Here is a 56,643-nt window from a genome sequence, read left to right as displayed (position 1 = left end):
CTGGGCGCCCTCGACGAAGATGGCGTCCGCGGGGCACGCCCACGCGCACAACTCGCAGCCGATGCATTTCTCCAGGCCATCGTCGTAGCGGTTGAGTTGGTGGCGGCCGTGGAAGCGGGCCGCTATCGGGGGCTGCTCCTCGGGGTACTGCTCGGTGATGGGCTCGCGGAACATACCGCGGAACATGACGCCGAAGCCGGCGATCGGTTTGCCGAAGTCAGGCATGGGTCACCTCCGTGGCGGGAGTGCCCGCCGGTCCACCGGCCGACGCGCCGGGCGGGAGCGGCGGCACGGGGTACGCGCCGTCGAGGACCGGGCCGGTGGGCCGCGCGGGTGCGACGGCGTCCCGGGGTGCGCGCATCGCCCGAGTGATCCCGCCCACCAGAGCGATGGCGGCGAGGACGCCGGCACCAACGAGGATCAGGGTCCGCGCGGTATCGCCGGCGTTCAGGGTCGCCGCGCGGATCAGCGCGACAATCATCACCCACGACAACGACGCCGGGATGAGCACCCGCCAGCCCAGTCCCATGAACTGGTCGTAACGCAGGCGGGGCAGCGTCGTGCGCAGCCAGATGAAGACGAATAGGAATACCCACACCTTGGCGACGAACCACAGCACGGGCAGCCAACCCGAGTTCGCCCCCGGGATGAGGCTCAGCGGCCACGGGGCCATCCACCCGCCGAGGAAGAGCGTGGTCGCCAGGGCGGCGACCGTCGTCATGTTGACGTACTCGGCGAGCATGAACATCGCGAACTTCAGCGAGGAATACTCGGTGTGGAAACCGCCGACCAGCTCGCCCTCCGCCTCGGGCAGGTCGAACGGTGCCCGATTCGTCTCGCCGACCATCGAAATCGCGTAGATGATGAACGACGGCAGCAGCAGCAGGATGTACCAGTGGTGGTGCTGGCTGCCGATGATCTCCGACGTCGACATGGTCGACGAGAGGAGGAAGACGGCGGCGAAGCACAGGCCCATGGCGATCTCGTAGGAGATCACCTGGGCGGTGGAGCGCAGCCCGCCCAACAGCGGATAGGTGCTTCCCGACGACCAGCCGGCCAGCACAATCCCGTATACGCCGATGGAGGTGATGGCGAGGATGTACAGCACGGCGACCGGCAGGTCGGTCAACTGCAACGGCGTGTGGTGCCCGAGAACTGACACCGACGGGCCGAACGGAATGACCGCGAAGGCGGTGAACGCGGGGATGACCGCGATCATCGGGGCGAGCAGATAGATGGGTTTGTCGACGCCGGCCGGGGTCAGCCCCTCCTTGAGGGCGAGCTTCACCCCGTCGGCGAGGCTTTGCAGCGCCCCGTGCCAGCCGACCCGGTTGGGGCCGTACCGCCGCTGCATGCGAGCCATGATCTTGCGCTCGGCCAGGATTGCCGCGAGCACGGTCAGAACCAGAAAGGCGAAGACGGCGATCGCCTTCGCGATCACCAGCCACCACGGGTCGTGACCGAAGGAGTTCAGGGTCGGGAAATCGATCACTGGGGCACCTCCTCACCGGAGAGGGCGACGACGTCGCCGGGGCGGGCGCCCAGCTGGGGGTAGATGCGCGAGCCGGGCGAGTTCATGGGCAGCCACACTGTGCCGTCGGGCATGTCGGTGATGGTGAGCGGCAGCGTCACCGAGCCGGTGCGGCCGGTGACGGTCAGTGACTGGCCGTCGGCGGCGCCCACCTGCGCCGCGGTGGCCGCCGACAGTCGGGCGACCGGGGCATGCGCCGTGGCCGCAAGGTTCGGCTCGCCGTCCTGCAGCCGCCCGCAGTCCAGCAGCAGGCGCCAGCTGGACAGGAGCGCATGACCGGTGGCGGGGACCACCGGCGCCGGGCTCGGAGCGGCCGGCAGATCCGCCCGTCGGCCCGCCCAGGCGCCCATGCGCTGCAGTTCGGTGTGGACCGCGTCGACACTGTCGCAGCCCAGGGCGATGCCGGACTCGGCGGCGAGTGCGGTGAGCACCCGGTGGTCCGGCAGGCGCCCACCGCCGTCGACCGATGGGGTGAACGGGCGCGGCCGTCCCTCCCAGTCGACGTAGGTGCCCGGCTTCTCGGCCGCCGCGGCCACCGGGAACACCACGTCGGCGTGCTCGGTGACGATACTTCGCCGCTGTTCCAGACTGATGACGAACGCGGCGGCGCCCAGGGCGGCGCGGGCCGTCTCAACGTCGGGCAGGTCTTCGATTTCGACGCCGCCGACAACCAGCGTGTCGAGTCGTTGCCCGGCGAGAGCGTCCAGAATCGACGGCGTCGCGCGACCGAGGTGGTCGGGCAGGTCCGCCACCTCCCACACGGCGGCGATCTCGGCTCGGGCCTCGGCATCAGCGACCGGCCGGCCGCCGGGCAACAGGTTCGGCAGCGCGCCGACGTCGGCGGCCCCGCGCTCACCGGCCCGGCGCGGCACCCAGGCGAGGCGGGCGCCCGTGTGTTCGGCAACGGTGGCCGCGACGGTCAGCGCCCCGGGGCTCAGGGCGAGCCGCTCGCCGAGGAGCAGGATGGCCCCCGGCGTGGCGAGCAGATCCTGGGTGGCCGGGTCAGCGAGGACGACCGCCTCGCCGCCGGGCAGGCAATCGATACGGGTGCCGTCCAGCTTGGCCAGCCCGCGCGAGGTCCAGGGTGCGACCGAATGTACCGCCGTGCCCGACCGGATCGCCCGGCGCAGGCGCACGAAGATCATCGGCGACTCTTCTTCGGGCTCGAGTCCGGCCAGGACTACTACGGGCGCCGCGACGAGATCAGCGTAGGTGACCGCCATCCCCGCCCCCGCGACCTGATGGGCGAGGAATGCGGTCTCCTCGTCGCTGCACCCCCGGGCCCGGAAGTCGATGTCGTTGGTACCCAACACTGTGCGGGCGAATTTGCTGTACGCGTAGGCGTCCTCGACGGTCGCGCGACCGCCCACCAGCACGGCGGCGCGGGTGCCGGCCAGACCCGCCGCGGCCGTTGCCAGCGCGTGCGGCCACGACGCCGGACGCAACTGCCCGTCGGGGTCGCGCACCAGCGGCGTCGTCAGCCGGTCCGGCAGCGTCGCATACGCAAAGGCCCATCGGCCCTTGTCGCAGTTCCACTCCTCGTTGACCTGCGGGTCGTCGCCGGCGAGGCGCCGCAGCACCTTTCCGCGACGCTCATCGGTCCGTTGGGCGCAGCCACTCGCGCAGTGCTCGCACACGCTCGGTGTGGATGCGAGGTCGAAGGGGCGGGCACGGAAGCGGTAGGTGGTGTTGGTGAGTGCGCCAACCGGACAGATCTGCACGGTATTGCCGGAGAAGTAGGAGTCGAATGGATCGTCCTCGTAGATGCTGACCTGTTGCAGCGCGCCCCGGTCGGCGAGATCGATCAACTGGTCGCCGGCAATTTCGCTCGCGAATCGGCTGCAGCGGGCGCACATCACGCAGCGCTCGCGGTTGAGTAGCACCTCGGCCGACAGGTGTACCGGCTTGGTGAAGCGCCGCTTGGCGCCCTCGAACCGCGTATCGGGGCTGGCCGAGGTCATCGCCTGGTTCTGCAGGGGGCATTCGCCGCCCTTGTCGCAGGTCGGGCAGTCCAGCGGATGGTTGATGAGCAACAGCTCCATCACCCCGTGCTGGGCGCGTGCCGCGGCGGCCGAGGTGGCCTGCGTGCGCACGACCATGTCGGCGGCGACGACAGTGGTGCACGATGCCATCGGTTTGCGCTGCCCCGCCACGTCGACGAGGCATTGCCGGCAGGCGCCGACCGGGTCGAGGAGGGGATGGTCGCAAAAGCGCGGGATCTCGATGCCCGCCATCTCCGCGGCACGGATCACCAGGGTGCCCTTGGGCACGGTGATCGGGCGTCCGTCGATCGTGAGGGTGATCAGCCCGGTCTCCACCGTCGTCACCGGCCCGTCCTCCCTTCGGGGGATCGCCCATATGTCACCGACGCCGCCGGGTCGAACGGGCAGTGCCCCAACCGTGCGTGTTCGAGGTATTCGTCGCGGAACAGGCTGAGCGAGGAGGTGATTGGCGCCCCGGCGGCGTCGCCCAGTGCGCAGAACGCCTTCCCGACGATGCTGTCGGCGACATCGAGCAGTTTGTCGAGATCACCGGGCCGTCCCTGGCCGGCCTCGAGGCGTTCCATCAGCTGGACCAGCCAATAGGTGCCCTCGCGGCAGGGGGTGCACTTGCCGCAGGACTCGTGCTTGTAGAACTCGCTCCAGCGCAGTACGGCGCGCACGACGCAGGTCGTTTCATCGAAGAGTTGCAGAGCCTTGGTGCCCAGCATCGAACCGGCCTCGGCGACGCCTTCGTAGTCGAGTGGCACATCGAGGTGATCGGCGGCGAACAGCGGCGTCGACGATCCGCCGGGCGTCCAGAACTTCAGCCGGTGGCCGGCGCGCATTCCGCCGGCCAGATCGAGCAGTTCGCGCAGGGTGATGCCCAACGGCGCCTCGTACTGACCGGGATTGGCGACGTGCCCCGACAGTGAGTAGAGGGTGAAGCCGGGCGACTTCTCGGTGCCCATCTGCCGAAACCAGTCGGCGCTGTTGCGCAGGATCGCCGGCACACTCGCGATGGACTCGACATTGTTGACCACGGTGGGGCTGGCATACAGCCCGGCGACCGCCGGGAACGGCGGCCGCAGACGCGGCTGACCGCGACGGCCCTCGAGCGAGTCGAGGAGCGCGGTCTCCTCGCCGCAGATGTAGGCGCCCGCGCCGGCATGCACCACGAGGTCGAGATCAAAACTGGAGCCGAGGATGTTGCGCCCGAGCAGGCCTGCTTCGTAGGCCTGGGCGACGGCGTCGCGCAGGCGGGCGATCACTGACGCGACTTCGCCGCGCACGTAGATGAAGGCGAGGTTCGCGCGGATCGCATAGCTGGCGATGATCATTCCCTCGATCAGCGTGTGCGGCGAAGCGAGCATGAGGGGCATGTCCTTGCAGGTGCCCGGTTCGGACTCGTCGGCGTTCACCACGAGATAGTGCGGCTTACCCGGGCCGTCACCCTGTGGAATGAACGACCATTTCATCCCGACCGGGAAACCTGCGCCACCGCGCCCGCGGAGACCGGAGTTCTTCACGATCTCGATGACCTCGTCCGGCGGCAGGTCCAGCGCCGCACGCAGGCCGTGGTACCCGTTGTCGGCGCGATAGCTCGCCAGCGACCACGATTCGGGACGCTCCCAGTTTCGGCTCAGGACGGGGACGTTGGGGGATTCGGCGATCCGCTCGGCGAGGGTGAAGGGCGTGACCTCGTCGGCCGGCGGAGGCTCGGGGGTGTCGGTACCGGCGAGCAGGCGGGACACCTGCCGAAATGTGCACAGCGTCGGCATCCCCCGGCTGGGCGAGACCTCGACGCCGGCGCGTAGATCGTCGACGAGTTCGACGCTGCTCGCCGGGGACTGATCGTCGAAGAATTCCCAGTTGACCATGACGACCGGGGCAAAGTCGCAGGCCGCGTTGCACTCGACGTGCTCCAGCGTGATCCGGCCGTCGGCGGTCGTTTCGCCGGGCTCGATGCCCAGGTGTTCGCCCAGTGCTGCGAGGATCTCGTCACCGCCGAGTACCGCACAGGTGGTGTTGGTACAAACGCCGACGAGGTATTCCCCGGTCGGTTCGAGGCGGTACATCGAATAGAACGTCGCGACGGCCGCCACCTGGGCCCGCGTCATCCCCAATCGTGCTGCACAGAAACCGATTCCGGCTTTGGTGACGTAACCGTCGTGGGCTTGCACAAGATGGAGCAGGGGCAACAGTGCTGACCGCGGCTGCGGGTAGCGGGCAATGATTTCGGCGGCGTCGGCGGTCAGGGTCGCGGTGGCCTCGGCCGGGTAATCCGGCGGACCGTCGAAGGTGATCTGCGGATGTGGCTCGTTCGGTGCCTGACCGGGCAGCCCGAGGTCGACGGGCACCGGTCCGGAACCGGGCACCGCGGGATCGAGTTCGGTAGTCATCGGTCCACCCCTCCCATGACCGGGTCGATGCTGGCGACCGCGGTGATGACGTCGGCCACCATGCCGCCCTCGCACATCGCGGCCACCGCCTGCAGGTTCGTGAACGACGGATCGCGGAAGTGCACCCGGTAGGGGCGGGTGCCGCCGTCGGAGACGATGTGCACGCCGAGTTCGCCGCGCGGCGACTCGATCGCGGAGTAGCACTGGCCGGCCGGGACGCGGAAGCCCTCGGTGACCAGCTTGAAATGGTGGATCAGCGACTCCATCGACTGACCCATGATCTTGGCGATGTGCTCGGGTGAGTTGCCCAGCCCGTCCGGTCCCACTTGCAGATCGGCCGGCCACCCCAGCTTTCCGTTCTCGACGGTGACCGGTCCGGGCTCGGCGAGGCGCTCCACGCACTGGGCCGCGATGCGCAACGACTCGTGCATTTCGGCGACCCGGACCAGGTAGCGGCCGTAGGCGTCGCAGGTGTCGGCGACGGGAACCTCGAACTCGTAGGTCTCGTAGCCGCAGTACGGGGCCGCGCGGCGAAGGTCGTGGGGGAGCCCGGTGGATCGCAGGCACGGGCCGGTGATGCCCAGGGCCATGCACCCGGTCAGATCGAGGTAGCCGACGCCCTGGGTCCGCGCCTTCCAGATGTAGTTGTCGGTCAGCAGGGCCTCGACTTCGCCGATCTGCCCGGGCAGGACGTCGAGGACACCGCTGATCAGGTCGAGTGCACCGTCGGGAAGGTCCTGTGCGAGCCCGCCGGGGCGCACGTAGGCGTGATTCATCCGCAGGCCGGTGACCTCCTCGAAGACGTCGAGGATCGTCTCGCGCGCCGCGAAACCGAGGAACATCGGCGACATGGCGCCGAGTTCGAGCCCGCCGGTCGCCAGGGCCACCAGGTGCGACGAGATGCGGTTGAGTTCCATCAGCAGCACGCGGATGGTGGTCGCGCGGTGCGGGATGTCGTCGGTGATCCCCAGCAGCCGCTCGACGCCGAGGCAGTACGCAACCTCGTTGTGGAAGGGAGCCAGGTAGTCCATCCGCGTCACAAAGGTCACCCCCTGCGTCCAGGTGCGGTATTCGAGGTTCTTCTCGATGCCGGTGTGTAGGTAGCCGACACCACAGCGGGCCTCGGTGACCGTCTCACCGTCGATCTCCAGGATGAGGCGCAGCACCCCGTGCGTGGAGGGGTGCTGTGGACCCATGTTGACGACGATTCGCTCCTCGCCGGGCTCGGCGGCGGCGCGTTCGCGGACCGCGGCGACGACCTCGTCCCAGTCGCGGCCGGTGACTCCGATGGTGGCGCTCATCAGTGATAGGACCTCCGCCGATCCGGGGGTGCCACGGTGGTGCCCTTGTATTCGACCGGTACGCCACCGAGTGGGTAGTCCTTGCGCTGCGGGTGGCCCTCCCAGTCGTCGGGCATCTCGATGCGCGCCAGCGAGTGATGGCCGTCGAAGATGATCCCGAAGAAGTCGTAGGTCTCGCGCTCGTGCCAGTCGTTGGTCGGGTAGACGCGGCAGATGCTGGGGATGTGCGGATCGGCGTCGGGAGCGCAGACCTCCAGCCGGACGACGCGGTTGTGCGTGATCGACTGCAGCGGGTACACGGCGTGTAGTTCGCGGCCGGGATCGTCGGGGTAGTGCACGCCGCTCACCCCGCGGCACAACTCGAAGCGCAGGTCGGGCTCGTCGCGGGCGATACCGGCGACGATCGGCAGGCAGTCGCGGGCGACGAATACGGTCAGTTCGCCGACGTGGACCTGGGCGCCCTCGATTGCGGCATCGGGATTGACGTCGTGGCGCGCGAGGGCGGACCGCAGCGTGTCGAGGAGTTCATCGAAGTAGCCGCCGAACGGGGGTGCGGTGGTGCCGCCGAGTTCAACCTGCTGGACCAGACGGCCATAGCCGGAGGTGTCGCCGGCGCCGTCGGCGCCGAAGAGGCCGGTGCGGGTGCCGATTATCTCCGGGTGATCGTCGTGCTGCCTGCGGATGTCGCTCATCGCAGCAGCCCCTTGAATTCGATGGTTGGCCGGGATGCCAGCGCAGCCTGTTCGGCGGCGGCGATCGCCTCGGCCCGGTTGGCGCCCAGTGGCATCTCCTGGATCTTCTCGTGCAGCTTGAGGATCGCGTGGAGGAGCATTTCCGGGCGCGGCGGGCAGCCGGGGAGATAGATGTCGACGGGGACGACGTGGTCGACGCCCTGCACGATCGCGTAGTTATTGAACATGCCGCCCGACGAGGCGCAGACGCCCATGGCGAGCACCCACTTCGGCTCGGCCATCTGGTCGTAGATCTGACGCAGGACCGGTGCCATCTTCTGGCTGACCCGGCCCGCCACGATCATGAGATCAGCCTGTCGGGGGGAGGCGCGGAAGGCCTCCATGCCGAAGCGGGCCAGGTCGTAGCGGCCCGACGTCGTCGCCATCATCTCAATTGCGCAGCAGGCCAAACCGAACGTCGCCGGCCACAACGAGCCCTTGCGCATGTAGCCCGCGAGACCCTCGACGGTGCTCAGCAGGAAGCCGCTGGGGACCTGTTCCTCGATGCCCATCCGGTCAGTCCCACCTCAGTCCGCCGCGACGCCATTCGTAGGCGTAGGCGACGGACACGTTGACGACGAACAGGGCCATCGCGGCCAGCCCGAACCAGCCGAGGGAGTCGAAGGCGACGGCCCACGGATATAGGAAGACGATCTCGATGTCGAAGATGATGAACAACATCGCGGTGAGGTAGTACTTCACCGGAATCCGTTGCACCGCACGGTCTTGCGGCAATGGTTCGATTCCGCACTCGTAGGCCTCGAGCTTGGCGCGGTTGGCGCGCCGGGGCCCGACGAAGGTCGCTGCCCCGATCGAGAACACGGCGAACGCAGCAGCAATCCCGCCGAGTACGAGGATTGGTAGATAGGCGTTCATGTGGGTATCGCCTCCGCGACGGGAGTGGCTGTGTGATGTGTCTCTCACACTACTCATGACGGCCCGGTTGCGTGTCCGCGGTCACACAATCCCGCCGAGTGGGCACCTCATCCTCGCCGAGTGGGCACCTCGTTCGTACCGAGTGGGCAGGCGGAGGCGGGGACTAGGTCCGTGTCCGGATCAATTCGGTCATCGTCGTCCCGAGTTCAATTGCGTCGACGGGCAGCGTCGCCGTCGCGTCGGCGCGTGACCAGTCGGCCAGCCACCGATCAGCTTGGCGAGCAATGAGGACGAGCAACAGTGGGCACGGCTCGTACTCGTCGCGGATCTGTTTGGCCAGTCCCAGCCCACCGATCGGAGCCGCCTCGCCGTCGAGAATCAGGACATCGATCTGGTTCTGATCGAGTTTGTCCAGTACGGCGGGCCCGGTGGCCAGCTCGGTGAGGGCGAGTTCGGGCAGGTCGGGATGAAGGGTGGTCCCGACGGCCGTGATGACGTGCTCGCGGGTGCGCGCGTTGGGCGAATAGACACCGACGCGCAACGCGATACGGGGCGATTCCGGTGCGGCACTCACGGGCCCGATGCTAGCCGCGCATGGTCGTCGATGATGACACAATGGGAGACCATGCCCAGTCTCACGCGGCCGCGCGCCGCTGTCGTCGGGGGCGGGATCTGTGGTCTTGCCGCAGCAGTTGCCCTGACCCGGCGCGGCTGGGATGTCGTGGTATTCGAGGAGACTCCCAGTGTCGTGGTCGGCGCCGGGATCACGATCTGGTCAAACGGGATCGCCGTCCTCACCGTGCTGGGTGTCGCCGACGGGGTGCGGGCGCTGGCGAATGACATGCCGCGAGTGCGGATTCTCCAGTCGTCGGGCCGCGAACTCATGCGGCAATGCAGCGCCCCCGGCGAAATGCTGGCGCTGCACCGGCGTGATCTCAACGCGGCACTGGTGGACGGGCTCGACGACGGCGTCGTCCGCCCGGCTACGCGTGCGACGGTGGTCGATGTCCGACGGGGGATCGTTGCGGCGGACGGCCGGGAGGAGTCCTTCAACCTCGTCGTCGCTGCCGACGGTGTGCACAGCCAGACGCGGCTGCAGTGGTGGCCGGAAGCGGGCGGCGAGCGCGACTGCGGTATCCGGGCGTGGCGGGCGGTCGTCGACGGTGCTACCGACGAGGCCATCAACGTGTGGGGCTCTTCCGGGGAGTGTGGAATCCTGCCGCTACCCGGCGATACGACCTATGTGTTCGGGGCATCGCGTGGTCGGGCGCGGGAGAAGGGATTGGCTCACTTCGACGGCTGGATCGAGCCGGTGCCGGCAATGCTGGCGGCGATCGGCGAGCCGATCGTGCATGACCTCACCGAGCTGGCTCCGGTTCGCTCGCCCGTCAAAGGACGCACGGTCTTGGTCGGCGACGCCGCTCACGCCATGCGGCCGCACCTCGGCCAGGGCGCGGGTCTGTCGCTTGAAGATGCCGTCGTGCTGGCGCAGCACTGCACGTCATCAGGGGAATTCGATGGTGTGGGCTTCACGGCCGCGCGTCGTCGACGGTGGGCGACTGTCGCCTGGATGGCCCGTCGAGCGACGCCGATGATGATGCCGGCAAACCGCTTTGCCGGACTGCCGCAAACCTTTGCATCGATTCTGCCCGACCGCATGATGTTGTCGCTGACCGATCGGATCGCGAGTTGGCGGCCGAATTAGGTGCCCACTCGGCGGGGTTGGGGTGCCCACTCGGCGGGGTTGGGGTGCCCACTCGGCGGTTAGTGGGCGGTGGAGAAGGCCGACCGCCGCGTATGGGCCTCGATGGCCAGCGCGACGAGCCGATCGATGAGATCGGAATACGCCAGCCCCGTCGCCGCCCACATCTTCGGGTACATCGACGCGGGGGTGAACCCGGGAATCGTGTTCACCTCATTGAGGAGCCAACCTCGGCCAGGGCCGTCGCGGTACGACTCCTCGTAGAAGAAGTCGACGCGGGCCAACCCTTGGCACCGCAGTGCCCGGTAGCAGCGGATGGCCAGCTCACGAACCTCGTCGACGGCCGAGTCGGGTAGTTTCGCGGGGATCTGCAGGGCCGCGTTGCCGGTGACGTACTTGTCGTCGTAGTCGTAGAACTCCGAGCCGGGCAGAATCTCGCCGGGCAGCGACGCCTCCGGCCGCGTGTTGCCGAGCACCGCCACCTCGATCTCGCGGGCAGTGATGCCCTCCTCGATGACCAGCACGTCGTCGTAGGCGAGCGCCGTCTGCAAAGCGACGGCCAGCTCGGCCTCGTCGTGCGCTTTGGAGATCCCGACCGAGGAACCCATGTTTGCCGGCTTGACGAAGACCGGGAGTCCTAGTTCGTCGACCGCGGAGTTGATGGTTCGTTGCTCATCGTCGATCCCGTTGCGGTGCTCGATCCACCGGCATTGCGGGATTCCGCGGTGCGCCGCAACATCTTTGGCCATTGCCTTGTCCATGCACAGCGCCGATCCGAGGACGCCCGACCCGACGTAGGCAACATTGAGCAGTTCGAGCAGACCCTGAATGGTGCCGTCCTCCCCGTGGGGACCGTGCAGCAGGGGCAGGACGACGGTGGGGGCGTCGCCACCGCCGCGCAGGATGGCCAGCGGTTCGACGGTCGGCCCTTCGGGAGCGAGCGCGTGGCCCAGCGGATCGCCTGCCGCGAGGGCGGCAACGGTGGCGGTGGGCGAGACCCATGTGCCGTCGCGGGTGATCCCGATCGGCACCAGCGTGTAGCGGGACCGGTCTACCGCGGCGAGGACGTGTGCCGCGCTGATGCAGGAGATGTCGTGCTCGGCGGAGGCCCCCCCGAACAGGACGACGAGGCGCACGGTGGTCGCGGCGGCGTCGGGCATGGCCGCAACCTTACGGGGGTGGAAGAACCGATGCGAGCCGGCCCTGATCGTCGCGTAGCGTGGATGTGTGAAATTCACTTCGGCAGAGATCGCCGCGGCAACAGGGGGCACGGCGACCGGTGCCGACGTCACCGTCACGGGGGCGGGTATCGACTCGCGCACCCTGGAACCCGGCCAGCTATTCGTCCCGATCGTCGCCGAGCGCGACGGTCACGAGTTTCTGGCGGCGGCGTTGGCTGCCGGGGCGCCCGCCTTCCTCACCAGCCGCGATGGCATTGTCCCGGCCGACGGCGTCGCGGCGATCCGGGTCGCCGATACCGCGCTCGCCCTGCAAGACCTCGGACGGTCGGCCCGTGCCCGGATCGGTGCGAGGGTCGTCGGCGTGACCGGTTCGGTGGGCAAGACGTCGACGAAGGATCTGTTGGCCGGGGTATTGCAGACCACCTATCGCACCGCGGCGAGCGAGAAGTCGTTCAACAACGAGCTGGGCCTGCCGCTGACGCTGTTCGGGGCCGACGACGGCACCGAGGCGGCCGTGCTGGAGATGGGGGCGCGCGGCGTCGGGCACATCGCGACGCTGTGTGAGATCGCCCAACCCACGGTCGGGGTGCTGACCCGGGTCGAAGGGGTGCACCTGGAAAACTTCGGGTCCCTCGAAGCGGTCGCGCAGACCAAGGGTGAGCTCGTGGAGGCCCTGCCCGCCGCGGGGATTGCCGTCCTCAACGCCGACGACCCGAATGTCGCCGCGATGGCCGCGCGCACACGGGCGCGCGTGCTGACCTACAGCGCGCGCGGTGGTACCGCCGACCTGACTGCCAGCGGGGTCACGCTTGATGCCGGCTTGCGCGCCTCGTTCACCCTGCACTCCCCGTGGGGGAGCATCCCGATTCGGCTGGGGGCACGCGGAGAACACCAGGTCGGCAACGCCTTGGCCGCCGCGGCCGCCGGGGCCGGGCTCGGCGTCGAACTCGAGAAGGTCGCCGAGGGGCTCTACGCGGCCGCGTTGTCGGGGCTCCGGATGGAGCTGGTGCAGACCGCAACCGGGTTCACCGTCATCAACGACGCGTACAACGCCAATCCAACCTCGATGGCCGCTGCACTGCGCGCGCTGGCCCGGGTCGACGCCGTGCGCCGTGTCGCCGTACTCGGCACGATGGCCGAGCTGGGAGCGGATTCGGCGGCGGCCCATCGGGAGGTCGCCGAGCTGGCGTTGTCGCTGGGCATCGCCGTCGTCGCCGTCGACGAGCCGCGCTACGGCGACGACGTCGAGCATGTCGATGACGCGCAGGCGGCCGCCGACCACGTCACCGGGCTCGGTGGTCCACTGGCCCTGCTCGTCAAGGGGAGCCGTGTCGCGGCGCTGGAGCGGGTTGTCGAGTTGCTCGACGCCGGGCGTCGTTGACGCTTGCCTAGAAGTCCCGGTCGAGGAGCGGCAGCAGGCGGCGGGTTTTCTCATCGGTCCACCCGGGCGGCTGAAGAATCTTCGCCCAGGCATACGGAATCGAGCGCAGATAGTGGTGCCCGTGGCCGTCGGGCACGTCGACGGCGACGGCCATGTCGGCTGAGACCTGCAGGAAGGTGACGACGGGAATCCAGTGCGTTGAGTGGAGCACATCGCGACCGCGCTTCTCCTTGAGCCAGTCGGGTTCGCGGAACAGCAGCGACGGATTCCACCAGGTGATCGGGTCCGACGCATGCTGGTTGTAGACGACTCGGGCGTGATCCCACGGTGCATTCGGCCGGACGAGGTCGCCCTCGTCGGCGATGAATCGGGCGAACTGACCGTCGCCGAAGATGGGGAGCCACTCGGGTGAACCGGCGTCGCGGTTGCGCGTCGTGTCCAGCCACAGTTGGTTGTTGAAGGTGGGCCCGGTGAACAGGGCGCCGTCGGTACGGGCAGCGATCGTCGGGACGGAACCGAACGGCGACTCGCCGGCGAAGCTGCCCAGTGACTCGCCAAAGACCACAAGCTTGGGGCGGTGTGCTTCGGGCATCGCCCGGACCCGTGCGCTCACCTTCTCGAACAGCAGCATGCCGGCCTGGCGTGCGCGTTCCTTGTCGACCAGGAACGAGATCCAGCTCGGCAGGTACGAGTACTGCATCGACACCAGGGCGGTGTCGCCGTTGTACATGTATTCCAGTGAATCGATGTAGCCCTTGTTGAGCCAGCCGCTGCCGGTGGTCGAACCGACGGCGACGATCTTGCGATTGAGGCCGCCGGTGCGTTCGAGTTCGCGCACCGCGGCGTCGGCGACCCCTTCGAGGGTGGGCGCGCTGTCAAGGCCGGCGAATACGCGGATCGGTTCCATCGCAGGCACTCCGTTGAACCTGGTCAACTGGGCAACGGTCGGCCCGTCAGCGACGTTGGACCGACCCTCCCGGCCCAGTGAGTCCCAGCTCACCGTCGAGTCCGGGCCGCCCGAACGCAGCGGCGACGTGGGTGCGGAAACGTCGGCCTTGGTCTCGTCGTTGGCAGCGGAGAACGTGCTGTTCAACACGCGCATCACGTTCTCGACGAGTACACCGTTGACCAGCGCCACGGTCAGTCCGACCGCGATGGCGCCGCCGGCAACGCTGGCCATCCGCGGTGGGACGAAGCCGCGCAGCCATCGGACAACGGCACCGACCGCCCGGGACCAGGCCTTGCCGATAACCATCAGCAGAAGGAACACGATGAGTGCGACGCCGAGGATCTCCGGGATCGCGCGCAGGCCGATGCGCTCGACGCCCATGAGGTCGCGCAAGTCGTTCTGCCAACGGACATACCAGTAGAGCATGAGGGTGGCATCCCAGACGGCGATGAACGCGAGGGCCCACCACCAAAAGCGCTGTGGCCGGCGCCACGGCTCATCCCGCGACACCATGAAGCGGGCCAGCCAGGTGAGGAAGGCGCCGATGGCGTAGCCGATGGCGGCCGCACCGCCCGAGACGACGCCCTGGAAGAACCAGCCGCGCGGCAACAACGATGGGGTGGCCGATGCGAGCAGCAGAAGCATCGCGCCGACCATGCCGCCGTACGAGACGGACGTGAAGTGCTGGCGCATCGTTCGCCGCGGGGTGGGCGACGTCTTCGTACCCGGCATGGTGATCCTTCGGTTGGCGACCCCCGGCAGTCGGGGACCCGGTCAACCTACCAAGGCCACTCGGTCGGTCTTCGTTGTTGGCGGCCGGACGCCGCGCCGAGTCGAGTCAGTTGGGCAGCTGGAAGACGAACGCGTCGTCGCCCTTGGCGCATGCGGCGAGGATGTTCTCGGCCGTCGACGGGCCACAGGTCCACCCGTCAACGGTCTGCTTCTGGCCGCTGGCGATCATCGGGCCGTATTCGTGGGCCACCTTTTTCGCGGTGCCGCAGTCGACCTTGCCCTGGAGGACGACCAACTCGAGCGCACCGTCCGGGCCGCGGGTGGCGCCGCACTTGGTGCCGGGAACGTCGGGGATATGGCGGTCGGCGGGGACCGACGCCGGTGGGGCGACCTGTGCGGGGTTCGGGCCGGGAACGACGGCGACACCCGATTCGGTGGGGGCGGAGGGAAGACTCGACGACGCGGTGGCACTCGCAGCGGAGGTGGCGCTGGCAGCGGCGGGCGTCGGGCTGTCGTTGCTGCCGCAGCCGAGTAGCACCACGGCCGCCACACCGGCGGTGGCCGCAGTGCCGACGACGCGTGCGATCAGGGTCTTCGTGGAGGCCAACATGGATCCAGGGTAACGAAGCACCCCTTAACTTTTGATGAATGCCAGGACTGCCTGCGACAATGCCCGTCGTGACTGCTGCAGCGACCCGGTTCACCGTCGGCACCCGATTGGCCTCGGGTTTGGGCCGGACGGGGGTGATTTCGACTCCCCACGGCGACATCGCGACGCCGGCCTTCGTGCCCGTCGGGACCAAGGCGACCGTAAAGACCGTCGTCCCCGAGGCCGTCGCCGAGCTCGGCGCGCAGGCGGTGCTGGCCAACGCCTATCACCTCTACCTGCAGCCGGGTCCGGCGATCGTGGACGCGGCCGGGGGGCTGGGCGCCTTCATGAACTGGCCGGGGCCGACGTATACCGACAGCGGCGGGTTCCAGGTCATGTCGCTGGGCGTCGGATTCAAGAAGGTCATCGAGATGTCGGCCGGACATGTCCCCGACGACGAGAAGACCGCCGCCGGTAGGGAGCGTCTCGCAGCCGTCGATGATGACGGGGTGACCTTCAAGTCGCACATCGACGGGTCGGCGCACCGGTTCACCCCCGAGCTGTCGATGCAGATCCAGCATCAACTCGGCGCCGACATCATCTTCGCCTTCGATGAGCTGACAACGCTGATGAACACCCGCACCTACCAGGAGAGTTCGTTGGAGCGCACCCGGCGGTGGGCGATTCGTTGCCTGGCCGAGCACAATCGGCTGTCGGTGGCGCGCGCCGATCGTCCGCAGCAATCGTTGTGGGGCGTGATCCAGGGCGCGCAGTACGAGGACTTGCGCCGCAAGGCGGCACGCGACCTTGCTGAACTTGGTGCGCGAGACGAGCGCGAGGGGGGCAAGGGCTTCGGCGGCTTCGGGGTTGGCGGCGCGCTCGAGAAGGAGAACCTCGGGACGATCGTGGGGTGGGTGAATTCCGAACTGCCGCACGACAAGCCGAAGCATCTGTTGGGTATCAGCGAGCCGGACGACATCTTCGTCGCGATCGAGAACGGGATCGACACCTTCGACTGTGTCTCGCCCACCCGGGTGGCGCGCAACGGTGCGATCTACACCCGCGACGGTCGCGTCAACATCACCAATGCCCGCTTCCGCAGCGACTTTGCGCCACTCGATGCCGAGTTGACGAACTATACGACCCAGTACTCGCGGGCCTATCTGCATCACCTGTTCCGTGCGAAGGAGGGCCTCGGGCCGACGCTGGCCACCCTGCACAACCTCTCGTTCGTCATCGAACTCGTCGACGGTGCACGTCGTGCGATCGAGGCCGGCCGGTATGAGGAGTATCGGGACGAGTTTCTCGGGCGGTACTACCGATGATCCTGGCGTGGCCCGGGAAAGACCCAGGGTTCGCGCGGGAGTGCGGCAGGAGCAAAGCGGTCGAGCAGCAGTGCCGCGGCGACCGATTCGCCGCTCGTCGCGAGCCGGAGGGACCGGGCCATGAGGTTGAGCACGTCCACCGGTGAAACTCCCTGAGCGGCAAGGTCTTTCAAGGTAACTGCGCCGTCGCGCTTGGCCAGCCGCACCCCCTCGGCGTTGACCACCAACGGCACGTGGGCATACCGCGGCGGAGTGTGACCCAACACAGTCGCCAAGTACGCCTGGCGGGGAGCGGACGTCAGCAGGTCATCGCCGCGGACAACCTGGTCGATGCCCGATTCGGCATCGTCGACGACGACGGCCAGGTTGTAGGCCGGCGTTCCATCACCGCGCTGCAAGACGAAGTCGTCGACCGGGCCGGTAAAGCTGCCGTGCAGTTCATCGTGCACGGTGAACCCGGTGACGCCGGCACGCAGCCGGATCGCGGGCGGTCGGCCCGTCCGCCGCTCGCTGCGCTGAGCCTCGGACAAGCGCAGACAGGTGCCCGGGTACGCGCCCTCCGGCGCGTGCGGCGCCCGCGGGGCGTCGAGGATCTCGCGCCGGGTGCAGTAGCACTCGAACGTCCGGCCCGCCGCGGTGAGCTCGGCGATGATCTGCGCGTATCGATCGCGACGCGTGGACTGGTACAGCACGTGGCCATCCCAATCGAGCCCCAGCGCGGCGAGGTCGGCGAGCTGACGGTCGGCGGCGCCGGCGATGCTGCGACCGTCGAGGTCTTCCATCCGGATCAGGAACCGGCGGCCGCTGCGGCGGGCGAACAGCCACGCGAGCAGCGCCGTGCGCAGGTTCCCAACGTGCAGGTCTCCAGATGGGGAGGGGGCGTAGCGTCCAGCTGGCACATCGGCAACCCTAGTGCGCTGGCGGATGCCAGGTGGAACGATGAAGCCCGTGGACCTTCCGGTGAACCCGCCCATCGCGCCGATGCTGGCCAAGGCTGTCGCGAGCGTTCCGCCGCAGCCGGAAGGGACACCAACGTGGCTTTATGAGCCCAAATGGGACGGGTTCCGGGTACTGATCTTCCGGGACGGAGACGAGGTCGCGATGGCCTCTCGTGGCGGCAAGGATCTTGCCCGGTATTTCCCGGAGGTCGTCGCGGCGGCGCGCGCGGAGCTGCCGGACAGAGTGGTACTCGACGGCGAGATCGGCGTTCCGCGTCTTTTCGGCGACGTCCACCGTCTCGACTGGGATGCGCTGAGCCAGCGCATTCACCCCGCGAAGTCGCGCATCGACATGCTCGCCGAGAAGACGCCGGCACTGGTGGTGGGCTTCGACGCGCTCGCGTTGGGTGACGCCGACCTGATGGGGGAGCCGTTCGAGGTTCGGCGCGCGGCGCTGTTGGCGGCCGTCGCCGGCCGGCCGAACACGCGAACGATCCGGGCCAGCCGCGTCACCGACGACACCGGAGTCGCCCAGCGCTGGTTCTCCGCTTTCGAAGGGGCCGGTCTGGACGGGATCGTGGCCAAGGACCGCGGCGCGCGCTACCTGCCGGGCAAGCGCGAGATGGTCAAGGTCAAGCACAAACGCACCGCCGACTGCGTCGTCATCGGCTACCGCGTCCACAAGAGTGGCCGCGGCGTGGGCTCGCTGCTGCTGGGGCTCTACGGCGACGACGGCGACATCGCGATGGTGGGCGGTTCCAGTGCGTTCTCGGACGCCAAGCGTCTCGAACTACAGGACCTCCTCGAGCCGATGCGCCTCGATCCCGGCCAACCGCGCCCCGGCGAGCCGACCCGCTGGCGACAGGCCGGCACCGGCGAGTTCTATCCCGTCCGTCCCGATCTCGTCGCCGAGTTCGCGTACGACCAGATGGAGAACGGGCGCTTTCGGCATACCGTGAAATTCCTGCGGTGGCGCCCCGATCGCGAACCGCAGTCGTGCCGCTACGGCCAGCTTGAGGTGCCGCTCGGATACGACCTGTATTCGGTTCTGGAGGAGCTCTGATGTCCAGTCCGGCGACCGAGGTGGACGTCGACGGCGTGGCCGTCCGGCTGACCAGCCCCGACAAGGTCTTCTTCCCCGACCTGGGCGGCGGCGGTCGCAAGCTCGCGATGTTCGACTACTACGTGCGGATGGCCGGCACGTCCGCGGAACCGGGCCCGCTCTTGCGTGCGCTGCACCGCCGGCCCACCTTCCTGCAGCGGTTTCCCGACGGCATCACCGGCGACGAGGTCTATCAAAAGCATTTACCGAAGAAGCACCCCGACTATCTGCATGCCACGTTGATCGAGTTCCCGTCACAGCGGACCGGCCACGCGTTGTGCCCGACAGTGCCCGCCGACATCGCCTGGGCGGCTCAGATGGGCACCGTCACGTTCCACTCGTGGCCGACCGTCGACGACGGGACCGAAGACCCGAACAATCACCCCGATCAGCTCCGCATCGACCTCGATCCGCCGCCGGTGAGCGGCGCCGATTCTTCCAGCGCCGCTCGAGCGTTCGACGTGGTGCGCGGGGTCGCACTCGACGTGGTCGAACCGGTCCTGCGGGAACTGGGGCTGCCCGGGTTTGTGAAGACCTCGGGTAGCCGCGGGGTCCACGTTTTCATTCCGATCGTGCCGCAGTGGGACTTCATCGCCACCCGGCGTGCGGTGATCGCGCTCGGCCTGGAGATGGAGCGCCGTGCGCCCGACCGCATCACGATGTCGTGGTGGAAGGAGGAGCGCGGCGACCGGGTGTTCATCGACTACAACCAGAACGCCCGCGACCGCTCCATGGCGTCGGCCTACTCGGTGCGGCGCAGTGTCAACGCCCAGGTCTCGACACCGGTGACGTGGGATGAACTCGCCGACGTCGATCCGACGGCGCTCACGATGGCCACCGTCGGCGATCTCGTCGCGGAGCGCGGTGATCCCTGGGTCGACATGGCCGCTGCCGCCGTCGGCATCGAACCGCTGTTGGAGATGGTCGCCCGCGACGATGCGGACGGTCTCGGCGACCTGCCCTATCCGCCCAACTTTCCGAAAATGCCGGGGGAACCGCCCCGTGTCCAGCCGAGCCGCAAGGTGCCCGAGAACTGGGACCGTTGGGGTCATCGCCGGACCAAGGGTTAGGCCCGCCAGCGCGGATCTCGCGCGTAGGGTGGCAGGCGTGACTCGACTCGGCTATCAGATACCCAACTTCACCTATCCGGGCGTGCCGGCCGATCGCCTGTTCGACACCATCGTCGCCCAGGCGCGAGAGGCCGACGAGTCCGGCTTCGACACCGTCGCGGTGATGGACCACTTCTACCAGTTGCCGATGATCGGCACCGCCGACCGCGAGATGATCGAGTGCTACACACTGTTGTCTGCCCTCGCGCAGCACACCTCGCGGGTTCGACTGTCCGCCTTGGTGACTGGCAACACCTACCGGGCGCCGGCGTTGTTGGCCAAGACGGTCACCGCCCTCGACCTGGTGTCCGGGGGGCGGGCCCAACTCGGTATCGGTGCCGGATGGTTCGAACAGGAGCATGACTCCCTGGGCTTCGAGTTCGGCACTTTCACCGACCGATTTGAGCGTCTCGAGGAGTCGTTGCACATTGTGCTCGGCATGCTTCGTGGCGAGCGGCCCAGCATCGACGGCAAGTGGTACCAGGTCCGCGACGCCATCAACAGTCCGGGCCCGCTGTCACCGATCCCGGTGATGATCGGTGGCGGCGGCGAACGGAAGACGTTGCGCCTGGTCGCCCAGTATGCCGATGAGTCGAATCTGATTTGTGCGCCCGAGGACGTCCCCCGCAAACTCGCGGCGCTCGACGAGCACTGCGGCCGATTGGGCCGCGACCGGTCTGAGATCACCGTCAGTCTGCAGACATACGCGTGTATTGCGCCGACCCATGACGAGGCCATCGCCGATCTGGATGCCTATATCGAGCGAAACCCGGATGCCGCCGCCCGCCGGGACACCCTGGTGGTCGGCTCGCCCGCGGAGATCCGGGCCCGCTACGAAGACTTGCGCGCCACCGGCGTCGACGGTTTCACGGTCAGCCTGATGGCCAACGGTCACATTCCGGGTCGGGTGACGCTCCTCGGTGAGACGCTGGCGCCCGTCGTCGGGTAGCGGCGATTCAGGTAGTCGGGTAGTCGGGTACTCGTGCCGGACGGTAGCGGCCGGCTTACGTTCATGAGGTCCATCCCCGACCCGAGGACTGATCATGAAGCTCATCGCAATCGTGCCCGGTTTCGCCGCCGTCGCGGTGGCGGCAGGCCTCCCGGCGGTCAGCCTGCCGGCCGCCAATGCCGCCCCCAGCGTCGAGTTCTCCTCCCAGAATGGGCAGATCGTCGGTACGGCACGTGGCATGCGGACCATGCCGAAGGACTGTTTGCTGTCGCGGGAACTTCGCGCCGATGTCGACGGACCGCTGAGTACGCTCTCGTCGGACAGCAGGCTCACCAATGGTGCGCAGGGAAGCGTCACCGGTAGTCAGATCACGTTGCGCACCAAGCGGCTGCCGCCGGGCTGGTACGAGGTGATCATGTCGTGCAGCTATCCGGACCACGGGTTCAACCGGATCGAGGTGACGCGAGCCAGTCGCGTCTACAACACCTAGCCGGTGGCCGGGATGCGGAGCTCGCCGGTGCGGAAGGCCAGCAGATGGTCCTGCATTCGGCAGGTGAGCCGCACCGGGTAGGTGCCCGGCGGCTTCGGCACCGAGCGGGCCGTGGCCGACGTTCCCAACTCATACTTCTCATAGAGTGCCTGCCAGGCCCGAACACCCAGCGAGCCGAACATGGGGTCGCCGAAATAGCCCTCGAAGAGGCAGACCTTTTCGCCCTTCGGCAGATCGGTCACGGTAAACACCAGGCGTGACTGTTCGGTTGAGAACGTGACATGGGGTTTCGTCTGCGGGATGGGGAAGGCCGGCGGTGGGATCGACGGCGGCGCCGCCGCCACGAGCGGCGACCCCCACATTCCGGCGACCGCCGTCATCGCAAACAGGTAGGTCGCGATTCGCCTCACCATCATCCCCCGTGATTCGGTTCTACTCTTGCACGGCCGGCTGGTTCTGGCCGTGCTGGTTGTTGGTGGCTGGTTGGTTCTGCGGTTGTGCGGTGACCCGCAGGGTGCCCTCGTCGTCGGCGATGATGGCCCGCGTCCCGCCCTGACTGTCGGCCAGGCAGAAGAAGCGCACGCGATAGGTGCCTGCGCTCAGCGGAGACGACTTAAGGGTGACCCCACTGCTGGTCGAGCGGCGTTCAGCGATCGGAACCGCGCTGTCGCCGCCGATTGACCCGGTCGGCATTTGCCGGTCACGGACACTGCGCTGAAAGGTGCAGGTCTTTGCGCCGCTGCGCAGAGCTGACGCAGTGCCGACCAGACTGTGCCCGGAGACCGAGAACTTGACTCGGGCAACCGGCTGCGGATCGGCATTCGCCGCCGGAGTGGCGAGGAGGGTGATTCCGGTGGCCGCAGCGGCGGCGGAGACGGCAAACGTTGAAAAGGCCTTGTACATCGTCTTCCTCCGAGCGTTGCGTTGACGCCTTGAAACTACTCCATGAGCGGCCGATCGGAGGGCACCCAGCGAAACGTTTGATCCTCGATCACCCTCTCGGGGTGAGCTACGGGCTCGGGGCCCGATGCTGCGGCGTCGTCGTCACCCGGATCCACTCCTGGTCGACGGCGACGATGCCGGACATTCCGGTCTTGGGGTTCTTGATGAAGCAGGACATCCGCACGAGGTAGCGGCCCGGCGGCAGCGGGCGCGAGGTGATGGTGACGGCGTCCGCCGGCGTGCTGCGCTGGCCGACCGTCACCATGTCATTGCCGAACGATCCGATGATCGGACCAGGGTCGGGATTGCTGCGATCAAAACCACACGACTTCGTGCCCGCCGGCAGGTGGGTCGCGGTGCCAACCAGCTGGTGGCCGTCGACGCTGAACGTGACGGTCGGGGGCGTGACGGCGGTGGCGGGTGGCGTCCCGAGCGCCCAGCCGGACGCCGCGGCGGCGACGATGATTGCAGAGACGGTCTTGCGCATGGAATTGCACCTCTCGGAAGGGCTCAGATGTCCTGAAGCTACCGCACCGAAGGCTGCCATACGGCGAAAGCCCGGCCAGCAGCCGGGCTTTCGGGTGATGGCTGCGGGCCATCACCGAGGGCGGAGGATAGGGGATTCGAACCCCTGAGGGCTATTAACCCAACCCGCGTTCCAGGCGAGCGCCATAGGCCACTAGGCGAATCCTCCAGGGACTGGAGGTCTCTCCAGTGCTCAGCAGATGATAGCGGTGCACATCGGGGAAACCCAAAAGCGGCGCCTTCGCGACCTCGGGTCGAACTGGCCCGGCGCACCGTCTACACTTGGGGCCGGATCCCGCGCGGCGTGCATCCTGTGAACTCCCCCAGGGCCGGAAGGCAGCAAGGGTCAACGGGCTCTCTCGGGTGCGCGGGGTCCGCTAATCTTGCCGACTCCATGCGAGAGGCCGCGGCCGTGAACTACCACTCGAGAAGTCCCGCCGAACTCCGCGACATCCGCGACGATCTCCGCCTCAAGTACCGGGACCTGCTGGCCGCCGGGCTCACCTTGGACATCACGCGCGGCAAACCGGCACCGGAGCAACTCGACCTTTCCAACGAGCTGTTGCACCTGCCGGGGGACGACTTTCGGGCGCCCGGCGGAACCGACTGCCGCAACTACGGCGGGGTGAACGGCTTGCCCGAGTTGCGCGAGGTCTTCGCGCCGCTGTTCGGCATCGCGCCGGAGAACCTGATCGCCGAGGGCAACTCGAGCCTCGACCTCATGCACGACCTGACGGTCTTCGGCCTGCTGCACGGGCCGCTGGGCGCAGACCGGCCGTGGTCGGCGGGTCCGATCAAATTCCTCTGCCCGGTTCCCGGATACGACCGCCACTTCGCGATCACCGAGAGCTACGGCATCGAGATGATCCCGGTTCCGATGCGACCGGACGGGCCCGACGTCGAGGTGTGCGCGGAGTTGGTCGCCCGAGATCCCTCGATCAAGGGCATGTGGCTGGTGCCGACATACTCGAACCCGAGCGGCGCAACGGTGAGCGACGAGGTGGCCCGCGCTTTGCTGTCCATGCCGGCCGCCGACGATTTCCGCATCTACTGGGACAATGCGTATGCCGTGCACACGCTGGTCGACGCCCCGCCCGAACCGCTGCGCGTTGTGGAGATGGCCGCCGAAGCAGGACACCCCGACCGGGTGTACGCGTTCGGATCGACGTCGAAGATCTCGTTTGCCGGTGCCGGCGTGGCGTTCTTCGGGGCGTCGCCGGCAAACCTCGACTGGTTCCGCAGGTACCTGTCGGTCAAGACCATTGGGCCGGACAAGGTCAATCAACTTCGCCACCTGCGGTTCTTCCCCGACACCGAATCGGTGCGCGCCCATATGGCCCGCCACCGCGCCATCCTCGCACCCAAGTTCCAGGCCGTGCTCGACATCCTCGATGACCGGCTCGCCGGGTCGAAGATCGCATCGTGGACGCGGCCCGAGGGCGGATACTTCATCAGCATCGACGTCCTGGACGGGACCGCCGCCCGCACGGTGGCGCTGGCGAAGGACGCCGGCATTGCGCTGACGGCGGCTGGGGCGACGTTCCCGTATCGCCGTGACCCCAACGACGAGAACATCCGGATCGCGCCGAGCTTTCCCGGCGTTGATGAGCTGCGGATCGCGATGGACGGATTTGCGACCTGTGCGCTACTCGCCGCCACCGAGTCGATGCTGGGGTACGAAGCCTGACGGTTCGCAGTCAGGGTTCGGTGGGTCGATTCGTGGTGGACGTGGCACGGTGGGACGTGTGAGTAATTCGGTGGCGCGCCCTCAGCGGGTGCTGATGGTCGTCGGCGTCGTCGTTGTCGCGGCGATCGCGCTGTTGATCCAGAACGCGATCGTGCCGTTCGCGAAGCCGTTCTGGGGCTTGTTCGACAACCAGCTAGACCTCGGCGTCTATCGGGCCGGTGCGCAGACTGTGCTCGACGGACATCGGCTCTACGATGCGAAGCTGCTGGGCCAGATGGACTACACCTACACGCCGTTCTCCATCATCGGGTTTGTCCCGTTCGCGTGGATGCCGATGGCGGTGGCGCGGGTCGTGTGGAGTGCGGGCATCCTGGTGGCGCTCTATCTGACGATCATGATCAGCTTTCGCAGCCTCGGGCGCACGGCAACGTGGCCGCTGCGAGCGGTCGCTGCCGCGCTGGTCGCGGTGATGATGCTCCTCGAACCGGTCCGGACCACCATCTGGTACGGCCAGATCAACGTCTTCCTCATGCTGGTGATCCTCGCCGACCTGCTGCGCGGCGACGATGCCCGGCTGCGGGGTGCGGCGACTGGGTTCACCGCGGGGATCAAGCTCACGCCGATGTTGTTCGCCGTCTACCTGCTGATTGTGCGCAAGACCAGGCCTGCGCTTGGCGTCGTGGCCGGGTTTGTCGCGTCGGTGCTGATCGGTTTCGCGATCTTGCCGTCGACCTCATGGGAGTACTGGACCTCGAAGCTGCAGGACTCCAACCGGGTTGGCACACCGCAGACTCCCGGCAACCAGTCGATTCGTGGCTTCCTGGCGAACCTCTGGACAACCAATACCCCCAGTTCGGCGTGGTGGGTCCTGCTGGCGGGGCTCGGGCTGGTGCTCGGGATGGGGGCGGCGCTCGTCGCGCACCGGGCCGGGCAGGAACTGCTGGCGCTATCGGTGGTGGGCATGACGTCATGTGCGATCTCGCCGATGGCGTGGGGGCACCACTGGGTCTGGTTCGTGCCGCTGGCGGTCTTCGCGCTGAACTGGGCCGCCGACTCATCCCGGTCAATCGCGTCGCGGGTCGCACTGGGACTGTTGTCTGCTGGCGGCTTTGCCGCAGCGTTCTCCTGGCGCACCTACCTCGGCTACGCGACGTGGCAGTTCAACCAGACTCGCGACGACGCCTATCTCATTGGACTGTTCTTCAAGCACGGTTCGGTCGGCTGGCTCGACTGGTTCGTCTATGAGCCGTACATCTGGATTTTCGTCGTGACGTGCGTGGGCATCCTGGTGGCCGGCGCATCCCGCCTGCGGTCCGCCACACCCGGGACCGCCGTCGGGCCGCACCGGTAGGCTCGTCGCGTGGCCCTGTATCGCACCTATCGTCCGGCAACCTTCGCCGAAGTCGTCGGACAGGACCACGTCACCGATCCGTTGGGACGGGCGCTTGACACCGGCCGGATCAACCACGCCTACCTCTTCTCTGGGCCACGCGGGTGTGGCAAGACCTCGTCGGCGCGCATTCTCGCCCGGTCCCTGAACTGCGAGCAGGGACCGACGTCGACGCCCTGCGGGGTGTGCGACTCCTGTGTCGCGCTCGGGCCGGGCGGGCCGGGCAATCTGGACGTGATCGAGCTCGACGCAGCCAGTCACGGCGGCGTCGACGACACCCGCGAATTGCGCGACCGGGCGTTCTTCACGCCGGCTCAATCCCGCTTCCGGGTGTTCATCATTGATGAAGCACACATGGTGACCAACGCCGGGTTCAACGCGTTGCTGAAGATCGTCGAGGAGCCGCCCGAGCACCTGATCTTTGTGTTCGCCACGACCGAACCGGAGAAGGTGTTGCCGACGATCCGGTCGCGGACGCACCACTACCCGTTCCGGTTGCTGGCCCCGCCGGTCATGCGGGGTCTACTCGAGAGCATCTGCGCGCGGGAGGGGGTCACCGTCGCCTCCGAGGTCTATCCGCTGGTCATTCGGGCCGGCGGCGGCTCGCCGCGCGATTCGCTGTCGATCCTCGACCAGTTGCTGGCTGGTGCCGGGGACGGCGGGGTGACCTATGACCGTGCGATGGCGTTGTTGGGAGTGACCGATGTGGCGCTCATCGACGAGGCGGTCGATGCGCTGGCCGTCGGTGACGGGGCCGGTCTGTTCGGGGCGGTGGAGGCCGTCGTCAATGCCGGGCACGACGCTCGGCGGTTCGCCATCGACCTGCTCGAGCGCTTGCGCGATCTCATCCTGCTGCAGGCGGTGCCCGAGGCGGCCGAGCGCGGACTGGTCGAGGCGCCCGGCGAGGAGGTCGCGAAGATGCGGGCGCAGATCGACCGGCTGGGCCCGGCGATGCTGACCCGGTCGGCCGAGACCGTGCACGCCGCCCTCGGCGAGATGCGCGGTACCACGTCACCGCGCTTGCTGCTCGAAGTGATGTGTGCGCGCTTGCTGTTGCCGCAGACTTTGGTCGGCGACGCCCCGCTACTCGCGCGCATTGAGCGACTCGAGGCGGGGGTACCGGTGGCGCCCACCGGCGCCACCGCCGCGGCGTCCACCGGGGCGCCGGCGCCCGCACCGGCACCGCCGCCCGACGACGCGCCGTTGAAGTTCACCCGTAAGTCGCAGCGCCCGCCCTCCGACGCCGAGCCGACACCGGTTGCCGACCCGACGGTTGAGCCGGTGGTCCAGCCCGAACCGACACAGGAGTCGGTTGAGTCGGCGCCACAACCCGAGCCGGAACCGGCACAGGAGTCGGTTGAGCCGGCGCCACAACCCGAGCCGGAACCGGCACAGGAGTCGGTTGAGCCGGAACCGGCACAGGAGTCGGTTGAGCCGGAGCCAGACCCCGAGCCGGAACCCGTACCGGTTGAGGCCGAGCCGGAACCGATCCCACCGGTGGAGTCGCCCACGGCAGCAGCGGAGGGGCTGACGCTGGAGGAGGTGCAGCGCCGGTTCGGGGAGGTGCGTGCCGCCATGCGGGAGCACTCACCAGTCTTCGAAGCGATGCTCAGCGGGGCCTTTATCCACCATGTCGGCGGCACGATCGTGACGATGGGGCACACTGCCGAGGCATTGGCCACCAGGTTGTCCCAAGAGGAGCGCGCCCAGGCGTTGCGCGCCTCCTTCGTGAAGGTGTTCGGCACCGACCTCGACGTGCGAATCGTCCACGCGCAGCCGTCGGCCGGCCCCGCCGCGGCGGGGAAGGCGCCGGTGACTGCAACGCAGCCCGTCAAGCAGGCCTACCGCCGGCCCAGCCGTGGTGACGCCGTGGGCCATTCGGAAGAGTCGGTCCCCGAGCCCGAGGAGCCCTCTCCACCGGAGCCCAGGCCCGATGAGGAGATCTCCGATGCCGAGCGCGATGAAATGGTCGCGCAGGCGCACGACACATCATCGGCCGCGCCGATCCGCGACCCAGACGAGGTTGCGCTCGAGTTATTGCAGACCGAACTGGGCGCCCGTCTGCTCGACCCGTAGAACACGACGCCCGGTCCGAGTGGCCCCTAGGGCGTCCACCAGGGGCGTAAGGGGAGCTGGGACCGTCCGTTGCGGCCGACCTTGACCGCCAACACATGGTGGAGCTGGATGGTGTCGCGCTCGAAGCCGATTCGGCAGCCGGCCATGTAAAGCCCCCATAGCCGGGCAGTTCCCTCGCCGACCTCGGCGACCGCGTCGTCCCAGTTGGCGACGAGGTTGGCATTCCAGTCGCGCAGCGTCATCGCATAGTGATCGCGGAAGTTCTCGGTGTGGACCACCTCGAGCCGCCCCACATCCTGCAGCCTGGAAATGATCGTCCCCGAACCGGTCAACTCCCCGTCGGGGAAGACGTAGCGGTCGATGAATGCCCCGGCCTTATTCGACTTTGTATTGTCCGGGCGGGTGATGCAATGGTTGAGCAGCAGGCCGCCGTCGCGCAGCTTGTCGCGCAGGAAGGTGAAGTAGGCAGGGTAGTTGTGCACGCCGATGTGCTCGGTCAACCCGATCGAAGAGACGGCGTCGAAGCCGGCTTCGGCGACGTCGCGGTAGTCGGCATGGCGGACCTCGGCCAGGTCGCCGAGACCTTCGTCGTCGATCGCGCGTTGTGCCCAGTGCGCCTGCTCGGCCGACAGGGTCACACCGATCGCCGCAACGCCGCGCCGTGCGGCATAGCGCACCATTGCGCCCCACCCGCAGCCGACATCGAGCAGGCGGTCGCCGGGCTGGAGCGCCAGCTTGTCAAAGATCAGCCGGTACTTATTCTCCTGTGCGTCCTCCAGACTGGCGTCGGCATCGGGGTACACGGCGCACGTGTAGGTCATCGACGGTCCGAGGACCCATCGGTAGAAGGCGTTGGACACGTCGTAGTGGTGGTGGATGACCTCGGCGTCACGGGTCTTGCTGTGCCGCAGTCCTTCGGCGAACCGCCGCCACCGCGGCAACGCTTCCTGTGGTGGGGGCGCGATCGGTTTGAAGTGCTCCAGCCCGATTCCCCGGGCGATCTGGGCCATCTCCAGCGGCGACGGCTTGGTGAACGAGAGGTCCTCGGCCAACGCCTGCAGCGCCCCATAGGGATCGCCGGGGTGGGCGCCGACGAGGTCGAGGTCGCCGGCGACGTAGGCGCGCGCGAGTCCGAGGTCGCCGGGCGCCGTGACGAGATAGGTGGTGCCGCGCGGCGTCTTCAGGTCGACGCCGAAGGCGGCGTCCGGCGGGCCGACGGAACTGCCGTCGTAGGCCGTCAGCCGAACCTTCGGGTCGCTGCCGAGGAAGATTTCGAAGACCTTCGCGAGGGGGAGATGGTCGGGCGAGGCGATTGCCTCTCGGATTGTTGTCATTGACTCTTCACCGCCTTGGAATACAGGTCGAGCAAACGGGATTGGGGGTCATATTTCGCCTTTAGTTCGGCGTATCGCCGGCCGCCGTACAACTCGTCGAACTCCGCCGGGGAGTAGAACGACTCCGAGTACAGGGATTTGTGGCCGTCGAGGGTGGCGACCTTCTGCTCAATCAACCGGTTGGCGCGGCCCGGCTCACCAGGGGTCGCCGGGATTGCAGACCAGAAGCCGATGTTCACGTAACTGCGGTCCGGGGCCAACGGGTACAGCGGCCACGGACGATCGGAAGCGGCGGCGACGACGCGGGCAGTCGCCCGGTCTGCGGTGGGTTGGGCAGACCGAAGTCGTAGGGGGCACAACCAGATCGGTTCGATCGGCACATTCGTGAGGAACCACTCCAGAAACTGGACGGTCCGATCAATCGGCACCTCGATGTCCTGTACGACACGTTCGCCGGGTGGCCTTCCCCGGCGGGCGCTCAGCCGGTCGCCGATGGTGAAGCGCTGGTCCAGCGCGATCAGCTGCCAATAGAAGCTGCTGCGGAGCCAGCGTCGTGGCCAGAACCGGCGAATCTTCGGATTCTGTGTGCCGAAAGCGCGGGAACACCAGAACCAGTCGGTGTCCCAGCGCCACACGTAATCCAGTGTCGTCAGCCGGTCGGGTTTCGGGGTCGCCGACGGCTCGTGCTGGATGGACCGGTAGTAGATGTCGTCGCCGGTGTAATCGCTGAGCGGAATCGATTCGTCGTCGGTCTGGCGACCGAGAATCAGATACGACTCGGTCGACGAGAAAACGACGCCGTCGAGGTAGTCGACACCGGACCCGTCGTAGGCCCGGTCGTCGACGATCCGCGACATCGCCAACACCAGCGAAGAGAGGTCGGTGAACCGCAGGTGGCGTAGTTCGACGAACCGTTTCACCGGTTCCAGCTCGATCTTCAACCGAACCGAATAGCCAAGCGTTCCATACGAATTGGGGAACCCGAAGAACAGGTCGGCGTGCTCATTGGTGGGGGTGGCGGTGACGACTTCGCCCCCGCCGGTGAGGATGTCGATCTCAACGACGGACTCATGAGGTAAGCCGTTGCGGAATGATGTCGACTCGATACCCAGGCCGGTGACCGCACCGCCCAGGGTGATTGTCTTCAACTGCGGGACCACCAGCGGCACCAGGCCAACCGCCAGGGTTGCCGCGACGAGGGTCTCATAGGTGCACATTCCCGCCACCTCGGCTGTCCGGGCGACGGGGTCGATCGAGATGACCCCGCCCAGACCGGACACGTCCAGGCCCGGATGGGGATTGCGTTCGCGTCGCCGGAACAGGTTCGACGTCTTCTTCGCCAGCCGTACCGTCCCGTCGGCCGGAATGGCGCGGTAGCTCTCGAGCAGTCGCGCCACGCCCTGCTCGTAGCCTGAAGGACCCGTCTCCACGTTCACAGCCATCACCAACTAGCCTAGGTTCGAAACGCGATGACCGCGAGTACTTGCCGCGGCAACCACCCCGAGGAGAACCGAATGGCGCAGGTTACCGCCACCCAGTCCGTCGAGATCAACGCTTCGCCTGAGGCGGTTCTTGCCGCGCTTACCGATTACACGACCGTGCGCCCGGCGATCCTGCCGGCGAACTACCGTGACTACGCGGTGCGCTCGGGCGGCACCGGCAACGGCACCGAGGTCCACTGGATCCTGCAGGCCACCGAGAAGCGTCAGCGCGACGTGCAGGCCACCGTCGTCGTCGCCGACTCCACAGTCACCGAGACCGACGCCAACTCGTCGATGGTGACGAGCTACACCGTCGCGCCGAGCGGCGCCGGTTCGCGTGTTACCACCACGACCTCCTGGCAGGGGGCCGGCGGCGTCGGCGGCTTCTTCGAGAAGACCTTCGCACCCAAGGGCCTCAACCGCATTCAGGCGGCGCTACTGGGCAACCTGAAGTCGCGGTTGGAGAACTGAGCCGCCGTCGTCGACCCAGTCCACTCCCGCCGCGCGCGGGAGTGGATGCGACGCGGGTGATCCTGCGCGCCGACGAGTCGGTCAGCGTCCTCCAGGCGCTGCTGGCACTGCCGGTCGGGATCGAGGTGGGGCCGACCGGCCTGGCCGACCGCGCCGATGCGGGTGAACTCGTCGATATCGACGGCCGGCCGGTGGCGCTGGAGTCGCCGGCGCGACGCAATGCCGCGGTGTTCCTCTACCGCGATCTGCCCGACGAGGTACCCGTTCCGTTCGGCCTCGAGATCCTCTTCGACGACGAGAACCTCGTCGTCGTCGACAAACCCCACTTCCTCGCCACCATGCCGCGCGGGCGCCACGTCGCGCAGACGGCACTCGTGCGATTGCGTCGCGAACTGGGCAACGACGACCTCGCGCCGGTGCACCGGTTGGACCGCCTGACGGCCGGAGTGTTGATGTTCACCCGGCGACCACAGGTGCGGGCCGCCTACCAGGATCTGTTCGCCCGTCGGCAGGTGCGCAAGGAGTATTGGGCCCGCAGCACCGAGCCGGGGGAGCGGTTGCGCACGGGTGCGCAGGTGGCGAACCGCATCGAGAAGCGCGCCGGGGATTTGCGTGCGCGCGTCGTCGACGGCCCGGTGAACGCGATCAGCCGCATCACGCGAGTCGACAACGGGTTCCGGCTTGTGCCGGAGACCGGTCGTACGCATCAACTGCGGCTGCACATGGCCGGGCTGGGCGTGCCCATCGTCGATGACCCGCTGTACCCCGATGTGCGCTCGGAACTGGCCGCGCTGCCCGACCGGGGCGACTTCTCCCGCCCCCTCCAACTGGTGGCTACCAAACTGGCCTTCACCGATCCGCTCACCGGCGTACAGCAGCGCTTTTCCTCACGCTGGGCCTAAGGGCCCGCCACGGTGCCCGTTCCCGCATCCGGGGCGCGCCGGTAGTCTCGTCGACGTGACTGAACCCGAGACTGTTCCCGAGATCGATCAGACCGGCCGCGGCGAGTTCTGGACTCGTGCGGCTGCGTGGGTGATGGTGATCGGGGGCGTGATCGGCCTGGCGGCGTCGTCCATCCTCACCATCGAGAAGCTGGAGCTCCTCGCCAACCCGGCCTACAAGCCGTCGTGCAGCATCAACCCGGTGATGGCGTGCAGTCCGGTGATGAACTCGTGGCAGGCGAGTCTTTTCGGGTTCCCCAATCCGCTGATCGGTATCGCGGCGTTCGCGGTGGTGGTGACGCTCGGCGTGGGCATTCTTTCTGGTTCCCGCTTCACCAGGTGGATCTGGATCGGGTTGCAGGCCGCCGTTGTGGTCAGCGTGGTCTTCGTGCACTGGCTGATCTATTCGAGCCTGTACGACATCGGCAAACTCTGCATCTACTGCATGGTCGTGTGGGCGGTGACGATTGCGCTCGCCGTCGTGATCACGGTCCGCAATCTGCTGGTGGCGACACCGGCGCCGTCGCGCGTGCTCAGCACCGTGGCAACCTATGTCCCGATCATCATCGCGGTCTGGTACCTACTCATTGCCGGGGCCATCCTCGACCGGTTCTGGGACTACTGGTCCACGCTGGTCTAGCGTCCCGGAATTCGCGACGTGACCATCCACGGTTCGTATGAGCGCCACCCCGACCTCGGCTGTGAGGCGATCGTCTTTCTCGACGACGAGTCTGGCTCGTGCTTTCAGATCCAACGCGACCTCGTCGGCGGCCCGCGCGCCGACGAGTATTGCGTGAGTACGGGGGCGAGTGCGTCGGTGTACGGCGCGGTGAAGCAGTGGCGGCGGATCGAGAACCGGTTTGAGTTCGAGGTCGGCGCGCGGGCGGCCCGGTTGTTCGGCGGGCAGGATGTGCTTTCCTTCGAGGTGTCCCCGACCGGCGTGACGCTCGACGAACTCGCTGCGCACCTGGACCGACTCCTGCGCTGAGATCTGGTCGCCGGCGACTACCCTGAAGTGCGTGACTGATACCCCAGATTTCGGCGGCCTCCTCGGCGGCGGCGACCCGAACGCGCTTTCCGGACTGTTGGCCCAGGCTCAGCAGATGCAGGAGCAGTTGATGAGCGCGCAGAACGAGATCGCGCAGACCGAGTTGTCCGGCTCGGCGGGCAACGGCCTGGTAACGGTGACCGGCACCGGTGCGGGCGGCGTCACCGCCGTGCACATCGACCCGAAGGTCGTCGACGCGACTGACATCGACACCCTGCAGGATCTCCTCATCGGCGCCCTGGCCGACCTCGACGCCAAGCGCGATGCGCTGGCGGCGGAGAAGATGGGCCCTATTTCGGGTGGGCTGGGCGGTGGACTGCCCGGGCTCGGCTGATCCGGCCGGCCGAACGGAGCGACACCCATGTACGAAGGGCCGATCCAGGATCTGATCGACGAGCTGGCCAAGCAGCCCGGGCTCGGGCCCAAAGGTGCGCAGCGGATCGCCTTCAGCCTGCTGGCGGGGGAGAAATCGGATATTGACCGACTGGTAGCGGCCCTGCAACGGGTCCGTGATGACGTGACGTTCTGCAGCGAGTGTGGCAACGTTTCGGCGAACCCGCGCTGCCGGATCTGTTCGGATGCCCGTCGCGACGCGACGAAGATCTGCGTCGTCGAAGAACCGAAGGATGTCAACGCGATTGAGCGGACGAAGGAATTCGCCGGTCGCTACCACGTGTTGGGCGGTGCGCTGGATCCGCTGTCGGGTATTGGTCCCGATCAGCTCCGCATTCGAGAGTTGTTGCGCCGGTTGGGCAACCAGGAGGACGGGATTGACGTCACCGAAGTGATCGTCGCAACGGACCCGAACACCGAGGGTGAGGCGACCGCGACCTACCTCCTGCGGATGCTTAAAGACTTCCCCGGGCTGGCAGTCACCCGGCTCGCGTCTGGCCTGCCCATGGGCGGTGATCTCGAATTCGCCGACGAGCTGACGTTGGGCCGTGCGCTGTCGGGGCGCCGCGCGCTGGCCTAGTGTCCGCGCCCTTCCCCTCGCTGCCGACGACGGGCATCATCGCGGTCGACGGCCCGTCGGGGTCGGGTAAATCGACCTTCGCGGCGGCGCTGGTCGCCCAACTCGGGCATCGGGCGGTCCTGGTCGGCACCGATGAGTTCGCCACCTGGGACAACCCGGTGGCCTGGTGGCCGGAGTTCGTCGCGGGTGTGCTGGCCCCCTTCGAGGTCGGCGAGGATCTGCGCTACCGGCCGCGGAGCTGGCGCGGAGACGAAGCGGTACGCGGGCCGGAGGTCGTCCGCGAGTGGCGGCCGGTCCTCGTCGTCGAGGGCGTGTCATCGGCCCGGCGGGCGGTGGCTTCGCAGCTGAGCCGTGCGTGGTGGATCGACTGGGGGTCGCCGCGTCAGCGCCTGGCCGCGGCCGTCGCGCGCGAGGGCGAGCAGTCACGAGCACACCTCGCCGCGTGGCAGCGGTTTGAAGACGGCTGGTTCGCCGTCGATCGCACGCGTCAGCGCTGCGTGGTCGTCGACATCGGCCGAGATCGCCGGGAGTAGTGGACGACGCCGGTCAACGTCCGGCGGCGAGCCGTTCGCGACGGAGCTGATCGACCTCGGGCAGGTTCAGGGGGGCCAGGACGTCGGTGCCGAGCGCCTGCTTGAGCAGATAGTCGGCGAGCTCGGGGTTGCGGGCAAGTGCTGGACCGTGCATATAAGTGCCGATCACCGAACCCTGGACGGCACCTTCGAGACCGCCGCCGGCGACATTGCCGTCACCATGGCGGACCGTGCCGAGCGGACGGGCGTCCGGGCCCAGCGTCGTACCACCACGATGGTTCTCAAACCCGGACAGCGGTTGGGTCAGCCCGGCGATCCGCGGCTGCGTGATGAGTTCGCCGATACTGCGCCGGGCCTGCGGGGCGGTGGTGAGGTCGAGCAACGAGATTCCCTCGACCCGCTCGCCCGAACTCGTCTCGTACCAGTGTCCGAGTACCTGGATCGCCGCACAGATCGCGAGCACCGGCCGGCCGGCCGCGGCGGCGCGCTGCAGCCCCGGGTAGCGCGTGAGATGGCGCGTCGCGAGGCGTTGGGCGTAGTCCTCGGCGCCGCCCAGGACATAGATATCGAGGCTCTCGGGCACCGGGTCGTCGAGCGTGATCTCGGTGATTGCCGCGTTGATGCCACGCATTCGGGCGCGCTGACGCAGGATCAGCGCGTTGCCGCCGTCCCCGTAGGTGCCCATCACGTCGGGCAGGACCAGACCGACGTGCAGTGTCGACTCGCTCATTTGGCCGCCCGTTCCAGCGCTGTTCCCAGGTCGCGGAATGCGGTGTAGTTCGCCAGCACCTCGACGCGCCCCGGTGGGCAGGCGGCGATCGCGCGCAGCGGATCGGGGATCGTTGTGTGTTCGACGCCCGCATATAGGAGGCGGACCCCCAGATCGGCGCTGCGCTCACCGGCGGCGATCACCTGCATCGACTCGAAGGCCTCGAACCGCACATCCCACAACCAGGAGAGATCCTCCCCGTCGGGAACCTGCCCGTTGACGGCGATCACCAGACCGGGGGCGTCCTGGTCGATCATCGACAGCGCCTCCTGCCAGCCCGCCGGGTTCTTCGCCAGCAACATGCGCACGGTGTGGTCGCCGTGAGTCGTGACGCCGTAGCGGCCGGCAATCTCCCCGACCGTCCCGACGGCTTGTGTGGCGAGCGCCGGGTCGGCGCCCATCGCGACGGCGGCGGCCACCGCCTGGGTCGCATTGCCCCGGTTGGCGCGGCCCGGCACCGCCGGATTCAGTGGCGCGGTAAATCCGTCGGGGCCGTAGACGTTCTCGTCGTCGAACCACCAATCCGGGGCCGGGCGGCGGAAGGAGTTGTCACCGGTGGAGCGCCAATCGCCATCGGCGGACCGGATGATCGGCTCGCCGGTGCGTGGACAGCTCACCGAGTCGCCCACCCAGCCCGCGCCCGCCGCCACCCAGACGACGTTGGGGGCGTCGAAGGCGGCAGAGGTGACCAGCACGTCGTCGCAGTTGGCGATGACGGTCAGCCGGGGATGTTCGGCGATGCCCGCGCGCAGGCGGCGTTCGATGATGTTGATCTCCCCGACCCGGTCGAGTTGGTCGCGGGAAAGATTGAGCAGCACCAGCACTTCGGGATTCAGGGCGGCGGCGACATGCGGCACGTGCAGCTCGTCGACTTCCAGGACGGCCAGCGGTTTGCCCCGGGTCAAAGACAGGGTGGCGATGATGCCGGCATCCATGTTGGCGCCGTCGGCCTGGGTGGCGACGGGCGCGACGCCGGCGAGTGCCGCCGCCAGCATGCGGGTCGTCGTCGACTTCCCGTTGGTACCGGTGACCAGCGCGGTTCGCCGCCCCAGGCCCAGGCGCGACATGATCGACGGGTCGACCTTTGCGGCGACGAGGCCGCCGATCATCGACCCCTTACCGCGCCCGGCCGTCCGCGACGCCCATCGGGCAGAAGCGGCGGCGACAAGCGCCAAACGGGTTCGGGCGGGCAGGCCCGGGTCGCGCGACATGGAATCGAGTTTCGCACATCGGTCTGCCAACGCCGCGTGCCGACCTGGGTAGGGTCTGCAGAGTATGAGTGAATCCACGAAGGTATCGCTGCCGCTGGCCGTCCGCGTGCAACGGTTGATCCTGCAGGGATTGGGACAGATGCCCGCTCCGATGCGCGGTGTCCTCGCCCGGATGGTGCCGGCGAACTCGGCCGGTGAGCGGCTTGATCCGTTCCTGGCGGCGGCGGCCTTGGCGGCGAGCCGGATTCCCGCCCTCAATATGCACCACGAGGATCCCAACGTGGCGCGCCGCAAGCTGGAAGTGGCGTCGGCGATGATGGCGCCGTCGTTCCCGCCGTTCGCTATCGACGAGGATCTGGTCATCGACGGCCCTGACGGGCCGATCCACGCGACCCGGTACCGCGCCGGTGCGACCTCGCGCGGGATCGTGGTCTTCCTCCACGGCGGTGGATGGACGATCGGTAGCCGCGCCAGCCACGACGCGACGGCGCGCGCACTGGCGGTCGACGCGGGTGTCGACGTGCTGAACGTGGACTATCGGCTGGCGCCGGAGAACCCGTTCCCGGCCGCTGCCGCCGACGCGCTGGCGGCCTGGCGCTATGCCGTCGAGCAGGCGCGGCGGTGGGGGCTCGATCCGCACAAGATCGGGGTCGCGGGCGACAGTGCCGGTGGGAATCTCGCGGCGGTCGTGGCCCAGCAGACGAGGGGCGAGGATGTGGTGCCCGCGCACCAGCTGCTCATCTACCCGGCCGTCGATCTGGCCGGCGAGACCGCATCGATGCGGGAGTTCGCGACGGGGCGCTTCCTGACCCGCGACCACATGAACTGGTTCATCGGCAACTACCTGCCCGATCGGGCGGACCGGGAGACACCGCTCGCATCGCCGCTGCTCGCCGACGACTTTGCCGGTCTTCCGCCGGCGCATATCGTCGTCGCAGGGTTTGATCCGCTGCGTGACGAGGGCTTGGCGTACGCGGCGCGGCTCAGCGCCGCCGGGGTGCCGGTCACGGTGGACCGGGCGGGTTCGATGATCCACGGCTTCTTCAACATGACCATGCTGTCGCCTGATGCGCGGGAGTCGGCGAAGCGTGCCGCCGACGAGGTTGCCGTCGCGCTGAACTGAATGCTCGTTTCGTGCCGGGACTCCTCGTTATCCGCTTAGGGTTGGCTACGACGCGGCGAGGAGGGGGACGGCTATGACGGAGAGCGGGCCAACTCCGGCAGCGGAGTCGACTTTCGACGGTGGCAGCGAGGGCGGCTCGACGCGCGGCGTGGTCCGCATCGCCTCGGTGGCGGCGCTGGGCGGTCTGCTGTTCGGCTATGAGACCGCGGTCATCAACGGTGCGACGAAGGCCATCGAACAAGACTTCGCAGTCAATTCCGGGGTCCTGGGCTTCGCTGTTGCCTCGTCGCTGCTGGGTGCCGCTGCCGGTGCGCTCACCGCGGGTCGCATCGCCGACCGGATCGGGCGGCTGTTGGTCATGAAGATTGCGGCCGTGCTGTTCTTTGCCAGTGCCATCGGATGTGCCTTCGCCCCGGAGTCATGGGGCAATGGCGGACTGGCGGTATTCGTGGTCTTTCGCATGATCGGCGGTCTCGCGGTGGGGATTGCGTCGGTGATTGCCCCCGCCTACATCGCCGAGACCTCGCCGGCCCGGTTGCGCGGCCGGCTCGGCTCGTTGCAGCAGTTGGCCATCGTCATCGGCATCTTCCTGTCCTTCTTGATCAACATGGCGCTGCGCAACCTGGCTGACGACGGCGCAAACAGCCCCCTCTGGTTCGGGATCGACGCGTGGCGCTGGATGTTCTTGATGATGACGGTCCCCGCTGTCCTCTACGGCACGCTGGCCAATACGATTCCGGAGTCGCCGCGCTACCTGATCAGCCGTCACCGGGTGCTCGAGGCGCGCACGGTGCTCGAGAAGCTGCTCGGCGAGCGTGACCTGGACATCACGATCACCCGGATCCGGGCGAGTATGGACGACGAGAAGAGGTCGTCGTGGAAGGACTTGATCCGGCCCAGGGGCGGCCTCTATCCGATCGTGTGGATCGGCCTAGGACTCTCGGTCTTCCAGCAGCTCGTCGGCATCAATGTGGTCTTCTACTACTCGAATGTCCTGTGGGAGGCGGTCGGTTTCGGTGAAGGCCAGGCCTTCCTGACGTCGACGATCACCTCCGTGATCAACATTGCGACGACGCTGGTTGCGATCGCGTTGATCGACCGCGTCGGGCGCCGCCCATTGCTATTGGTCGGGTCGATCGGGATGACGGTGACGCTGGCGACGGTCGCGGTTTGCTTCAGCCGGCTCACCGACAACCTCGACGGAGCCGGACAGCCGATCCTCAACGATGCGGGCGAGATCACCAAGACCCTCCCCGGCGCGTGGGGAATCATCGCACTGCTCGCGGCCAACGGGTTCGTCGTGTTCTTCGGGATGAGTTGGGGTCCGGTGATGTGGGTCCTACTGGGTGAGATTTTCCCCAACCGCTTCCGTGCGGCGGCGTTGTCGCTGGCGGCAGCAGGCCAGTGGGCGGCCAACTGGACGGTCACCATGACCTTCCCGGCGATCAAGGACTTCAGCCTGGTCTTCGGCTACTTCATGTACGCGGCCTTCGCCTTCCTGTCCTTCCTCTTCGTCGTCAGGTTCGTGCCGGAGACGAAGGGCAAGACACTCGAGGAGATGGACGCGCTCACCGGAACCGCCGACGAGCAGGCGCCGCCGGTGCAGGTCGGCGACTGACGCGACTATCGCCAGCCGGTGGGCCCGGGCTCTACGGCGCCCAGGTGCGCGCGGCCTGTTCGCCGAGTTCGGGGGCCACCGGGCGGTGCGCGCGGTTGACCGCGGACACGACGGCGCGCAGGCTCGCGGTGGTGATCGACGGTGCGATGCCGACGCCCCAGATGGTCTCGCCGTTGATCTCGGCCTCCACATAGGCGGCCGCACTCGCGTCGTCGCCGGTGGTCAGGGAATGCTCGGAGTAGTCGAGGACGCGCACATCGAACCCGACGGTTGAGAGCGCATCGACGAATGCGGCGAGCGGGCCGTTGCCGCGCCCTTCGATCTCCTTCTCCACCCCGTCGACCTTCACGACGGCGGTCACCGCATCCTCGCCACCATCGGTGTCGGAGGCGTTGACGTGCTGGCGCATCCGCTCCAGCGGGTGGATCGGGCTGAGGTACTCCTGTGCGAAGACGTCCCACATCTCCTTGGGCGACACCTCGCCGCCCTCGCCGTCGGTCAACTTCTGGATCTCGCGGCTGAACTCGATCTGCAGGCGCCGGGGCAGGTTCATGCCGTGGTCGGCCTTCATGATGTAGGCAACCCCGCCCTTGCCGGACTGGCTGTTGACGCGGATGACCGCCTCGTAGGTGCGTCCGACGTCCATCGGGTCGATGGGCAGGTAGGGGACCTGCCACAGGATGTCCTCGACGTCGGAGTCGGCCGCATCGGCGTCGATCTTCATCTGGTCGAGGCCCTTGTTGATTGCATCCTGATGGCTGCCGGAGAACGCGGTGTAGACGAGATCGCCTCCGTACGGGTGCCGTTCGGGGACGTTCAGCTGGTTGCAGTACTCCACCGTGCGGCGGATCTCGTCGATGTCGGAGAAGGAAATCTGCGGGTCGATGCCGCGGGAGAACAAGTTCATGCCCAGGGTCACCAGGCAGACGTTCCCGGTGCGCTCGCCGTTGCCGAACAGGCAGCCCTCGATGCGGTCGGCGCCGGCGAGGTAGCCGAGCTCGGCGGCCGCGACGGCTTCACCGCGATCGTTGTGCGGATGCAGGCTGAGCAGAATCGAGTCGCGACGCTCCAGATTGCGGCTCATCCACTCGATGGAATCGGCGTAAACGTTGGGCGTTGCCATCTCGACGGTGGCCGGCAGGTTGATGATCAGCGGGTTCTCCGGCGTCGGCGCAATGATCTCACTGACCGCGTCGCACACGTGCTTGGCATAGCTCAGCTCGGTGCCGGTGTAGGACTCCGGCGAGTATTCGTAGCGCCACTGCGTGTCCGGGTACTTCGCCTGCTCCTCGAGGACCTTGTGCGCGGCGTGGGTCGCGATCGCGGTGATCTCGTCCTTGTCGGCGCGGAACACGACGCGTCGTTGCAGTACCGACGTCGAGTTATAGAAGTGCACGATGACGCGGGGCGCTCCCTGGCAGGCCACGAAGGTCCGCTCGATGAGCTCGTCGCGGCACTGCGTCAGCACCTGGATGGTGACGTCGTCGGGGATGACGTCATCCTCGATGATCTCGCGGACGAAATCGAAGTCGGTCTGGCTCGCGGAGGGGAAGCCGACCTCGATCTCCTTGAAGCCCATGCGGACCAGCAGGTCGAACATGCGGCGCTTGCGGGCCGGGCTCATCGGGTCGATCAGCGCCTGATTCCCATCGCGCAGGTCCACCGCGCACCACAGCGGCGCGCGGGACGCGACCCGGTCCGGCCAGGTGCGGTCGGGCAGTGAAATCTTTTCGACCTCGCCGGCGAAGGATCGGTAGCGGTGGGCCGGCATCGCAGATCCGCGCTGCGGATTCCAGGCGGGCTGCCCGTCAGCCTTGGGGCCGGACGGTTCGATGATCCGCGTGCCCTGACGGGCGACGAAAGAATCTGAAGTAGTCATGAGGGTCAATCTCCAAAATGTTGGTGGAAGATGACCGGCGCGCAAACTGGCCCGCGGCGGAGGGCCGGTCGGTTCAGACCCCGCCGCGGCAACCGAGGAGAAGTGCACGCTGCATAGCCGAGAGACTACCCGGTCGGGGGTGGCTGGGCAATAATCAGGACTCTCTGCCCCTGCCCTCAGCAAACCGTCAGCTTCGGTGACGAAGGTTGATGAAGTCAGTCCCGCTCGTCCCGTGCATTGCGATGACGAGAATCCCCGAAAGGAAAGACAACCATGAGTGCTCTGCGTCAAAAAGTCGCCACCGTCATCGTCGGCGTCGGCGCTGCGTCGTTGCTGGCCACCGGAGTGGCCAACGCCGCACCGGCTCCCGCAGCCAAACCCGTCCCCCAGTCGACGATGGTCCCGCAGACCAGCTGCAACCTCGGCCAGGTCGAGAAGGCGCTCGCCAAGGAAGATCCGGCCACCTGGAAGAAGATCAACGCCACGCCGGAACGTCGTGCGCACTTCGAGCAGATGGTCGTGCTCACCAAGGAGCAGCGCAAGACCAAGATGGACCAGTGGAAGCGCGATCATCCGGCCGAGGCCAACGTGTTCAAGTTCTTCAAGGACAACAACATCTCGCTGCGCTCGCCGCAGGAGAAGGCGCAGATGAAGGCCAATCGCAAGGCCACGATGGAGCGCGTGAAGGCCACCTGCTCGCAGTTCTGATCAATTGTTCGACGCTCGATGATGGTGCTGTTCGGGGCTTCCGGGGCGGCACCATCGTCGTTGCGAGGTGCGGACCCGGGTACTCTTTTGCTGGCCAAGGGAGAAGTCGTCAGGGTGGCCGGGCCACCGGCCGCGAGCCCGGTTCGTCGCGCGGTGCGCGCGGCGGGCATCGTCGAAGGGGAGAACCACACATGAGTGCGTTGCGTCGTACCGTTGCCACCGCGATCGCGGGCGCCGGAGCCGTCTGGATATTGCCGGCCGGGGTTGGCCACGCCGCGCCGATGCCGGTACACGGTCCGGCGGCGAAGCCGATTCCGGCGACGACTCCGGTTCCCGGGACGGCCTGCACTTATGGACAGACGGAGAAGGCGCTGGCCGGCAACGATCCCCAGGTGTGGGCGAAGATCACCGAGGACGCCCACTACCGCGGGCACTTTCAGGAGGGCATCATGCTCACCGCGAAACAGCGCAAGGCCAAGGACGACGAGTGGCGCAAAGCCCACCCCGCCGAAACGGTCGGCCTCGAAGCGGCAGAGGCGGTCGGTGTGTTCGGCACTCCGGGGGAGGCCGCCAAGGGTCGTGCCCGGTTCGGCGCGGCGCTGGACAAGGCCCGGGCGACCTGCGCAAGTTTCTGACCGGCGACAGGCCGGCTCAGCTGACAGGCCGGCTCAGTCGGCGGCGCTGCGCTGTTCTTCGCGGGGCAGCACCGCCGCTGTAATCGCGGCCATGACGAGCAGGATGACCGCGGCGGTACCCAGGGCCGTGTGCATGCCGGTCAGGAAAGCGGACTTCGCGGCATCGACGAGGCGCCCATCGCCGCCCGCTGCGGTGATCGCGTCGGTCAGCGTTCCACGAAACGCCGGGCCGGTGGGGTCGAGCGTACGCGCGAAGACGATGGCGGCCAGCGAGCCCAGGAGGGCCAGCCCCAGTGCTTGGCCCAGTTCGAAGCTGGTCTCGGAGATGCCCGTCGCCTCGCCGGCGCGCTCGGGCGGAACCGAACTGACGGCCACGTCGGATACGAGGCTGAATGCGGTGCCGTAACCGACACCAGCGATCGCGGACCCGACGAGGAAGGCCCACAGACCGTCGTGCACGCCGGTTCCTTGCAGTGTGAGCATTCCGGCCGCACACACCAGCAGTGCGGCGATGAACGCGCGACGGAGGCCGACTCGCGCGACGATCGTTGCCGACCCGAGCGAGAACACGCAGACCGTGGCCGCCATGGGAATCCCCAGGACCGCGGCACCCAGCGGATCCCGATCGGTGACCGACTGCAGGTATTCATTGACCAGATAGGTTGTCGCGGCCAGCGACATCATCGCCGCCAGCGTGGTGCAGATCGCCACGGCGAAGCGCGGGTTGCGCAGCAGGTGCAGGTCGACCAGTGGATGCTCGGCGCGCGAGCAGTGCGCGATGAACCAGGCGAGTAGCGCGACGCCCGCGACCCCGATGACGATCGTCGTCGCATCGATCCCGGCCAGCGCTACGTGCTTGATCGTGTAAACCACGCCAAGAATGCCGGCCACCGACAGCAACACGCCCAACAGGTCGAAAGGGGCGGAATCGATGTCGCGCGAGTCGGCGGGCAGCAAGGAGGCGGCGAACCACAGGGCTAGCACCACCGGCGCATTGATCAGGAACACCGAGCCCCACCAATAGTGGTGCAGGAGCAGGCCGCCCACGATCGGGCCGACTGCCGCACCGCCGGCGAACGCGGCCGTCCACACCCCGATCGCCCGGGAGCGCTCCCGGCTGTCGGGGAACATCGTCGAGATGATCGCCAGGCTCGACGGCAGCAGCGTTGCCCCACCGAAGCCCATCAGTGCCCGTGCGGCGATCAGCATCCCCGGAGACCCGGCAAACGCGGCCAGGAGTGATCCGGCGCCAAAGATCGTCGCACCGATCAACAAGAGTCGCCGGCGGCCGATGCGGTCACCGAGGCTGCCCATGGTGATCAGCAGTCCTGCGATCACGAAGCTGTAGGAGTCGAGAATCCATAGGGCGGCGGTGGGCGAGGGATCAAGATGCCGGGACAACTGCGGCATCGCCAGGAACAGCACGGACACGTCCATGGAGACCAGGAGGACGGGTAGCAGAAGTACGCCCAGTCCCCACCATCGTCGGTTGGTGCTCACATCGCGTGACTGTAGACGGTCGTCGCCGGACCGCCGACTGTGCCCACCGCGGCTACATCGCGTGCGGATAGACGGTCAGCATGTGGGCGCCGAACCACGAACTGACGGCCACCACGCCGGCGAGCACGGCGTTGCGCACCGCCGGGCGCTGGCGGGCGAGCAGGTTCGCGATCGGGACGAGCAGCACGAAGGCGGGAAGGAGGAGGCGGGCCCGGCTCATCATCAGCCCGCTCGATGCCAAGATCGTCACCGTGACGAGGGTGCCGTACGCGACGATCGGCCACGGTGTGCGGGCAACGATGTTGATGCCGATCAGCGCGAGGGTTGCGAGAATGACCAGTGCGGTGGCGACCGGCGCGACCTCGGCGGAACTGGTGAGGGTTTGGTTTACGAACCGAAAAGTTTCTCTGCCCCAATCGAATTCGGTGCCCCACCCTGCGGTCTGGATGTCGAACCAGCCCAGTGGCGAGCCGGTGCGTCGCCAGACGAAACCCAGATAGCCGAGGTACCCGAGCGGGGCGATGAGAATCGCGGCCCACGCACGCCAGGTGCCCCGTTCCGGGCGCCGGCCTTCGGGCTTGCGGTGGAGTATGCCGGCGGCGGCGACGAATGCGGCCACCACGACCACGGCGATGAGCACGACACCGGTGGGCCGGATCAGCCCCGCAGCCATTGCGGCGAGCCCCGCAAGCAGCCAGCGCTTCTCCAGGACTCCTACCAGCGACCAGGCGACTGTCGCGCAGAACAGGGCTTCGGTATAGGCCATCGATAGCACGACTCCCATCGGTGCGGCCGCAAACAGCACCAGCAGCACCAGTCCCGCAGTCCGCGCCCGCGCATCGTCGACGTCACACCCCATCATCGCGCGTGCGCACCAACGCCCGATCCGTGCCGTCGCGACCGCCGCCAGGGCGCCGGTCGCGACGGTGACGAGGATCGCGGCCCCATAGGTGTTGAGGCCGGGTAGCTTGGCGATCGCCGCAACCAGATAGGGGTAACCGGGAAAGAATGCCAATGCGGTGTCGGGGGTGTGGACGCCATACGCATCGGTGTGCGTCGCCGGGACCGCGCCGTACCCGTATTGCGCGATCGCCAACATCCATTTTCCGTCCCACAGCTGCAGCGCGGCCGGTAGTGACGTGCCCCGTAGATCTGCGAATCGGGCCAGCACCGCGACACCGACGAGGCGGACCGCCCAAAAAGCCAGGATCGGCACGGCCCAATCATCGACGAGGTCGCGCGGTGCGGGGCGCCGCCGCGCGCGCCGCTCGTCCTCGTCCTCGTCGAGGTCTAGGGCGTCGTCGGGTGCAGAGGTGGGCACGTCGGCGATCGTATCGGCAAGGTGGGTGTGCGGGGCGTCCACCATCGCCCCGGTAGACTTGGCCGTCGGCAACATCCCAGGTGAAGAGAGGCAACTTCCGGTGGCGCTCGTAGTGCAAAAGTATGGTGGATCGTCGGTCGCAACGGCCGAGCGCATCCGCCGGGTCGCCGAGCGCATCGTGGAGACGCGAAAGCGCGGCGACGACGTCGTCGTGGTCGTGTCGGCGATGGGCGACACCACCGACGAGCTGCTGGATCTGGCCCAGCAGGTCAACCCGGCACCCCCGCCGCGCGAGATGGACATGTTGCTCACCTCGGGCGAGCGAATCTCCAATGCGCTGGTCGCCATGGCGATTGCTTCGCTGGGCGCCCGGGCACAGTCGTTCACCGGGTCGCAGGCGGGCGTGATCACGACGAGCAGCCACGGCAAGGCGAAGATCATCGACGTGACCCCGGGTCGCGTGCGTGCTGCGCTCGATGAGGGAAAGGTTGTCCTTGTCGCGGGCTTCCAAGGCGTCGCCCAGGACACCAAGGACGTCACCACCCTTGGCCGCGGCGGTTCGGACACGACAGCCGTCGCACTCGCTGCGGCGCTGGGCGCCGATGTCTGCGAGATCTACACCGACGTCGACGGCGTTTACACCGCAGACCCGCGCATCGTGCCCAACGCCCGCCGCCTCGACACCGTTTCCTTCGAGGAGATGCTCGAGTTGGCGGCCACCGGGGCGAAGGTGCTCATGCTGCGCTGTGTGGAATACGCGCGGCGCTACAACGTTCCCGTTCATGTGCGCTCGTCGTACTCGAACAAGCCCGGCACAATGGTGACCGGATCGATGGAGGACATTCCCGTGGAAGAAGCGATTCTCACCGGCGTTGCGCACGACCGCAGCGAGGCCAAGGTCACCGTCGTGGGCCTTGACGACACGCCCGGGTCGGCCGGAATGGTGTTCCGCGCGGTCGCCGACGCCGAGATCGATATCGACATGGTGCTGCAAAACATTTCCAAGGTGGAGACCGGGAAGACCGACATCACCTTCACTTTGCCGCGCGAGCTGGGCCCGGTAGCCGTGGAGAAGCTGAACGGGCTGCGCGAGGAGATCGGGTTTTCCGAGGTGCTCTACGACGACCACATCGGCAAGGTGTCGCTCGTCGGTGCCGGTATGCGGTCGCATCCCGGTGTCACGGCCACGTTCTGCGAGGCCCTGGCGACGGCGGGGATCAACATCGAGCTGATCTCCACGTCGGAGATCCGGATCTCGGTGCTGTGCCGTGATACCGATCTTGACGAGGCGGTGCGCGTCCTGCACGATGCATTCGACCTCGGCACCGACGAGGAAGCCGTCGTCTACGCGGGAACAGGGCGGTAGCGATGGGTGCCAGGATCGGTGTGGTCGGCGCGACCGGGCAGGTCGGCGCTGTCATGCGGACACTCCTCGCGCAGCGCGGGTTTCCGGCCGACGAGGTGCGCTTCTTCGCGTCGCCGCGCTCGGCGGGCAAGAAGCTGCCGTGGGCCGGCGGCGAGATAGTCATCGAGGATTCGGCCACCGCCGACCCGAGCGGGTTGGATATCGCACTGTTCTCCGCGGGCGCGACGATGTCGCGCGAGCAGGCGCCGCGGTTCGCCGCGGCCGGTGTCACCGTCATCGACAACTCGTCGGCGTGGCGCAAGGATCCCGACGTCCCGCTGGTGGTCGCCGAGGTCAACGGGGAGCTCGCGAAGAATCCGCCCAAGGGCATCATCGCGAACCCGAACTGCACGACGATGGCCGCAATGCCGGTGCTCAAGCCGTTGCACGAGGCGGCGGGGCTGCGCCGGTTGATCATTTCGTCCTACCAGGCGGTATCCGGCAGCGGGCTGGCCGGCGTCGACGAACTGGCGTCGCAGATTCGCGCGACCGCGGGGGATGCGGAGCAACTCGTGCATGACGGTTCAGCGTTGCTGTTCCCGGCGCCGGTGAAGTATGTCGCGCCGATTGCGTTCAACGTCATCCCGCTGGCCGGGTCGATCGTCGACGACGGGTCTGAGGAGACCGACGAGGATCAGAAGCTGCGTAACGAGTCGCGCAAGATCTTGGGCCTGCCCGACCTCTTGGTCAGTGGTACCTGCGTGCGCGTGCCGGTCTTCACCGGGCACTCGCTGTCGATCAATGCCGAATTCGACCGGCCGCTGAGCCCCGTGCAGGCCCGCGCGATCCTCGGCGCCGCTGCCGGCGTTGAACTGGTTGACGTGCCGACGCCGCTCGCTGCGGCCGGCAAGGACGTCTCGCTGGTGGGCCGGATCCGGACTGACCCGGGAGTCCCCGGCGGCAAAGGTCTGGCCTTGTTCGTCTCCGGCGACAATCTGCGCAAGGGCGCGGCGCTCAACACCATTCAGATCGCCGAACTCCTGGTCTAGCGGCCCATCTGCGTCGCGGTTTCGGCAGTGCCGCGCCGATTGGTGTCGCGTTGCCGAAACGGTGTGGGTTCACGGGCTTCTCAGGCGCTGGGCCATTAGGCTCACAACCATGAGCGACGACGAGCAGTGGTACTACGAGATCTCGACCGGCACCGTGACCCGGGGCAAGCACGGCAGTGTCATGGACCGGATGGGGCCTTATCCCGACGAGGCGACAGCGCAGCGCGCCTTGGAGATCGCCCGGGAGCGTAACGACGCGGCGGATACGGCCGATGAGGATTGAGCTGCGGCAATTCGGGAAAGAGTAAGTCCGGCGACGGGTGATCCCGCGCTGATAACGCGCGGACCCCGCGCATCGTTGCAGTCTGGCAACAGCGGGTTGCGAAAGCGCTACGACACTGGAAGCCGCCGCGCACCACAGTTTACTTTGGCCTCATGCGTCACTGTTGTGTCGGGTTTCGGCGTCGCCCTTTCCGTATGGCGGTGCCGATCATCGCTGCGCTGGTCGCCGTCGGTGGAGTGATCGGCGGTGCGCCGCGCGCTGACGCGGCGGACTTCTACACGCCGCCGGACAAGGTGGGGCCGGCCGCGGCGCAGCCGGGCGTCCTCGTCCGCACGCAATCGATGCCCCTGATGCTGCCCGGGCGGGCGACGCGCATCATGTACATGACGAGCTACACCGATAAGGATCCGGTGGCCGCGACCGGAACCGTCGTCGAACCGCTGGGCGCGTGGACCAGGGGCGGGCCGCGTCCCACCGTGGTCATCGGGCCGGGCACCGTCGGTCAGGGCGACCAGTGCGCGCCATCGAAGCTGATGGGTACGCCCGCCGCTTTCGATCCGAGCAAGGGTAGCCTGGCATTGAACTTCGTCATCCCCGAAATGCTTCTTCTGCTCAACAACGGCGTGCGCGTGGCGGTGCCCGACTACGTCGGCATGGGTACCCCCGGCGTCGCCACCTACCTCAACCGTGCGGAGCAGGGGTACGCGATGATCGACGCGGCGCGGGCGGCCCTCAAACTCGCCGATGCGCCCGGCACTGCGCCGGTCGGGTTCTCCGGGTACGGGCAGGGTGGGGGCGCGGCCGCCGCAGCCGCAGAGATCGCACCTGACTACGCACCCGAACTCGACGTCCGGGCGGTGCACGCGGGCGCTCCGCTCGTCGATGTCATCGCCGCGATCAACCAGGTCGACGGGACGCACGACGCGGGCACGATCGGCTACCTGATCAACGGTCTGAATGTGCGCTACCCCAACGCGCGCGCAGCCTTCCACCGCGACCTGAACGCGGCCGGCACGACTATGCTGGCCGCCGTGGCCAACCAGTGCATCACCGACACCGGCTTCGCCTACGGCGCACGGCGGAGCAACCTGTGGACGCAGAGCGGCGAATCGCTGGGCCAGCTCATCGCGCGCACCCCCGAATTGCAGAAGACCCTTGCGGCCCAGCGAGTCGGCAACGGCCGACCCAAGGCGCCGGTCCTCATCGAAGCGGCACCCGCCGACGACCTCGTGCCCTACAGTGCCGCCCGACGCCTCTACGACGAGTGGCGCGGAAAGGGGGTGGCGGTGTCGCTGCTGAACGACGGCACGCCGCCCCTGCTGCCCGGTACCGGAATCACCCATGCGGTGGCCAAGGTGCCCAACCTGATCCCGGCGACGAGCTATCTGATGTCGGCGTTCGCAGACTGATCGAACAACTGGCACCATGCGGATCTTATTGGCGGCCGGTGCGGTCGCACTTCTCGGTGCGAGCGGTCTGCTAGCACCGAGCACCGACGCCGCTGCCGCGCCCCAGCCGAATTCCCCGGCGGCGATCGGAGTTGATGTCGGGCCGGCCGGTACCTCACTGATGCACGGCGACTTGGCGTCGACCGACTCGACGCCGTATCGGGGCCCCGGTCGCCGGGCACGACTGGCCGCATCGACGGTGCCGGGTGGGGCGTGTGCGACGACCTTCCTCGGCTGGGACGGCATCCCACTGTCACTGTGCACCCAGTTCGTCGGCCCTGGCGGTGTCGCGGTCCCGACGGTGACACTGCTCCACCCGCGCACCGCGGCGGTGCTGGCCCGACTGCCGCTGAGCAAGGGCGGGGTACTCGGCGGTGTCTACGGATACCTCGACGCGGCGGGTCGAGTCGTCGTTGCCGACGGTTCGGGAGCCATCGTGCGCGTGGGCCACCGTGGCGGGATTCGGGCGCCGCGACTCTTCGTCGACCAGCGGATCTCGCTCGCGGGCCACCTGGCAGCCGGCGACGCCATCACCGGGCTCGCCCCAGACTTTGCAGGCCGTATCTGGTTCGTCAGCACCAACGGGGTCGTCGGCACAGTGTCGACGGTGCAGGGGAAGCCCCGCATCGCGTCGATGCGACTGCCGCGCGGCGAGCAACTCGGCAACGGGTTGTCGGTGCGGCCCACGGGGGTATCAGTATTGACCACCCATGCGCTGTACGAAATGGTCGCCGGGCCCGATGGTCGGCCGTACCCGCGTTGGCGTCGGGCCTACGATCGTGGGTCGGCCCGCAAACCGGGGCAGCTGACCTGGGGATCGGGCACCACGCCGACCTACTTCGGGCCGGACGGAGACCGATGGGTGGCCATCGTTGACAACGCCGACCGGGTCCCGCACCTGCTGGTCTACCGCAGCGACGACGGCGGCTTGATCTGCCGGATGCCTGCCTTCGGACGCAGCGGCCCGGGCACAGAGAACTCGATCCTTGCCCTTGGCAATGCCCTCGTCATCCCGAGCACCTATGGCTACCAATACCCGCCACAGGCACAAACCGGCCCGGCCCGGCCGCCGTCGGCGGTGTTCTCCGGCGGCTCGACGCGGGTCGACGTCACTGCTGCGGGATGTCGTCGGGTATGGGAGAACAACGATCGAATCGCGACGCTGCCCCGGCTGGCGCGTGGCGACGGCCTGGTCTATGCGCTTGGATATGGACCGCTGGGGCCGGGGCCGCAACAGCTCGGTCCGGTATACCTCATCGGCTCGGACTTCCGCACCGGCCGCCGGGCGGTGACGGTTCCGGTGGGAGTGGCCCCGCTTGACGAGCCGTTGGAGCTGACCGGCACCATCGGGCCGGATGGGACGATGTGGCAGGCGACCGCCGGACGGATACTCCGCATCACTCGCGGCTGACCGGGCTCCTGCTACTCGAATAGCCCCTGGCCGAGGAACTGGCCGTCGTGTACCCCCGGCGGGATCGCGAAGACCGCCGAGCCGATCGGCCTCGTCCACGTGTTGAGCGCATCGGCCTGCGCCAGGCGGCGCTGCACCGGGAGGAACTGGGTATCGATGTCGCGCTGGTAGGTCACGAAGATCAGGCCGGCGTTCGTCGTCGTACCCGCTGGTGGTGGGTCGTCGTAGTTGTAGGCCTGCCGCAGAAATCGTTCGGCCGGCGTGCGGGCGTGGGCGCGCGCTATGTGCGAATTGGCCGGGATGATCGGGATGCCGTCGCGTGTGCGCGTGAAGTCCGGCACGTCGTGCTCGAGCGTCCCGGTCAGCGGGGCGCCACTGTCCTGACGGCGGCCCATCGTCAAGTCCCGCGCATCCGGGTCGAGCTCGTCCCAGGTGTCGAGCAGCATCGCGATCCGGCGCACCACCATGGTCGTGCCACCGGCGAACCACTGCTGGCCGCTGCCGTCGGCCCACACGACACCGTCGACGTCGGCCCCCGGGGTGGGGTTAACGGTGCCGTCGAGGTTGCCCATCAGATTCCTCATCGTCTGGCCCGGCGCGTGCGTGCCGACCGCATTCCGGAATCCGCGCTGGGTCCAGCGAATGGTGGCGAGTGTGCGGACATTCTTGAGCAGGACGCGCACCGCGTGCGCGGCCGTCACCGGATCATCACTGGCGACGCGGAGTAGCAGGTCACCGCCGGTCCAGCGCTCCTCGAGGCGGTCGATCTGGAAGTGCGGCAGTTGCCTCACCGATGGCGGGCGCCGCCCGGACTGTCCGACCCGGTCGAAGAAGGTGGGGCCGAATCCGACCGTCATCGTCAATCGCGCCGGGGCCTGGGCCAGTTCGGGTTCGGTATCGGCCAGTGCGGACGTACCGGCGGTCAGGCGCGCACCGTCGGTGGTCCATAGTTTGAGCAGTGCGACCGCCTCATCGGCCCCGGCGCCGGGCCGAAGGTCCAGGGCGATGTAGTGGGCGTGGGCTTGCGGCGGCGTGGTGATCCCGGCCTGGTGTGGGCCGAAGAAGGGGACCGTCGGTGCCGTTGCCTCCGACCGGGTTGCCGCGGTCGCCGCGGCGGCACCGATACCGGCCGCGCCGAGCACGGCGGCGCTCCCGGTGAGGAGACGCCGCCGGCTCAGCGACAGTCGAGCAGAGGGTGAATCGGGCACGTCAGTGGCCGTATTTTTCATTCGCCCCGGGGAAGTCGCGGGCCTGCGCGGTGAACTCGACGGTGGACTTGTCAGCCAGCACCAGCGTGACCTTCACTTCTTGGCCCGCGGTGATCGCGGCCGGGAGGTCGAACAGCATGATGTGGTCGCCGCCGGGCTTGAGGGTCAGCGAACCGCCCGCCGGAATGACCAGCCCGCCCGGCTTCTGTCGCATCTGCATCGCACCGTTGACCGGCACAACCTCATGGATCTCGGTGCGCCCGGCCGCCGGCGACGAGGCCGACACGATGTGCACGGGGGCGGAGCCCTTATTGGTCAGTGTCCCGAACGCCGCGGTCATCCCCGAGGGTGCGGCCTTGACCCACTGGTCGGTGACGGTCAGCGGGGCGGACTCCGAGGCCTTGTCGCCGCAGCCGGCGAGGAGGCCCGCGGTGGCGACGGCGGCGAACAATGCGGTGGCGACGCGACGTCGACGGCTCGGGCGGGTGGTGGTGATCGACATGACGAACTCGCTTTCAGTGGGGTGAAGGGTGTGGCAGCGAGCCGCTCCCATACAGGAGCGGCCGACTAGGGAGTCTACGGATTTGGACTAGCGGGCGAGAGCGACCGGGGGACCCCGGGTGGGCGCACGCGATCCGATGAGGAACTGGGGATGGTCGGCACTGTCGGACCAGATCCGTGGTGTGATTCGCTGTTCGGCAGGAGCGTGCGGCGACGTGCGGACCAGCCATCGCCGGACCGAGGAGGCGAGCAGCGCGACGAGGTGCTCGCCGAACCACAGACACACACCGACGACGACGGCGGCGACGGTATGGCTGGCCAGCATGGCGGTCGACCAAGGGGTGCCGTGGCCCGCCATCGCACCGAGGAGGAGGTGTCCGACGAGCTGGCCGACCCACAACGCAGCGATGAGCCCGGGAAGTCGCCCCGATGATCGGGCGACGACTGCCCCGATGGTCGCGCCGAATGCGGCCAGCACGATCAGGGTCCCCGACGAGGGCAGTTCGCCGCCGCCGAGGCTGTGGGCGGGCAGAGCGGCCCCAGCGCACAGTGTTCCCGCCGCCGCGCCGCGTACACGGCCGACAATCGGGATGGAGGCGTCCATGTGGCTAAGGATAGTCCGTCGTCATCCCTATGGACGCGGTCGGTGGCAGTATCGAAGGCATGACAGTTCCCCACGACGATGATCGCGATCCGATCCCCAGCCAAGCTGAGCTGGACGAGATGGATATGGCGGAACTGACCCGCACCTCGGCCGAGTCCCATGTCGCGTACCCGACCCGTGACGAGCCGGCCGGGCCGCCGCCGGCGGCCCTCGTTCGCGACGCGTGGGTGTGCTGGTGGATTGCGGCCGCTGCAGGCCTTGCCTCGGCGGTGTTTCTACTGATCAACCTGGGGTCGATCTCTGGTTCGCTGCAGGAGCGCCTCCGCACCGACATGGAACGGGCCATCGCCGAAGCCGCAGCCAAGGCGACCAAGGCGGCAAATCCCCCATCGATGCCGGCCGACGGATTCCACGGACTCGCACACCTGCTTCCGCCGGTCATGCTGATGGCGATCGTCGCGCTCCTCGTCGTGCAGTTCCTACTGCTGCGGGGGGTGTCGGTCCACCACAGTCGCAACAGCCGAAGCATCTTTCTGGCGGCGGTGCTGATCAATCTGGTCTGCATCCCCACTGGAATGGACCTACTGCGGTTCGCCGACAACGCACCGTCGATGGTGATCGTGGGCTGGATCCAGTTCGGTGCGCTGATGCTGGCGGCCCTGTGCACGCTGCGACCCGCAGTCGGCAGGTGGCTGCCGGCGCCGCGCGCGCTGCGCGCCGGCAAATTGCTGCGATCCGACGGTGGCAGAGCGTGATCGACACGCCGGTTCGCGGCAGATGGGCCCACTAAAAAATGGAGGAATGAAGAATGAGTGTTGAGGTTGCTTACCGCGTATCGTCGACCGCCACCGGCGGTGGCCGGGACGGCCACGTTGAGTCCGGGCCCGGGCGGGTCAAGCTGGATCTGCAGCCGCCAGTCGAGCTCGGCGGAAGCGGAAGGGGCGCGAACCCCGAAGAGCTGTTCTCGGCCGGATATGCGGCCTGTTTTCTGGGCGCGCTGCGCCTGGTCGCCAAGAATGCAGGCGTCGCCATTCCTGACGACGCGACGGTCACGGTGACCGCCGGGATCGGTAAAGATCTCGTGGACAACGGATTCGGGCTGGTCGCCGACATCGCCGTTTCGCTACCGGGAATGAACCAGGCGAAGGCTGATGAAATCGCCCAGGCCGCACACGGCTTCTGCCCGTATTCGAAGGCGACGAAAGGCAACATCGCGCATACCGTGACCGCCACGGTGTGAGCCGCATCTCGATCGGCCGCGGGCGGGTGAACCCGCCTGCGGTACCGTGATCACTCGTGAAGGAAGCAAATCTTTTCTCGGGTGGATTGCCGGTGCTGCTGGTGGCGGTGACGCTCGCCCTCGTGGCCTTCGTCGCGTACCGACGGCGTGAGTCCACCGCATTGGCCCGCGATGCGTCGCTATCGCGCGACCTGCGCGACGCCGCGGGCGACGACGCCGTTCGACTGGCGGCCGTTGAAGAGTTTGAAACCGCGATCTATCGCCGGTTGTTCTATGTGTCGGTGGTGGGTCCAAAGGTTCGGGCCGCAGCATTCTCACTGCTCGGCCTCGCCCTGTCCTTGGGGCTGGCGGTGACACTCGCACCGCTGGACGGCTTCACCGCGACCACGGCGAAGGTTATCGCCGCCGTCCTCGCCGCGGGATTTGGCATCGCTGCGCTCGGGTATGCGGCCTGGGCGGTCTACCACGCGGTCAGCACCCCCCGTGTTTCGTTCGACGAGTCGTACGCAGACGCCGACGGCGACGACTGACACCCCGGGAGTCTGATCGCGCTGTGTGGCCAACGTTGACTGATCGACGACACCTGCTGCTTGCGGGCGGTGTGTCGGGTGTCGTCGCGATGCTCGTCGCAGCGTGGGTGCTGGTTGGCGATTCGCCGGCGCGAGGGACGGATCTGGGGGACGTGCAGCAGCACTCGAGCGTGTTGGGCAATCCGAACGAACCGGACGCGATCATCACGAGTCGCGCGATGTTCCCGACGTCGCGGTCGGTGGTCCTGATTCGCGACGATGCGCCGCCCGAGGTGGTCGCGCGCAGTGCGGAAGCAGCGGTGAAGCGCCGTGTCCCACTCTTGGACGTGGGCCCGACATCGATCGACCCGGTTAAACGCGAACTGGCCCGCCTCGGTGCGGGCACCGCCGAAGCGGTCGACCCGGCCACGATCCCCGACGTCGGCATCGCGGTCGCAGGCCTAGCGGGGCGCGCCGGCCCGGCGTCGGCCGCCATCGCCGAACCAACGCTCGTCCTGATCTCCGGGGGCCCGGGAAGCGCCGCCGCCGTAGCGACCGCGTCCGCTGCCGGTGCGACCGGAATCGTCGTCAGCAGCAATGATCTGCGGGCCAGCGGCGACGCCATCGATTTCGTCAAGCGACACCCGGGTGCCCGGGTGATCGGCATCGGCGGGCAGTTCGGTACGCCGAAACTGCTCACCTCTCGCATCGATGCGGCGCGCACGCTACCGGAGCTGCCCGGTGGGGGCTACACGGTGTTCCCCGGTCGGCGGATGGTCGCGCTGTACGGATCGCCGGGTTCGCCGGCGCTGGGCCCATTGGGCCGGCAAAACCTTTCGCAGTCGATCGCCCGCGCTCAACGACTGGCGGCGAGCTATCAGCCGTTCAGCAAGGAGAAGGTGATCGGAGCGTTCGAGATTATCGTGACGGTGGCGTCGGCGTCGCCGGGCATCGGGAACAAGTACACCAACGTGATCGATCCCAGCGCGATCCTGCCGTGGGTGATCGAGGCGGGGAAGGCTGGCGTCTACGTCACACTGGACCTGCAGCCGGGTCGCTCGGACTTCCTCAGTCAGGCCAAGATCTACACCGAACTGCTCAAGTACCCGCATGTCGGGCTCGCCCTCGATTCAGAGTGGCGGCTCAAGCCCAATCAAGTGCATCTGACGCAGATCGGCTCCGTGGCGGCGGCGGAGGTCAACCAAGTCTCGGATTGGCTGGCCGCGCTCGTCCGCGACAACCACCTGCCGCAGAAGCTGTTTGTGCTGCACCAGTTTGACTCGGACATGCTGGCCAATCGCGACCAGATCAACACGAGCAATCCGGAATTGGCGGTGATGATCCACGCCGACGGGCATGGCACGCCACCGGTCAAGATGTCGACGTGGAATCGGCTTACCACCGGCTTGCAGCCCGGCATTCACATGGGTTGGAAGAACTTCTACACCGAAGACCAGCCGACGTTCTCGCCGCAGCAGACTATGGCGGTGCGCCCGGCGCCGTGGTTCGTGTCCTATCAGTGATCGCCGGTGAGAACCCGATTTCACCCGGGCGATCCGACGCGGTAAGCTGATCCAGGTTTGACACGGGGTATGGCGCAGCTTGGTAGCGCG

The 56,643-nt window shown here is 67.8% G+C and carries 56 protein-coding genes, 1 tRNA gene and 1 other RNA gene (1 of these 58 cut by a window edge); 31 read left to right on the top strand and 27 right to left on the bottom strand.

What is annotated here, in order from left to right:
* The 9 genes from nuoI to B4M62_RS14065 all read right to left on the bottom strand — a co-directional run.
* A protein-coding gene (gene nuoI / locus B4M62_RS14105) for an NADH-quinone oxidoreductase subunit NuoI (protein WP_290714167.1) crosses the window boundary here: on the bottom strand, positions 1-225 show its beginning. The gene continues 336 nt to the left of window position 1, outside the view; only the first 225 of its 561 coding nucleotides appear in the window; its start codon is at positions 223-225; its stop codon lies off the left edge, out of view.
* Positions 218-1,492, bottom strand: a complete 1,275-nt coding sequence (nuoH, locus tag B4M62_RS14100) for an NADH-quinone oxidoreductase subunit NuoH (RefSeq protein ID WP_290714165.1) — start codon at positions 1,490-1,492, stop codon at positions 218-220. Before nuoH ends, nuoI begins: the two co-directional genes overlap by 8 nt.
* Positions 1,489-3,858: an NADH-quinone oxidoreductase subunit G gene (locus B4M62_RS14095; RefSeq protein ID WP_290714163.1), complete on the bottom strand. Its 2,370-nt coding sequence runs from the start codon at positions 3,856-3,858 to the stop codon at positions 1,489-1,491. Before B4M62_RS14095 ends, nuoH begins: the two co-directional genes overlap by 4 nt.
* Positions 3,855-5,912, bottom strand: coding sequence for an NADH-quinone oxidoreductase subunit NuoF (nuoF, locus tag B4M62_RS14090; RefSeq protein ID WP_290714161.1), 2,058 nt, complete (start codon positions 5,910-5,912; stop codon positions 3,855-3,857). Before nuoF ends, B4M62_RS14095 begins: the two co-directional genes overlap by 4 nt.
* Positions 5,909-7,213 carry an NADH-quinone oxidoreductase subunit D gene (locus B4M62_RS14085; RefSeq protein ID WP_290714159.1) on the bottom strand — a complete coding sequence of 435 codons (1,305 nt, stop codon included), beginning with the start codon at positions 7,211-7,213 and terminating at the stop codon, positions 5,909-5,911. Before B4M62_RS14085 ends, nuoF begins: the two co-directional genes overlap by 4 nt.
* Positions 7,213-7,905, bottom strand: coding sequence for an NADH-quinone oxidoreductase subunit C (locus B4M62_RS14080; RefSeq protein WP_290714157.1), 693 nt, complete (start codon positions 7,903-7,905; stop codon positions 7,213-7,215). Before B4M62_RS14080 ends, B4M62_RS14085 begins: the two co-directional genes overlap by 1 nt.
* Complete coding sequence (locus tag B4M62_RS14075) at positions 7,902-8,456, bottom strand: NuoB/complex I 20 kDa subunit family protein (RefSeq protein ID WP_290714155.1); 555 nt, start codon at positions 8,454-8,456, stop codon at positions 7,902-7,904. Before B4M62_RS14075 ends, B4M62_RS14080 begins: the two co-directional genes overlap by 4 nt.
* 4 nt (positions 8,457-8,460) lie before the next feature.
* Positions 8,461-8,820: an NADH-quinone oxidoreductase subunit A gene (locus B4M62_RS14070; RefSeq protein WP_290714153.1), complete on the bottom strand. Its 360-nt coding sequence runs from the start codon at positions 8,818-8,820 to the stop codon at positions 8,461-8,463.
* Positions 8,821-8,983: 163 nt separating this feature from the next.
* On the bottom strand, positions 8,984-9,403 hold the full coding sequence (locus B4M62_RS14065; protein WP_414651855.1) for a hypothetical protein: 420 nt from the start codon (positions 9,401-9,403) through the stop codon (positions 8,984-8,986).
* A gap of 42 nt (positions 9,404-9,445) precedes the next feature.
* Between B4M62_RS14065 and B4M62_RS14060 the strand changes: the two genes are divergently transcribed.
* Positions 9,446-10,525: an FAD-dependent monooxygenase gene (locus tag B4M62_RS14060; protein ID WP_290714149.1), complete on the top strand. Its 1,080-nt coding sequence runs from the start codon at positions 9,446-9,448 to the stop codon at positions 10,523-10,525.
* Positions 10,526-10,584: 59 nt separating this feature from the next.
* Here B4M62_RS14060 and B4M62_RS14055 read toward each other — a convergent pair whose 3' ends face one another.
* The gene (locus B4M62_RS14055; protein ID WP_290714146.1) at positions 10,585-11,682 is read right to left on the bottom strand and encodes a D-alanine--D-alanine ligase family protein; all 1,098 of its coding nucleotides are present in this window, start codon (positions 11,680-11,682) and stop codon (positions 10,585-10,587) included.
* A 67-nt stretch (positions 11,683-11,749) separates the two neighbouring features.
* On the opposite strand from B4M62_RS14055, the gene B4M62_RS14050 reads away from it, so the two are divergent.
* Complete coding sequence (locus B4M62_RS14050) at positions 11,750-13,084, top strand: UDP-N-acetylmuramoyl-tripeptide--D-alanyl-D-alanine ligase (RefSeq protein ID WP_290714145.1); 1,335 nt, start codon at positions 11,750-11,752, stop codon at positions 13,082-13,084.
* 7 nt (positions 13,085-13,091) lie between these two features.
* Here B4M62_RS14050 and B4M62_RS14045 read toward each other — a convergent pair whose 3' ends face one another.
* Complete coding sequence (locus B4M62_RS14045; RefSeq protein WP_290714143.1) at positions 13,092-14,765, bottom strand: alpha/beta hydrolase; 1,674 nt, start codon at positions 14,763-14,765, stop codon at positions 13,092-13,094.
* A gap of 106 nt (positions 14,766-14,871) precedes the next feature.
* Complete coding sequence (locus B4M62_RS14040; RefSeq protein WP_290714141.1) at positions 14,872-15,375, bottom strand: hypothetical protein; 504 nt, start codon at positions 15,373-15,375, stop codon at positions 14,872-14,874.
* Positions 15,376-15,443: 68 nt separating this feature from the next.
* Here B4M62_RS14040 and tgt point away from each other — a divergent pair, with 68 nt between their 5' ends.
* On the top strand, positions 15,444-16,679 hold the full coding sequence (gene tgt / locus B4M62_RS14035) for a tRNA guanosine(34) transglycosylase Tgt (RefSeq protein ID WP_290714139.1): 1,236 nt from the start codon (positions 15,444-15,446) through the stop codon (positions 16,677-16,679).
* Here tgt and gluQRS read toward each other — a convergent pair.
* Positions 16,670-17,578 carry a tRNA glutamyl-Q(34) synthetase GluQRS gene (gene gluQRS, locus B4M62_RS14030; RefSeq protein ID WP_290714137.1) on the bottom strand — a complete coding sequence of 303 codons (909 nt, stop codon included), beginning with the start codon at positions 17,576-17,578 and terminating at the stop codon, positions 16,670-16,672. The two genes, tgt and gluQRS, sit on opposite strands and share 10 nt — an antisense overlap.
* Before the next feature lie 49 nt (positions 17,579-17,627).
* Here gluQRS and B4M62_RS14025 point away from each other — a divergent pair, with 49 nt between their 5' ends.
* The 4 genes from B4M62_RS14025 to B4M62_RS14010 all read left to right on the top strand — a co-directional run bounded on the left by B4M62_RS14025 (position 17,628) and on the right by B4M62_RS14010 (position 21,267).
* Positions 17,628-18,680, top strand: coding sequence for an ATP-dependent DNA ligase (locus B4M62_RS14025; protein WP_290714135.1), 1,053 nt, complete (start codon positions 17,628-17,630; stop codon positions 18,678-18,680).
* Entirely contained in the window at positions 18,680-19,789 is a 1,110-nt protein-coding gene (locus B4M62_RS14020) for a DNA polymerase domain-containing protein (protein ID WP_290714133.1), read from the top strand. The genes B4M62_RS14025 and B4M62_RS14020 overlap by 1 nt, the downstream gene beginning before the upstream one ends.
* A 37-nt stretch (positions 19,790-19,826) precedes the next feature.
* Positions 19,827-20,777, top strand: a complete 951-nt coding sequence (locus B4M62_RS14015) for an LLM class F420-dependent oxidoreductase (RefSeq protein ID WP_290714131.1) — start codon at positions 19,827-19,829, stop codon at positions 20,775-20,777.
* A gap of 94 nt (positions 20,778-20,871) precedes the next feature.
* Positions 20,872-21,267, top strand: coding sequence for a hypothetical protein (locus tag B4M62_RS14010; RefSeq protein ID WP_290714129.1), 396 nt, complete (start codon positions 20,872-20,874; stop codon positions 21,265-21,267).
* Here the strand turns inward: B4M62_RS14010 and B4M62_RS14005 are convergent.
* The 4 genes from B4M62_RS14005 to B4M62_RS13990 form a co-directional block, all read right to left on the bottom strand.
* A complete protein-coding gene (locus B4M62_RS14005) occupies positions 21,264-21,683 on the bottom strand; it encodes a hypothetical protein (RefSeq protein WP_290714127.1) in 420 nt (139 codons plus the stop codon). The two genes, B4M62_RS14010 and B4M62_RS14005, sit on opposite strands and share 4 nt — an antisense overlap.
* Before the next feature lie 16 nt (positions 21,684-21,699).
* The gene (locus B4M62_RS14000; RefSeq protein WP_290714125.1) at positions 21,700-22,170 is read right to left on the bottom strand and encodes a hypothetical protein; all 471 of its coding nucleotides are present in this window, start codon (positions 22,168-22,170) and stop codon (positions 21,700-21,702) included.
* Between the two features lie 106 nt (positions 22,171-22,276).
* On the bottom strand, positions 22,277-22,696 hold the full coding sequence (locus B4M62_RS13995) for a hypothetical protein (protein ID WP_290714123.1): 420 nt from the start codon (positions 22,694-22,696) through the stop codon (positions 22,277-22,279).
* Positions 22,697-22,817: 121 nt separating this feature from the next.
* Positions 22,818-22,903: transfer RNA gene (locus tag B4M62_RS13990), tRNA-Ser, on the bottom strand.
* A 117-nt stretch (positions 22,904-23,020) separates the two neighbouring features.
* On the opposite strand from B4M62_RS13990, the gene ffs reads away from it, so the two are divergent.
* The 4 genes from ffs to B4M62_RS13970 all read left to right on the top strand — a co-directional run bounded on the left by ffs (position 23,021) and on the right by B4M62_RS13970 (position 27,887).
* An RNA gene (ffs, locus tag B4M62_RS13985) (signal recognition particle sRNA small type) lies at positions 23,021-23,117 on the top strand.
* Positions 23,118-23,146: 29 nt separating this feature from the next.
* Positions 23,147-24,421: an aminotransferase class I/II-fold pyridoxal phosphate-dependent enzyme gene (locus B4M62_RS13980; RefSeq protein WP_290714229.1), complete on the top strand. Its 1,275-nt coding sequence runs from the start codon at positions 23,147-23,149 to the stop codon at positions 24,419-24,421.
* Positions 24,422-24,515: 94 nt separating this feature from the next.
* On the top strand, positions 24,516-25,772 hold the full coding sequence (locus B4M62_RS13975) for a glycosyltransferase 87 family protein (protein WP_290714228.1): 1,257 nt from the start codon (positions 24,516-24,518) through the stop codon (positions 25,770-25,772).
* Between the two features lie 9 nt (positions 25,773-25,781).
* A complete protein-coding gene (locus tag B4M62_RS13970) occupies positions 25,782-27,887 on the top strand; it encodes a DNA polymerase III subunit gamma and tau (protein WP_290714121.1) in 2,106 nt (701 codons plus the stop codon).
* Positions 27,888-27,913: 26 nt separating this feature from the next.
* On the opposite strand, the gene B4M62_RS13965 is transcribed toward B4M62_RS13970, so the two are convergent.
* Together B4M62_RS13965 and B4M62_RS13960 are read right to left on the bottom strand one after the other, a co-directional pair.
* The gene (locus B4M62_RS13965; protein WP_290714119.1) at positions 27,914-29,221 is read right to left on the bottom strand and encodes a class I SAM-dependent methyltransferase; all 1,308 of its coding nucleotides are present in this window, start codon (positions 29,219-29,221) and stop codon (positions 27,914-27,916) included.
* A complete protein-coding gene (locus tag B4M62_RS13960) occupies positions 29,218-30,663 on the bottom strand; it encodes an FAD-binding oxidoreductase (protein ID WP_290714117.1) in 1,446 nt (481 codons plus the stop codon). The genes B4M62_RS13965 and B4M62_RS13960 overlap by 4 nt, the downstream gene beginning before the upstream one ends.
* Before the next feature lie 72 nt (positions 30,664-30,735).
* On the opposite strand from B4M62_RS13960, the gene B4M62_RS13955 reads away from it, so the two are divergent.
* The 7 genes from B4M62_RS13955 to B4M62_RS13925 are packed head-to-tail and all read left to right on the top strand — an operon-like array spanning position 30,736 to position 34,668.
* The gene (locus B4M62_RS13955) at positions 30,736-31,173 is read left to right on the top strand and encodes an SRPBCC family protein (RefSeq protein WP_290714227.1); all 438 of its coding nucleotides are present in this window, start codon (positions 30,736-30,738) and stop codon (positions 31,171-31,173) included.
* 56 nt (positions 31,174-31,229) lie between these two features.
* The gene (locus B4M62_RS13950) at positions 31,230-32,075 is read left to right on the top strand and encodes a pseudouridine synthase (protein WP_290714115.1); all 846 of its coding nucleotides are present in this window, start codon (positions 31,230-31,232) and stop codon (positions 32,073-32,075) included.
* Positions 32,076-32,130: 55 nt separating this feature from the next.
* Positions 32,131-32,754, top strand: coding sequence for a vitamin K epoxide reductase family protein (locus tag B4M62_RS13945; RefSeq protein ID WP_290714113.1), 624 nt, complete (start codon positions 32,131-32,133; stop codon positions 32,752-32,754).
* An 18-nt stretch (positions 32,755-32,772) separates the two neighbouring features.
* Entirely contained in the window at positions 32,773-33,102 is a 330-nt protein-coding gene (locus B4M62_RS13940; protein ID WP_290714111.1) for a hypothetical protein, read from the top strand.
* A gap of 31 nt (positions 33,103-33,133) precedes the next feature.
* Positions 33,134-33,496: a YbaB/EbfC family nucleoid-associated protein gene (locus B4M62_RS13935; protein ID WP_290714109.1), complete on the top strand. Its 363-nt coding sequence runs from the start codon at positions 33,134-33,136 to the stop codon at positions 33,494-33,496.
* A 27-nt stretch (positions 33,497-33,523) separates the two neighbouring features.
* Positions 33,524-34,135, top strand: a complete 612-nt coding sequence (gene recR / locus B4M62_RS13930) for a recombination mediator RecR (protein WP_290714107.1) — start codon at positions 33,524-33,526, stop codon at positions 34,133-34,135.
* Entirely contained in the window at positions 34,135-34,668 is a 534-nt protein-coding gene (locus B4M62_RS13925; protein WP_290714105.1) for a uridine kinase family protein, read from the top strand. Before recR ends, B4M62_RS13925 begins: the two co-directional genes overlap by 1 nt.
* Positions 34,669-34,681: 13 nt before the next feature.
* On the opposite strand, the gene B4M62_RS13920 is transcribed toward B4M62_RS13925, so the two are convergent.
* Positions 34,682-35,398, bottom strand: coding sequence for a type 1 glutamine amidotransferase (locus tag B4M62_RS13920; RefSeq protein ID WP_290714103.1), 717 nt, complete (start codon positions 35,396-35,398; stop codon positions 34,682-34,684).
* On the bottom strand, positions 35,395-36,648 hold the full coding sequence (locus tag B4M62_RS13915; protein WP_290714101.1) for a MurT ligase domain-containing protein: 1,254 nt from the start codon (positions 36,646-36,648) through the stop codon (positions 35,395-35,397). Before B4M62_RS13915 ends, B4M62_RS13920 begins: the two co-directional genes overlap by 4 nt.
* 64 nt (positions 36,649-36,712) lie before the next feature.
* On the opposite strand from B4M62_RS13915, the gene B4M62_RS13910 reads away from it, so the two are divergent.
* Positions 36,713-37,771 (top strand): alpha/beta hydrolase, encoded by a 1,059-nt coding sequence (locus tag B4M62_RS13910; protein ID WP_290714099.1) that lies wholly within the window; start codon positions 36,713-36,715, stop codon positions 37,769-37,771.
* 73 nt (positions 37,772-37,844) lie between these two features.
* Positions 37,845-39,389: a sugar porter family MFS transporter gene (locus tag B4M62_RS13905; protein ID WP_290714097.1), complete on the top strand. Its 1,545-nt coding sequence runs from the start codon at positions 37,845-37,847 to the stop codon at positions 39,387-39,389.
* 31 nt (positions 39,390-39,420) lie between these two features.
* On the opposite strand, the gene leuA is transcribed toward B4M62_RS13905, so the two are convergent.
* Positions 39,421-41,268, bottom strand: a complete 1,848-nt coding sequence (gene leuA, locus B4M62_RS13900) for a 2-isopropylmalate synthase (RefSeq protein WP_290714095.1) — start codon at positions 41,266-41,268, stop codon at positions 39,421-39,423.
* A gap of 273 nt (positions 41,269-41,541) precedes the next feature.
* On the opposite strand from leuA, the gene B4M62_RS13895 reads away from it, so the two are divergent.
* Positions 41,542-41,976 (top strand): hemophore-related protein, encoded by a 435-nt coding sequence (locus tag B4M62_RS13895; RefSeq protein ID WP_290714093.1) that lies wholly within the window; start codon positions 41,542-41,544, stop codon positions 41,974-41,976.
* 191 nt (positions 41,977-42,167) lie between these two features.
* A complete protein-coding gene (locus B4M62_RS13890) occupies positions 42,168-42,611 on the top strand; it encodes a hypothetical protein (protein ID WP_290714090.1) in 444 nt (147 codons plus the stop codon).
* A 33-nt stretch (positions 42,612-42,644) separates the two neighbouring features.
* Here B4M62_RS13890 and B4M62_RS13885 read toward each other — a convergent pair whose 3' ends face one another.
* Together B4M62_RS13885 and B4M62_RS13880 are read right to left on the bottom strand one after the other, a co-directional pair.
* A complete protein-coding gene (locus tag B4M62_RS13885) occupies positions 42,645-44,111 on the bottom strand; it encodes an MFS transporter (RefSeq protein ID WP_290714088.1) in 1,467 nt (488 codons plus the stop codon).
* A gap of 52 nt (positions 44,112-44,163) precedes the next feature.
* Positions 44,164-45,432 carry a hypothetical protein gene (locus B4M62_RS13880; RefSeq protein ID WP_290714086.1) on the bottom strand — a complete coding sequence of 423 codons (1,269 nt, stop codon included), beginning with the start codon at positions 45,430-45,432 and terminating at the stop codon, positions 44,164-44,166.
* 100 nt (positions 45,433-45,532) lie between these two features.
* Here B4M62_RS13880 and B4M62_RS13875 point away from each other — a divergent pair, with 100 nt between their 5' ends.
* The 5 genes from B4M62_RS13875 to B4M62_RS13855 all read left to right on the top strand — a co-directional run bounded on the left by B4M62_RS13875 (position 45,533) and on the right by B4M62_RS13855 (position 50,968).
* Positions 45,533-46,798: an aspartate kinase gene (locus tag B4M62_RS13875; protein ID WP_290714083.1), complete on the top strand. Its 1,266-nt coding sequence runs from the start codon at positions 45,533-45,535 to the stop codon at positions 46,796-46,798.
* Positions 46,799-46,800: 2 nt separating this feature from the next.
* Positions 46,801-47,826 (top strand): aspartate-semialdehyde dehydrogenase, encoded by a 1,026-nt coding sequence (locus B4M62_RS13870; RefSeq protein ID WP_290714081.1) that lies wholly within the window; start codon positions 46,801-46,803, stop codon positions 47,824-47,826.
* Positions 47,827-47,935: 109 nt separating this feature from the next.
* Positions 47,936-48,109, top strand: coding sequence for a hypothetical protein (locus tag B4M62_RS13865; protein WP_290714079.1), 174 nt, complete (start codon positions 47,936-47,938; stop codon positions 48,107-48,109).
* A 152-nt stretch (positions 48,110-48,261) separates the two neighbouring features.
* Positions 48,262-49,518, top strand: coding sequence for a lipase family protein (locus B4M62_RS13860; RefSeq protein ID WP_414651852.1), 1,257 nt, complete (start codon positions 48,262-48,264; stop codon positions 49,516-49,518).
* 16 nt (positions 49,519-49,534) lie between these two features.
* Positions 49,535-50,968, top strand: a complete 1,434-nt coding sequence (locus B4M62_RS13855) for a hypothetical protein (RefSeq protein ID WP_290714075.1) — start codon at positions 49,535-49,537, stop codon at positions 50,966-50,968.
* Between the two features lie 11 nt (positions 50,969-50,979).
* On the opposite strand, the gene B4M62_RS13850 is transcribed toward B4M62_RS13855, so the two are convergent.
* The 3 genes from B4M62_RS13850 to B4M62_RS13840 all read right to left on the bottom strand — a co-directional run bounded on the left by B4M62_RS13850 (position 50,980) and on the right by B4M62_RS13840 (position 53,281).
* A complete protein-coding gene (locus B4M62_RS13850; RefSeq protein WP_414651851.1) occupies positions 50,980-52,197 on the bottom strand; it encodes a Dyp-type peroxidase in 1,218 nt (405 codons plus the stop codon).
* Positions 52,178-52,678: a copper chaperone PCu(A)C gene (locus tag B4M62_RS13845; protein ID WP_290714071.1), complete on the bottom strand. Its 501-nt coding sequence runs from the start codon at positions 52,676-52,678 to the stop codon at positions 52,178-52,180. Before B4M62_RS13845 ends, B4M62_RS13850 begins: the two co-directional genes overlap by 20 nt.
* 87 nt (positions 52,679-52,765) lie before the next feature.
* A complete protein-coding gene (locus tag B4M62_RS13840; RefSeq protein WP_290714069.1) occupies positions 52,766-53,281 on the bottom strand; it encodes a hypothetical protein in 516 nt (171 codons plus the stop codon).
* A 59-nt stretch (positions 53,282-53,340) separates the two neighbouring features.
* Between B4M62_RS13840 and B4M62_RS13835 the strand changes: the two genes are divergently transcribed.
* The 4 genes from B4M62_RS13835 to B4M62_RS13820 all read left to right on the top strand — a co-directional run bounded on the left by B4M62_RS13835 (position 53,341) and on the right by B4M62_RS13820 (position 56,553).
* On the top strand, positions 53,341-54,036 hold the full coding sequence (locus B4M62_RS13835; protein WP_290714067.1) for a hypothetical protein: 696 nt from the start codon (positions 53,341-53,343) through the stop codon (positions 54,034-54,036).
* Positions 54,037-54,089: 53 nt separating this feature from the next.
* Positions 54,090-54,521 (top strand): organic hydroperoxide resistance protein, encoded by a 432-nt coding sequence (locus B4M62_RS13830; RefSeq protein ID WP_290714065.1) that lies wholly within the window; start codon positions 54,090-54,092, stop codon positions 54,519-54,521.
* Between the two features lie 56 nt (positions 54,522-54,577).
* Positions 54,578-55,051 carry a hypothetical protein gene (locus B4M62_RS13825; protein WP_290714063.1) on the top strand — a complete coding sequence of 158 codons (474 nt, stop codon included), beginning with the start codon at positions 54,578-54,580 and terminating at the stop codon, positions 55,049-55,051.
* Positions 55,052-55,140: 89 nt separating this feature from the next.
* Complete coding sequence (locus B4M62_RS13820) at positions 55,141-56,553, top strand: hypothetical protein (RefSeq protein WP_414651854.1); 1,413 nt, start codon at positions 55,141-55,143, stop codon at positions 56,551-56,553.
* Positions 56,554-56,643: the final 90 nt, after the last annotated feature.

This window comes from Gordonia sp. UBA5067, from assembly GCF_002414845.1.
GTDB classification, from domain to species: Bacteria; Actinomycetota; Actinomycetes; order Mycobacteriales; family Mycobacteriaceae; genus Gordonia; species Gordonia defluvii.
Note: the sequence above shows the minus strand (reverse complement) of the source record. Positions and strands in the feature narration are given on the sequence as shown.

Bases quoted from the DNA above. Each gene is read 5' to 3' on its own strand.
- B4M62_RS14080 (WP_290714157.1), bottom strand. From the start codon at position 7,905: ATGAGCGACATCCGCAGGCAGCACGACGATCACCCGGAGATAATCGGC.
- B4M62_RS13895 (WP_290714093.1), top strand. From the start codon at position 41,542: ATGAGTGCTCTGCGTCAAAAAGTCGCCACCGTCATCGTCGGCGTCGGC.
- B4M62_RS13910 (WP_290714099.1), top strand. From the start codon at position 36,713: ATGAGTGAATCCACGAAGGTATCGCTGCCGCTGGCCGTCCGCGTGCAA.
- B4M62_RS13965 (WP_290714119.1), bottom strand. From the start codon at position 29,221: ATGACAACAATCCGAGAGGCAATCGCCTCGCCCGACCATCTCCCCCTC.
- B4M62_RS13855 (WP_290714075.1), top strand. From the start codon at position 49,535: ATGCGGATCTTATTGGCGGCCGGTGCGGTCGCACTTCTCGGTGCGAGC.
- B4M62_RS14020 (WP_290714133.1), top strand. From the start codon at position 18,680: ATGTCCAGTCCGGCGACCGAGGTGGACGTCGACGGCGTGGCCGTCCGG.
- B4M62_RS13955 (WP_290714227.1), top strand. From the start codon at position 30,736: ATGGCGCAGGTTACCGCCACCCAGTCCGTCGAGATCAACGCTTCGCCT.
- B4M62_RS14085 (WP_290714159.1), bottom strand. From the start codon at position 7,213: ATGAGCGCCACCATCGGAGTCACCGGCCGCGACTGGGACGAGGTCGTC.
- B4M62_RS13835 (WP_290714067.1), top strand. From the start codon at position 53,341: ATGACAGTTCCCCACGACGATGATCGCGATCCGATCCCCAGCCAAGCT.
- B4M62_RS14000 (WP_290714125.1), bottom strand. From the start codon at position 22,170: ATGTACAAGGCCTTTTCAACGTTTGCCGTCTCCGCCGCCGCTGCGGCC.
- recR (WP_290714107.1), top strand. From the start codon at position 33,524: ATGTACGAAGGGCCGATCCAGGATCTGATCGACGAGCTGGCCAAGCAG.
- B4M62_RS14010 (WP_290714129.1), top strand. From the start codon at position 20,872: ATGAAGCTCATCGCAATCGTGCCCGGTTTCGCCGCCGTCGCGGTGGCG.
- B4M62_RS13850 (WP_414651851.1), bottom strand. From the start codon at position 52,197: ATGAAAAATACGGCCACTGACGTGCCCGATTCACCCTCTGCTCGACTG.
- B4M62_RS13830 (WP_290714065.1), top strand. From the start codon at position 54,090: ATGAGTGTTGAGGTTGCTTACCGCGTATCGTCGACCGCCACCGGCGGT.
- B4M62_RS14060 (WP_290714149.1), top strand. From the start codon at position 9,446: ATGCCCAGTCTCACGCGGCCGCGCGCCGCTGTCGTCGGGGGCGGGATC.
- B4M62_RS13975 (WP_290714228.1), top strand. From the start codon at position 24,516: ATGGTCGTCGGCGTCGTCGTTGTCGCGGCGATCGCGCTGTTGATCCAG.
- nuoF (WP_290714161.1), bottom strand. From the start codon at position 5,912: ATGACTACCGAACTCGATCCCGCGGTGCCCGGTTCCGGACCGGTGCCC.
- B4M62_RS13995 (WP_290714123.1), bottom strand. From the start codon at position 22,696: ATGCGCAAGACCGTCTCTGCAATCATCGTCGCCGCCGCGGCGTCCGGC.
- B4M62_RS13960 (WP_290714117.1), bottom strand. From the start codon at position 30,663: ATGGCTGTGAACGTGGAGACGGGTCCTTCAGGCTACGAGCAGGGCGTG.
- B4M62_RS14075 (WP_290714155.1), bottom strand. From the start codon at position 8,456: ATGGGCATCGAGGAACAGGTCCCCAGCGGCTTCCTGCTGAGCACCGTC.
- B4M62_RS13840 (WP_290714069.1), bottom strand. From the start codon at position 53,281: ATGGACGCCTCCATCCCGATTGTCGGCCGTGTACGCGGCGCGGCGGCG.
- B4M62_RS13905 (WP_290714097.1), top strand. From the start codon at position 37,845: ATGACGGAGAGCGGGCCAACTCCGGCAGCGGAGTCGACTTTCGACGGT.
- B4M62_RS14045 (WP_290714143.1), bottom strand. From the start codon at position 14,765: ATGCCGGGTACGAAGACGTCGCCCACCCCGCGGCGAACGATGCGCCAG.
- B4M62_RS14055 (WP_290714146.1), bottom strand. From the start codon at position 11,682: ATGCCCGACGCCGCCGCGACCACCGTGCGCCTCGTCGTCCTGTTCGGG.
- B4M62_RS13915 (WP_290714101.1), bottom strand. From the start codon at position 36,648: ATGTCGCGCGACCCGGGCCTGCCCGCCCGAACCCGTTTGGCGCTTGTC.
- B4M62_RS13870 (WP_290714081.1), top strand. From the start codon at position 46,801: ATGGGTGCCAGGATCGGTGTGGTCGGCGCGACCGGGCAGGTCGGCGCT.
- B4M62_RS13845 (WP_290714071.1), bottom strand. From the start codon at position 52,678: ATGTCGATCACCACCACCCGCCCGAGCCGTCGACGTCGCGTCGCCACC.
- B4M62_RS14070 (WP_290714153.1), bottom strand. From the start codon at position 8,820: ATGAACGCCTATCTACCAATCCTCGTACTCGGCGGGATTGCTGCTGCG.
- leuA (WP_290714095.1), bottom strand. From the start codon at position 41,268: ATGACTACTTCAGATTCTTTCGTCGCCCGTCAGGGCACGCGGATCATC.
- B4M62_RS13860 (WP_414651852.1), top strand. From the start codon at position 48,262: ATGCGTCACTGTTGTGTCGGGTTTCGGCGTCGCCCTTTCCGTATGGCG.
- B4M62_RS13820 (WP_414651854.1), top strand. From the start codon at position 55,141: ATGCTCGTCGCAGCGTGGGTGCTGGTTGGCGATTCGCCGGCGCGAGGG.
- B4M62_RS13920 (WP_290714103.1), bottom strand. From the start codon at position 35,398: ATGAGCGAGTCGACACTGCACGTCGGTCTGGTCCTGCCCGACGTGATG.
- B4M62_RS13890 (WP_290714090.1), top strand. From the start codon at position 42,168: ATGAGTGCGTTGCGTCGTACCGTTGCCACCGCGATCGCGGGCGCCGGA.
- B4M62_RS14040 (WP_290714141.1), bottom strand. From the start codon at position 15,375: ATGTTGGCCTCCACGAAGACCCTGATCGCACGCGTCGTCGGCACTGCG.
- B4M62_RS14005 (WP_290714127.1), bottom strand. From the start codon at position 21,683: ATGATGGTGAGGCGAATCGCGACCTACCTGTTTGCGATGACGGCGGTC.
- B4M62_RS13865 (WP_290714079.1), top strand. From the start codon at position 47,936: ATGAGCGACGACGAGCAGTGGTACTACGAGATCTCGACCGGCACCGTG.